Source organism: Streptomyces sp. Root1310 (genome assembly GCF_001426425.1).
Taxonomy (GTDB): domain Bacteria; phylum Actinomycetota; class Actinomycetes; order Streptomycetales; family Streptomycetaceae; genus Streptomyces.
In genome coordinates this window covers 1,970,306-2,027,976 of the sequence record NZ_LMEQ01000001.1, presented here as the reverse complement: position 1 = coordinate 2,027,976, position 57,671 = coordinate 1,970,306, and the positions used below count along the sequence as shown (strand labels likewise).

Below are 57,671 nucleotides of genomic sequence, written 5' to 3'. Positions count from 1 at the left end.
GACGCTTCCGACCCCCGCCCCCGGCTGGACCGTCGCCCACCAGATCGCGCACCTCGCCTGGACCGACCACTCCTCCGCGCTGGCCGTGACCGACCAGGGCGCGTTCGCCCGCGAGGTCGAGAAGGCGCTCGCCGCGCCCGGGGACTTCGTCGACAACGGCGCGCGGGAGGGTGCCGCGAAGCCGCCCGAGCGGCTGCTCGCGGACTGGCGGGCCGGGCGCGAAACCTTGGCGGAGGCCCTGCGGGCGGCCCCCGCGGGAGCGCGCTTCCCCTGGTACGGCCCGCCCATGTCGGCCGCCTCCATGGCCACCGCCCGGCTCATGGAGACCTGGGCCCACGGCCGGGACGTGGCGGACGCGCTGGGCGAGACGCCCGCACCCACCGACCGGCTCCGGCACATCGTCCGCCTCGGCGTCCGCACCCGGGACTTCGCCTTCGGCGTGCACGGACTGTCCACACCGTTCGAGGAGTTCCGCGTGGAACTGCGCGGACCGTCCGGCGACCTGTGGACGTACGGCCCCGAGGACGCCACCGACCGCGTGACCGGCTCCGCCCTCGACTTCTGCCTCCTGGTCACCCAGCGCGCCCACCGCGCCGACCTCGCCCTGCGCGCCGAAGGCCCCGACGCCGACCGCTGGCTGGACATCGCCCAGGCCTTCGCGGGCCCGCCCGGCGGCGGCCGTAAGCCGAAGGGGGCCGTCCGGTGACGGTGCTGCGGATAGGCAACGCCTCCGGCTTCTACGGCGACCGCTTCGACGCCCTGCGCGACATGCTCACCGGCGGCGACCTCGACGTCGTCACCGGCGACTACCTCGCCGAGCTGACCATGCTGATCCTCGGCCGCGACCGGCTGAAGAACCCCGCCGGCGGGTACGCCCGGACCTTCCTGCGGCAACTGGAGGAGTCCCTCGGCCTCGCCCACGACCGCGGCGTACGGATCGTCACCAACGCCGGAGGCCTCAATCCGGCCGGACTCGCCGACGCCGTGCGGCAGTTGGCGGAGCGGCTCGGCATCCCGGTACGCGTCGCGCACGTCGAGGGCGACGACCTCGGCGCCCGGTATCCCGGCAGCCTCACCGCCCACGCCTATCTCGGCGGCTCCGGCATCGCCGCGTGTCTGCGCGAGGGCGCGGAGATCGTCGTCACCGGACGGGTCACCGACGCGGCCCTCGTCACCGGCCCCGCCGCCGCCCACTTCGGCTGGGGGCCCGAGGAGTACGACCGGCTCGCGGGCGCCGTCGTCGCCGGACACGTCCTGGAGTGCGGGACCCAGGCCACCGGCGGCAACTACGCCTTCTTCGCCGAGGGAGCCCGGGACCTGCGGCGGCCCGGCTTCCCGCTCGCCGAGATCCACGAGGACGGCAGCTGCGTCATCACCAAGCACCCCGGCACCGGCGGCTTCGTCGACGTCGGCACGGTGACCGCGCAGCTGCTGTACGAGACGACGGGCGCCCGCTACGCCGGCCCCGACGTCACCGCCCGGCTGGACACCGTACGGCTCACCCAGGACGGCCCGGACCGGGTGCGGATCCACGGCGTCCGCGGGGAGGCCCCGCCCCCGACCCTCAAGGTCGGCCGCACCCGCCTCGGCGGCTTCCGCAACGAGGTCGTCTTCGTGCTCACCGGCCTGGACATCGAGGCCAAGGCCGCGCTCGTACGGGAACAGATGGCGCAGGTGTTCCTCAAGTCCCGCCCCGCGGAGGTGCGGTGGGAGCTGGTCCGGACCGACCGGGCCGACGCCGACACCGAGGAGACCGCGAGCGCGCTGCTGCGGCTCGTCGTGCGCGACCCCGAACAGGATCCCGTGGGAAGGGCGTTGAGCGGAGCCGCCGTGGAGCTGGCGCTGGCCAGCTATCCCGGCTTCCATGTGCTCGCGCCGCCCGGGAAGGGCTCCCCCTACGGGGTGTTCGAGGCCTCGTACGTGCCGCGGGAGGACGTCGAGCACCTCGCCGTCCTCCACGACGGCCGCCGCCTGCCCGTCGCCGCGCCCCCGGCCGCCGGCACCCTCGAACTCGAGGAGGTGCCGGAACCGGACCTGCCGGAGCCGCCGCCGCCCGGCCCCGTACGGCGCGCGCCGCTCGGGCTGGTGGCCGGCGCCCGCAGCGGCGACAAGGGCGGCAACGCCAACGTGGGGGTGTGGGCCCGGACGGACGAGGCCTGGCGATGGCTCGCCCACGAACTGACGGCCGACAGGTTCCGGCAGCTCGTCCCCGAGAGCCGCGAGCTGACCGTCACCCGGCACACCCTGCCCCGGCTGCGCGCCCTGAACTTCGTCGTCGAGGGCGTCCTCGGCGCCGGGGTCGCCGCGCAGCACCGCTTCGACCCGCAGGCCAAGGCGCTCGGCGAATGGCTGCGCTCCCGACACCTGGACATCCCGGAGGCCCTCCTGTGACGGCTCTCACGTCCGCCCTGGACACCCAGGGCCCCGACTACCGCGCGCACCGCGAGGCCATGCTCGCCAAGCTCGCCGACCTCGACACCGAGCACGCGAAGGCGCTGGCGGGGGGAGGGGAGAAGTACGTCGCCCGGCACCGCGCGCGCGGCAAGCTCCTCGCCCGTGAGCGCGTCGAGCTGCTCCTCGACCCCGACACGCCGTTCCTGGAACTGTCGCCGCTGGCCGCCTGGGGCAGCGAGTACACGGTGGGCGCCTCCCTCGTCACCGGCATCGGGCTCGTCGAGGGCGTGGAGTGCATGATCACCGCCAACGACCCGACCGTGCGCGGCGGCGCCAGCAACCCCTGGTCCCTGAAGAAGGCCCTGCGCGCCAACGACATCGCCCTCGCCAACCGGCTGCCCTGCGTCAGCCTGGTGGAGTCGGGCGGGGCCGACCTGCCGTCGCAGAAGGAGATCTTCATCCCGGGCGGGGCCGTCTTCCGCGACCTGACCCGCCTCTCCGCCGCCGGGATCCCGACCGTCGCCGTCGTCTTCGGGAACTCGACCGCGGGCGGCGCGTACATCCCCGGCATGAGCGACCACGCGATCATGGTCAAGGAACGCGCGAAGGTGTTCCTCGGCGGGCCGCCCCTGGTGAAGATGGCGACCGGCGAGGAGAGCGACGACGAGTCGCTGGGCGGCGCCGAGATGCACGCGCGCGTGTCCGGCCTCGCCGACCACTTCGCCGTCGACGAGCGGGACGCGCTGCGGCAGGCACGCCGCGTGGTGGCCCGCCTCAACCACCGCAAGGCGTACCGCGACCCGGGCCCGGCCCTCCCTCCCGAGTACGACGAGGACGAACTCCTGGGCATCGTCCCCGGGGATCTGCGCACCCCCTTCGACCCGCGCGAGGTGATCGCCCGGATCGTCGACGCCTCCGACTTCGACGAGTTCAAGCCCCTCTACGGGACGAGCCTCGTCACCGGCTGGGCGACCCTGCACGGCTACCCGGTCGGGATCCTGGCCAACGCCCAGGGCGTGCTGTTCAGCGCGGAGTCCCAGAAGGCGGCCCAGTTCATCCAGCTCGCCAACCAGCGCGACATCCCGCTGCTCTTCCTGCACAACACCACCGGCTACATGGTCGGCAAGGAGTACGAGCAGGGCGGCATCATCAAGCACGGCGCGATGATGATCAACGCGGTCGCCAACTCGAAGGTCCCGCACCTGTCCGTCCTCCTGGGCGCCTCGTACGGGGCCGGCCACTACGGCATGTGCGGACGCGCCTACGACCCCCGCTTCCTCTTCGCCTGGCCGAGCGCCAAGTCGGCGGTGATGGGCCCGCAGCAGCTCGCCGGGGTCCTGTCCATCGTCGCCCGGCAGTCGTCGGCCGCGAAGGGCCTGCCCTACGACGACGACGCGGACGCCGCCCTGCGCGCCATGGTGGAGCAGCAGATCGAGTCCGAGTCGCTGCCGATGTTCCTGTCCGGGCGGCTGTACGACGACGGTGTCATCGATCCGCGCGACACCCGCACCGTTCTCGGCCTGTGCCTGTCGGCCGTCCACACCGCGCCCTTCGAGGGAGCGCGGGGCGGCTTCGGCGTCTTCCGGATGTGAGGCTCATGATTACTTCCGTTCTGGTGGCCAACCGCGGCGAGATCGCCTGCCGCGTCTTCCGGACCTGCCGTGAGGCGGGCATCCGTACCGTCGCCGTGCACTCGGACGCCGACACCGGCGCCCTCCACGCGCGCGTGGCGGACGCGGCCGTACGGCTGCCGGGCAGCGCGCCCGCGGACACCTACCTGCGTGCCGACCTCGTGGTGAAGGCCGCCGTCGGCGCGGGCGCGGACGCCGTCCACCCCGGCTACGGTTTCCTCTCCGAGAACGCCGGCTTCGCGCGCGCCGTCCTGGACGCCGGCCTCGTCTGGATCGGGCCGCCGCCCGAGGCGATCGAGGCGATGGCGTCCAAGACCCGCGCCAAGCAGCTCATGGGGCTCGCCCCGCTCGCCTCGGACGAGGTGACGGAGGCCGACCTGCCGGTACTGGTGAAGGCGGCCGCGGGCGGCGGCGGGCGCGGTATGCGCGTCGTGCGCCGCCTGACGGAACTGGGCGCCGCGCTGGAGGGCGCCCGGGCCGAGGCCGCGAGCGCGTTCGGCGACGGCGAGGTGTTCGTCGAGCCGTACGTCGAGAACGGCCGCCACGTCGAGGTGCAGATCCTCGCCGACACGCACGGCACGGTGTGGGCGCTCGGCACCCGCGACTGCTCCCTCCAGCGCCGCCACCAGAAGGTGATCGAGGAGGCGCCGGCCCCGGGCCTGTCCGAGCGGACGGAGCGGGAGCTGCGCGCGCTGGCCGTGCGGGCCGCGCGGGCCGTCTCGTACGTCGGGGCCGGCACCGTCGAGTTCCTCGTCGCCGACGGCCGCGCGCACTTCCTGGAGATGAACACCCGCCTCCAGGTCGAACACCCCGTCACCGAGGCCGTCTTCGGCCTCGACCTGGTGGCCGAGCAGATCCGGATCGCCGAGGGCGCCGCCCTGGCTCCCGAGCCCCCACGCGCGCGTGGCCACGCCGTAGAGGCCCGGCTCTACGCCGAGGACCCGGCGAACGACTGGACCCCGCAGACCGGCACCCTGCACCGTCTGGCCGTCCCCGAGGGCGTCCGTCTGGACACCGGCTTCGGCGACGGCGACGACATCGGCGTCCACTACGACCCCATGCTCGCCAAGGTCGTCGCCCACGCCCCCACGCGCGCGGAGGCCATCCGCAAGCTCGCGGGAGCCCTGGAACGCACGGTCCTGCACGGCCCCGTCACCAACCGCGACCTGCTGGTCCGCTCCCTGCGCCACGCGGAGTTCACCTCCGCCCGCATGGACACCGGCTTCTACGACCGGCATCTCGACGACCTCACCGTCGCGGAGCCCGACCCGTACGCCCCGCTCGCCGCCGCCCTCGCGGACGCGCGCACCCGGTCGCCGCTGGGCGGCTGGCGCAACCTGCCGTCCCAGCCGCAGACGAAGCGGTACGCGGTGGCGGGCGAGGAGACGGAGGTCGGTTACCGCCACACCCGGACCGGTCTCACGGCCGAGGGGGTGCAGGTGGTGCACGCCGACCCCGGACTGGTCGTCCTGGAGATCGACGGCGTACGGCGCCGCTTCGAGGTCGCCCGCTACGGCGACCGCGTCCACGTCAACGACACGGCCCTCACCGCGCTGCCCCGCTTCCCCGACCCGGAGGCCCAGCACGCCCCCGGCTCCCTGCTCGCGCCGATGCCCGGCACGGTCGTCAAGCTCGCGGACGGTCTCGTCACCGGATCGAGTGTCCGGGCCGGTGAACCGCTGCTGTGGCTCGAAGCGATGAAGATGCAGCACGTCATCTCGGCCCCGGTGGAGGGGACGGTGACGGCGCTGCCGGTGACGACAGGACAGCAGGTGCAGGTCGGCACCCTGCTGGCGGTGGTTCAGGAGACCTAGGGCGCGACCGGACATGACCAACCCGCAGACGAAGGAGTCACATTGAGCACGCTGATCGAATCCGACGAGCACAAGGCACTCCGCGCGGCGGTCTCGTCCTTCGCCAGGAGCCACGCCCACGACTCCGACGCCGAGAAGAGCGGCCTCTGGCAGGAAGCCGCCAAGCTCGGCTACATCGGCGTCAACCTGCCGGAGGCGTACGGCGGCGGAGGCGGCGGCATCGCCGAGCTCTCCCTGGTCCTCGAGGAGCTCGGCGCCGCCGGAGCCCCGCTGCTGATGATGATCGTCTCCCCGGCGATCTGCGGCACGGTCATCGCCCGCTTCGGCACCGAGGCCCAGAAGCGGGAGTGGCTGCCCGCCCTGGCCGACGGCAGCCGCCTCATGGCCTTCGGCATCACCGAACCCGACGCCGGCTCCAACAGCCACCGCATCACCACCACCGCCCGCCGCGACCCCGCGAGCGGCGACTGGCTGCTGACCGGCCGCAAGGTCTTCGTCTCCGGCGTCGACATCGCCGACGCCACCCTGATCGTCGGCCGCACCGAGGACGCCCGCACCGGCAGCCTCAAGCCCTGCCTGTTCATCGTCCCGCGCGACGCCGAAGGCTTCTCCCGCCGCCGCATCGACATGGAACTGAACAGTGTGGAGAAGCAGTTCGAGCTCGTCCTGGACGAGGTGCGGCTCCCGGCGGAGGCGCTCGTCGGCGACGAGGACGCGGGCCTGCTCCAGCTCTTCGCCGGACTCAACCCCGAGCGCATCATGACGGCCGCCTTCGCGATCGGCATGGGCCGCCACGCCCTCTCCAAGGCGGTCGAGTACGCCCGCGACCGCACCGTCTGGAAGAGCCCGATCGGCGCCCACCAGGCCATCGCGCACCCCCTCGCGCAGGCCCACATCGACCTCGAACTGGCCCGCCTGATGATGCAGAAGGCGGCCCAGCTGTACGACGCGGGGGACGACGCCGGCGCGGGCGAGGCCGCCAACATGGCCAAGTACGCGGCCGGGGAGGCCTGCGTGAAGGCGGTCGACCAGTCCGTGCACACCCTCGGCGGCAACGGCCTCACGCGCGAGTTCGGCCTCGCCCGGCTGATAACGGCCTCCCGCGTGGCTCGTATCGCCCCGGTGAGCCGGGAGATGATTCTCAACTACGTCTCCCACCAGACCCTGGGCCTGCCCAAGTCGTACTGACCGCAGCCGGCAACCGTCGTGTCCGGCGCGCGAGGAGGAACCGTGTTCCGCAGCGAGTTCGCAGACGTCCCGCCCGTAGACCTCCCCATCCACGACGCCGTGCTGGGCCGTGCCGCCGAGTTCGGCGAACTGCCGGCGCTCGTCGACGGCACGGACGGCACCACCCTCACGTACGACCAGGTGGACCGGTTCCACCGGCGGGTCGCCGCCGCGCTCGCCGAGGCCGGGGTCCGCAAGGGCGACGCACTGGCGCTGCACAGCCCCAACACCGTCGCCTTCCCGCTCGCCTTCTACGCGGCCACGCGCGCGGGCGCCACGGTCACCACCGTGCATCCGCTCGCCACCGCCGAGGAGTTCGCCAAGCAGCTCGACGACTCCGCCGCCCGCTGGATCGTCACCGTCTCCCCGCTGCTCCAGACGGCCCGGCGGGCGGCCGAACTCGCGGGCGGCGTCGAGGAGATCTTCGTCTGCGACACCGCCGCCGGGCACCGCTCGCTCGTCGACATGCTCGCCTCGGCGGCCCCGGAACCCCAGGTGGACATCGACCCGGTGGAGGACGTGGCGGCCCTGCCGTACTCCTCCGGAACCACCGGCGTCCCCAAGGGCGTGATGCTCACCCACCGGCAGATCGCCACCAACCTCGCCCAGCTCCGGCCCGCGATGTCCGTGGGTCCCGGCGACCGCATCCTCGCCGTGCTGCCCTTCTTCCACATCTACGGCCTGACCGCCCTGATGAACGCGCCCCTGCGCCAGGGCGCCACCGTCGTGGTGCTGCCCCGCTTCGACCTGGAGACCTTCCTCGCGGCCATCCAGAACCACCGCATCACCGGCCTGTACGTGGCCCCGCCGATCGTCCTCGCCCTCGCCAAGCACCCGGCGGTCACCCGGTACGACCTGTCGTCCCTGCGGTACGTCGTCAGCGCGGCCGCGCCCCTGGACGCCGCCCTCGCCGCCGCCTGCTCCGAGCGCCTGAACCTGCCGCCGGTCGGCCAGGCCTACGGCATGACGGAACTGTCCCCGGGCACCCATGTCGTCCCGCTCGACGCCATGCGGGACGCCCCCGCCGGCACCGTCGGCAAACTCATCGCCGGCACCGAGATGCGGATCGTCTCCCTGGACGACCCCGACAAGGACCTGGAGGCCGGTGAGTCCGGCGAGATCCTCATCCGGGGCCCGCAGATCATGAAGGGCTACCTGGGGCGCCCCGACGCCACCGCCGACATGATCGACGGCGACGGCTGGCTGCACACCGGCGACGTCGGGCGGGTCGACGCGGACGGCTGGCTGTTCGTCGTCGACCGGGTCAAGGAACTGATCAAGTACAAGGGCTTCCAGGTGGCCCCCGCCGAACTCGAGGCCCTCCTGCTCACCCACCCCGGCATAGCGGACGCGGCCGTCATCGGCGTCTACAACGACGACGGCAACGAGGTCCCGCACGCGTACGTGGTCCGGCAGCCCACGTCACCCGAGCTCGCCGAGGGAGAGATCGCGATGTACGTCGCCGAGCGGGTCGCCCCCTACAAGCGTGTCCGCGGGGTCACCTTCATCGACGCCGTGCCGCGCGCCGCCTCGGGGAAGATCCTGCGCCGTCAACTGAGGGAGCGCGCATGACGACCGCCCTGGTCGGACGGACCCGGGTCCGAGGAGTCGAGACCCTCAGCCTCGACTCGCCCACCACCCGCAACGCCCTCTCGCGCGCCCTCGTGAGCGAACTGACGGACGCGCTCGGGAGCTGCGACAAGGACGACGACGTACGGGCCGTCGTCCTCACCCACACCGGCAACACCTTCAGCGCGGGCGCCGACCTGAAGGACCCCCCGCCGCCCCACGCGGTGCCCGCGCTGCTCCGGCGGATCCTCGAACTGCGCAAGCCCGTGGTGGCCCGGGTCGCCGGTCACGTACGGGCGGGCGGGCTGGGCGTGCTCGGCGCCTGCGACATCGCGCTCGCCTCCGGGACGGCGACCTTCGCGTTCACGGAGGTGCGCATCGGGGTCGCGCCCGCCGTCATCTCCCTGCCGCTGCTGCCCCGCGTCGACCCGCGCGCCCTCGCCCGCTACTGCCTCACCGGCGAGACCTTCGGCGCGGCCGAGGCGGCCCGGATCGGCCTCGTCACCCTCTCGGCCGGCGACACCGACCTGGACGATGCCCTCACGCCCGTCCTCGACGGTCTGCGCCGGGCCGCTCCCACGGCCCTGGCCAGGACGAAGGAGCTGCTCACGGCTAAGGTGCTGGAGGCCCTCGTCGAGGACGCGGGCGAGATGACCAGGCTCTCGGCCTCGTTGTTCGCCGGCCCCGACGCCCGCGAGGGAATGACGGCCTTCCTCGAACGACGGGATCCTCCATGGGTGTTGTGACCACGGACGAACGCGCTCCGGGTGACCGTGCTCCGGGTGACCGCGGGCCGGGTGACCGCGGGCCGGGCGACCGGGTGCCCAAGCAGGACCGCAGCCGGGCCACCCGGCAGCGGCTCCTGGCGGCCGCCGTGTCCTGCCTCGCCGAACACGGCTGGGCGGGCTCCACGGTCTCCGTCGTCGCCGAACGCGCGGGGGTCTCCCGGGGCGCGGCCCAGCACCACTTCCCCACCCGCGAGGACCTCTTCACCGCGGCCGTCGAGTACGTCGCCGAGGAACGCTCGGACGCGTTGCGCGCGCTGTTCCCGCAGGGCGCGAAGGGCGACCGGCGCGCGGTCGTCACCGCCCTCGTGGGCCTCTACACCGGTCCCCTCTTCCGAGCCGCCCTGCACCTGTGGGTGGCCGCCTCCAACGAGGAGCAGCTGCGCTCGCGCGTGACCGAGCTGGAGGCCCGCGTGGGCCGCGAGAGCCACCGCATAGCCGTCGAGCTCCTGGGCGCCGACGAGTCCGCGCCCGGCGTCCGCGAGACCGTCCAGGGCCTGCTGGACATGGCCCGCGGGCTCGGCCTCGCCAACCTCCTCACCGACGACGCGGGGCGCCGCGAGCGCGTGGTGACGCAGTGGGCGGGCCTGCTGGACGACGCGCTCGGCTGACCCGACCGCCGCCCCCACCGCCGTCGCCCGGTCCCGTCAGGGGCTGAGCCGCTCCACCCGCCAGCTCCCGTCCGCCTCCGCCACGTACCGGAGCCGGTCGTGCAGCCGGTTCAGGCGGCCCTGCCAGAACTCCACCGACTGGGGAGCCACCCGGAATCCGCCCCAGTGCGGCGGCACCGGCACCTGCTCGCCCTCCGGGTAGCGGGCCGCCAGCTCGGCGTAGGAGGCGTCGAGATCGGAGCGGGTGGCGATCACCGAGGACTGCGCGCTGGCCCAGGCCCCCAGCTGCGAGCCGTGCGGCCGGGTCCGGAAGTACGCGGCGGTCTCGTCGCGCCCGGTGCGCCGCGCCACGCCCCGCACGATGACCTGCCGGGCCATCGGATGCCAGGGGAAGAGCAGCGACACGTACGGGTTCTCGGCGAGGTCGCGGGCCTTGCGGGAGTCGTAGTTCGTGTAGAAGACGAAGCCCTGCTCGTCGAAGTGCTTCAGCAGGACCGTGCGGGAGCCGGGCCGGCCCTCGGCGTCCGCGGTGGAGACGACCATGGCGTTCGGCTCGAAGAGATGGGCCTCGACGGCCGCGTCCTTGAACCAGCGGGCGAACTGCTCCACGGGTGTGGCGGCCAGCTCGGCCTCGGACAGCCCCTCGGCCCGGTACTGCTTGCGCATCGCGGCGGGATCGGGGACGGGGCCGGGGGAGACGGCGTCTGCGTCGGTCACGTGGTCATCTTGCCGTATGACCCACCGCCGCAGTCCGACCCACCAAAGGTGGCACTGAGTGCCGTGACCACTCCCCAAGGGTGGCACTCGGGGATATGGTGCAAAGGCACCCGTCGCCGCGTCCCGCCCCGGTCGGGTGCCGGTGGGGTGCCGGTCGGGTGACCGACGGCCGCACGGGGCATCAGTGGGGTACCGCCCAGGACCGCGAGTCCCGGCACCCGAGGTGCACAGGACCGCGGAACCGCCGGCGCCGCCCGTCGCACACATCACGAGGAGCCGCCCGATGTCCGACTTCGTACCCGGACTCGAAGGAGTCGTCGCGTTCGAGACGGAGATCGCCGAACCCGACAAGGAGGGCGGCGCCCTGCGGTACCGGGGCGTCGACATCGAGGACCTGGTCGGTCATGTCTCGTTCGGCAACGTCTGGGGCCTGCTCGTCGACGGCGCCTTCAATCCCGGCCTGCCGCCCGCCGAGCCGTTCCCGATCCCCGTCCACTCCGGCGACATCCGCGTCGACGTGCAGTCCGCGCTCGCCATGCTCGCGCCCGTCTGGGGCCTCAAGCCCCTCCTCGACATCGACGCCGAGCAGGCCCGCGCGGACCTCGCCCGCGCCGCCGTCATGGCCCTCTCCTACGTCGCCCAGTCCGCGCGCGGCCAGGGCCGGCCGATGGTCCCGCAGCGGGAGATCGACAAGGCGCAGTCCGTCGTCGAGCGGTTCATGATCCGCTGGCGCGGCGAGCCGGATCCCAAGCACGTGGCCGCGGTCGACGCCTACTGGACGTCGGCCGCCGAACACGGCATGAACGCGTCCACGTTCACGGCCCGCGTGATCGCCTCCACGGGCGCCGACGTCGCCGCCGCCCTGTCCGGCGCCGTGGGAGCCATGTCGGGCCCGCTGCACGGCGGCGCCCCCTCCCGCGTCCTCGGCATGATCGAGGAGATCGAGCGGACCGGGGACGCGGAGGCGTACGTCAAGCAGGCCCTCGACAAGGGTGAGCGGCTCATGGGCTTCGGGCACCGCGTCTACCGCGCCGAGGACCCACGCGCGCGCGTGCTGCGCCGTACGGCCCGCGAGCTGGGCGCGCCCCGCTTCGAGATCGCCGAAGCCCTGGAGAAGGCGGCCCTCGCGGAACTCCACGCCCGCCGTCCCGACCGGGTCCTGGCGACGAACGTCGAGTTCTGGGCGGCCATCATCCTGGACTTCGCCGAGGTCCCGGCGCAGATGTTCACCTCGATGTTCACCTGCGCCCGTACGGCGGGCTGGTCGGCGCACATCCTGGAGCAGAAGCGCACCGGCCGCCTGGTCCGCCCGTCGGCCCGCTACATCGGGCCGGGCTCCCGCAACCCCCGGGAGATCGAGGGCTACGGGGACATCAGCGGCTAGGCCGGGCCGCCCGGCCCGTCGCCGGAGCACGGCGTCACGGTCGGCGTCCACCGGGCGTCCTTCGGGCGTCCGTCATGCGTCAAGCGCGGCGGCACGAACGGCATCACGCGGGGCTGAGCAGCTCCGCGTGATGCCGTTCGGCCACCAGCGGGTGGGCCCGCAGCTTGCCCTTCAGCTCGTTGAAGCCGTACTCCGCGAAGAGCGGGTTTGCCGGGTCGTCGGTCACACCGGGCGCGGCGGAGGCGTGCGGGAAGGGCAGCGGCTCGACGCGGGCGTCCAGACGGGGGTTGTAGAAGAAGGGCACGGAGAACCGTTCGACGGCGCTCGGCGGCGACACGACCCGGTGGTTGGTGGCCACGAGATATCCGTTGGTCGCCACCTCCAGCAGCTCGCCCAGGTTGACGACGAAGGCGCCCGGCAGCGGCGGCACGTCGTGGAACAGTCCGTCCGCGCGCTGCACCTGGAGCCCGCCCACCCGGTCCTGGAGCAGCAGCGTCAGGAACCCGTAGTCCTTGTGCACCCCGACGCCCTGACCGGTGCCGTCGCCCGCGCTTCCCGGATACCGCACGAGCTTCAGATGCGGATGGGCCCGCTCCCCGAAGGCGTGGTCGTAGAAGTCGACGGGCGCCCCGATCGAGGCGAGCAGCTCGTGCAGCAGTTTCTCGGCGACGGCGCTCAGCCGCTCGATCCACGCGAGCGCGGCGGTCCGCAGCGCGGGCAGCCCGGCGGGCCACTGGTTGGGCCCCTCCAGCCACCAGTAGGCGGACTCGTCGGCACCGGGGTTCCGGGCCGGCCGTTCGGCCCCTATGTCGAGCTGGTCCCGCCAGTCCTGCCGCCCGCCGGTCCGCTCGTCGCCGGTCCGCGTGTAGCCGCGGAAGTGCGGCGAGTTCACGTTGTCGATGGCGAGCCGCTCGGCCTCGGGCAGCGCGAAGAAGGCCCGCATGGCCGACAGCAGCTCGTCGGTCTCCCGCTCACCGACCCCGTGCCCGACCAGCTGGAAGAACCCCACGTCGTGCGCGGCACTGTGCAGCTGCGCGTGCAGCAGCGCCCGCGCCTGTGGGCCGCGGTCGGCGGCGGAGAGATCGATGATCGGCAGTTGCTGGTACGACGGGTTCGTCATGGTACGTCCGCAGGTGTGCAGGGCCCGGCCGCCGCCGTGGGTGGGGTGGCGCACGGGTGCCAAGTGGGCAGGAGGAGAGGGAACGCAGGCGGATGTGAACCGCGGAAGGGGCTGGAAGCTCAGAGGGAGCGTCGACAGCCCATGCTCGTGACGCGGACGTAGTCCACGTGGCGGCGTCGAACGAGCGAAAGCATGCGCCCAGGGTACTGCCTGACGAAAGATCCGTACGTGGCGTGGATCACGCCCCGCAAACCCTGCGGACGGAGGGCAGGAAGGGCGGCCGGAAACGCAGGCGACCCGCGAGTCTGGTCCTCGCTCAGGAGGGCCGGCCGGACGTACCGGCGACTCGCGGGTCGGGTGACTGCGTTGAACTGGCCGGTTGCGTGCAACTCACACACGCCGGTCCGGCACCGCACTCAGTGGGCGACGGGCCACTAGCCCGCAGCCACCTCCGACGTCCGGTGTGCATACATGCTTCGGACCACCTCCTTTCCTTCGGTACGCCCCACACTAGGAACCCCTCTCCCGTCACTCAAGTGTTTTTCCGGGATGTTGACGCGGCCGACCGGGAAGCGATTCCCTGCTCACGTGACTGATCTTCGTCTGCGCACCGAGGCCGTGGCCGGTGAGGCCGCGCTCGAGCAGTGGCGGCACGTCCACAACACGATCGTGCCGCCGGCCGCGATGTCCCTCGACGAGGTGCGCGAGCGCGCGGGCCGTTACCGGCTGGAGAACGCCTACGTCGGTGACGTCCTCGTCGGCTGCTCGACCGTGCGGCCGCCCGAGGGCGAGCAGGGGGTGGCGACCGTCATCGCGCGCGTGCTGCCCGCGTACCGCGGACGTGGCCACGGCACCGCCCTGTACGACCACGCGCTCGCCCACGCGCGCGGGCTCGGCGCCCGGGTGGTCGAGACGTGCGTGCTGGCCGTCAACGAGGACGGCCTGCGGTTCGCGCGGGCACGCGGTTTCGTCGAGGTCGAACGGTACGTGCTCGACGGCGGGACGGCGGAATGGGTCGACCTGCGGCTCCTGCCCCGCGATGACTAGGGCGCGGTACAACGATTCCTCTGCAATCTTGCGGGAACCATATGTGGGCTGCGTCACGTTCGAGTTGAATGAGGGCAAGTGAGCGAACCTGCAGGGGGTCCAGGTGAGTGCTTCCCGACGTAGTGGGACCACCGACGAGCTGGGGCCGGACGAGCCCGAGCGGTCGGGCGGCGACGGCCCCACGCCCCCGGAAGACGCGGAGACGGCGGTCGGCCCGGTCGGCCCGGACGGCACCGACCTGCTCGCCGCGCTGCTCGACGGCATGGACGCGGCGCTCTGCGCGTTCGACGGCGACGGCATCGTCACCCACTGGAACCGCGAGGCCGAGCGCATCCTCGGCTGGACCGCCGCCGAGGCGGTCGGCCGGCACGGCTTCGCGGGATGGGCCGTGCGCGAGGCCGACGCCGAGGACATCGAGGGGCGGCTGATGTCCGCCATGCACGCGCCGGGCCGCCAGGTCCACGAGTTCGCGCTGCTGACCAAGGACGGCGGCCGCGTCCTCGTGCGCAGCCAGTCCGCCGCGGTGCGCGGGCCCGACGGCAAGCCCGCGGGACTGTACTTCGCGTTCAGCGAGGTGCACGCCCAGATCGACCTGGAGCGCTCCATCGCGCTCAGCGAGGCCCTCTTCGACGACGCCTCCTGGGGAGTCGTGCTGGTCGACGCCGACCTGCGCCCCGCCGTCGTCAACGCGCACGCGGCCCGCGCGCTCGGCACGGGGCGTACGGCCGCCCTGGGCCGTCCCCTGGGCGATCTGCTCACCCGGGGCGTCGAGGAGCTGGAGAACGCCCTGACGCACGTCCTGGCCGAGGGCGCTCCGCCGGCCCCCGCCGAGCTGTGGGTCGGGGTGCGCGCCCCGGAGGGCGAGAAGCTGCGCTGCTGGCGCAGCGGCTTCCTGCGGCTGGCCTCGCCGCTCGCCGAGGAACCGGTGCCCCTCGGGGTCGGCTGGCTCTTCCAGGACGTCACCGAGGCCAAGCAGGGCGAACAGGAGGCCTCGCTGCTGCGCTTCCGCGTCAACCAGCTGCACCGGGCCGCCCGCGCGGCCGCCGAGTGCGAGGACCCCGCCGAGGCGGCCACCGTGCACCTCGACTTCGCGCTCGCCGGATTCGCCGACCACGCCCTGGTCGACCGGGTGATGGGCGGTGCCCCGGCCGACGAGGAAGGCGCCGGGCCGCAGCGGCTGATGCGGGTCGCGGCCACCCCGTCGGGCGGGCCGGGTCCCAGCGCGCTCACCGGGCACACGGGCCTGCCGGTGCGCTACGGCGAGGCGCACCCGGCGCTCCAGTGCGTGGCGCGGGCCGGTTCGGTGCGGGCCGGGGTGGGCTCGGCGTCGGCCGACGAGGCGCGGGAGTGGGCGCGGGCGCGCCTGTGGCCCGACGACACGGTGCACGCCCTGTGCGCGGTGCTGCGCAGCCGGGGCCGCACCCTGGGGGTGGTGACGTTCCTGCGCGGCGGTGGCCGTACCGCCTTCGAGCGTTCCGACGCGAACTACGCCGAGGATGTCGCCGTCCGCATAGCCGCCGCGCTGGACCTCGCCGATCTGACCGGCGCGGCCGATACGGCGGGCCGCGGCGAAGGCGCCTGAAGCACACGGTCACGCGGGTCGGGCGGGGCGCGCGGGTCGGGCGGCCGATCCGCCTCGCGCCGCCGCCGGGTGGGCGGTGGCGCCCGTTCAGTGGCGGTAGAAGATCCGGTCCCGGTACTGCTCCATGATCCGCCCGTTCCAGTCGTGGCCGCCGTCGACGTTGCCGGAGCGCAGCAGCGGGGGCTCGATGCCGCGCTCGGCGAGGACGCCGGCCGCGGTGGCCATCACGGCCTGGAGGAGGGCCGAGGTGACGACCGTGGAGGCGGGGGCGAAGGGCGCGGGGACGGTGTCGAGGCTGAGCTCCGCGTCGCCGACCGCGATCTTGGAGTCCAGGACGACGTCGCAGTGGTCCTTCAGGAAGGTTCCGGAGACGTGCCGGGACGTCGTCTCCGAGGCGTAGGCCACCGACGTCAGGCCGATCACCCGGACGCCCAGCGCGCGGGCCTTCTGGGCCATCTCCACGGGCAGGGCGTTGCGGCCGGACAGCGAGACGATGACGAGGGCGTCGCCCGCGCGCAGGGGCGAGGTGTCCAGGACGGCGCTCGCGAGGCCGTCGACGCGCTCCAGGGCGGAGCCGAGGGTGGCGGGGGTGACGTCGACGCCGACGACGCCCGGGACCGCGAGCAGGTTCATCAGGGCGAGGCCGCCCGCGCGGTAGACGACGTCCTGGGCGGCGAGGGAGGAGTGACCGGCGCCGAAGGCGAAGAGACGGCCGCCTGCCGCCACGGTGTCGGCGAGCAGCGCGCCGGCCGCCTCGACGGTGCCGGCCTCCTCGTCGCGGGCCCGCTGGAGCAGGGCGATCGCGGCGTCGAAGAACTGGGCGGCGAGCTTGCGGTCGCTCATCCGTAGGGCCCCTTTGCCGTAGCGGGTGTCCGTGTCGCGGATCACCGTGCGGTCTGGACCAGTGCGCTGTCAATACGCCCGGTGACGGTGGTGCGGCCGGGGTGCCGGCCTGCCTCGCGGCGGGGATCCGCGCCCCGATGTAACCGCCTCGTTTCAACGGCGCGGCACGCTTGTCAGTGGTATCCGGCAGAATTGGGTCCAGGGCCAGCGCACGCGCCGGAGAGCCGTTCAGCCTTCGGCAGAGCCAGCAGAGCTAATCGAGGGGCACACATGTCCGGACTGATCGACACCACGGAGATGTATCTCCGCACCATCCTCGAGCTGGAAGAGGAAGGCGTGGTGCCCATGCGTGCCCGGATCGCCGAACGCCTCGACCAGAGCGGGCCCACGGTCAGCCAGACGGTGGCGCGCATGGAGCGCGACGGTCTGGTCTCCGTGGCCAGCGACCGGCACCTCGAGCTCACCGACGAGGGCCGCCGGCTCGCCACGCGCGTGATGCGCAAGCACCGCCTCGCCGAGTGTCTCCTCGTCGACGTCATCGGCCTGGAGTGGGAGCAGGTGCACGCCGAGGCCTGTCGCTGGGAGCACGTGATGAGCGAGGCCGTCGAGCGTCGCGTGCTGGAGCTTCTGCGGCACCCGACCGAGTCGCCGTACGGCAACCCGATCCCGGGTCTGGAGGAGCTGGGCGAGAAGGACGGCGCCGACCCGTTCCTGGACGAGGGCATGGTCTCGCTGGCCGACCTCGACCCGGGCCTGGAGGGCAAGACGGTCGTCGTACGCCGGATCGGCGAGCCGATCCAGACGGACGCCCAGCTGATGTACACGCTGCGTCGCGCGGGCGTGCAGCCCGGTTCGGTGGTGAGCGTGACGGAGTCGGCGGGCGGTGTCCTGGTGGGCAGCGGCGGCGAGGCGGCCGAGCTGGAGTCGGACGTCGCGTCCCACGTGTTCGTCGCGAAGCGCTGAGCTCCGGCCGGGCGGGCGCGGGTCGTCGTCGGGGCGACCACCGGGCGTCGCCGAAAGGCTGAGCATTGTTCAACTCCTGGGGGGCGTGGGGAAGTTGGGGTGTTCCGTCGATCTCGTCGAATCGCAGATTCCCTGTGTCGAATCGCAGCGCTCCGGCGCTTCACGTGCCAGGCTGTCGCGTGGGGCATATGACCTGAGGGGGGCCGGATGCCGTACCGCGGAGCAGTGGAGAGCCCCGGTGCCGTACGGCACCGGGGCCTGTCCTCCCCTGTTCTGACCCGGAGCCCCGAGCTCTCAGGGTCATTCCCCTCGGACCGATTTCCCCGAGCGGTCCGCCTCCCGCTGAAGGTCTCCCCTCGGCGGCGGGGATCATTCCTTGAGAGTGGTCACTCGAACGAGGGGTGTTGTGCGCGGAGAGTGCATTTCTCGAAAGGCCATTCGATAGCCTGCGGGTGATTGAAGGCAGTACGAAGGCATCGGAAGCGCAGCGGTATGACGGCTAGGGGGTGCCAGGACCTATGGCGCGACGCATCGACGTGACCGGGGCGGGCGGCGTACGCCTGGCGGCCTGGGAGTTCGGTGACCCGCCCAAGGGCGACCCGGCGACAGCGGTGACGGAGCCCGTCATTCCGCCCCAGCCCGTGCGGAGGCGGGACAGGGGCCGGCCCGCCGCGCCGCTCGAGAACGACGCCAAAAGCAGGCCGGGCGTCCTGTTACTGCACGGTCTGATGGGCCGGGCCTCGCACTGGTCCTCCACCGCCCGCTGGCTCTCCGAGCGGCACCGCGCGGTCGCCCTCGACCAGCGCGGCCACGGCCAGAGCGCGAAGCTGCCCGAGGCCGCCTTCACCCGCGAGGCCTACGTGGAGGACGCGGAGGCCGCCCTGGAGCAGCTGGGCCTCGCCCCGGCCGTCCTCATCGGCCACGCCATGGGCGCGCTCACCGCGTGGCAGCTCGCCGCCAAGCGCCCCGACCTGGTGCAGGGCCTGATCGTCTGCGACATGCGGGCCTCCGCGCTGGGAGCGGCCTCGCAACGCGAGTGGGGCGACTGGTTCAAGTCCTGGCCGGCCCCCTTCGCCACGCTCGCCGACGTCCGCAAGTGGTTCGGCGAGGACGACCCCTGGGTGGAGCGCCCGAACCCGTCCCGGGGCGAGTTCTACGCCGAGGTGATGCACGAGTCGCCGGACGGCTGGCGTCCCGTCTTCGAGCCCGAGCAGATGCTCAAGACCCGCGAGACCTGGGTCTACGACGCGCACTGGGAGGAGCTCGCCCAGGTCCAGTGTCCGGCGCTGGTGGTGCGCGGGCTGGACGGCGAACTCGGCCGCGCCGAGGCCCAGGAGATGGTCCGGGTCCTGCCGCGCGGCGCGTACGCGGAGGTCGCCGACGCCGGGCACCTCGTGCACTACGACCAGCCGGAGGGATGGCGCACGGCGATCGAACCCTTCCTCGACGCCGTCCTCACCCCCGAAGCACCCTGAACACCGGTGTCCTCCGAGTCCCCTGGCCCCTGAACACCGGTGTCCTCCGAGTCCCCTGGCCATCTGAGCACCGTCGCCCCTCCGAGTCCCCTGGCCCTGTGAGTTCCGGTGCCCTCTGAGGCCCCGGCTCCTGAGCAGAGTTCCGGTGCCCTCAGGCCCCTGGCTCCCCGACGGGCTCCTGGGCCCCTGAGTCCGCTTGGCCCCCCGGGTCCCTCGGGCCCCTCGGGCCCGCCCTCCTCGGCGCCTCTGAGGTCCCCTGAGGGCTCTGACGTATCCCTCGTATCCCTGGGACCCCTGCGGCCCACCGGAGGCTCTCTGACGCCCGCCGAAGCCCTCCCGAGGCCCCCGGGGTCCGAAGCCCTCCCGAGGCCCCCCGGGGTCCGGGGCCCTCGGGAGGCCCCCCGGGGCCCCGGGCCGCTCGCCCCGGCGGTCAGACGGTCCCCGGGCCGCTCGCCCCGGCGGTCAGACGGGCAGGAAGCGTCTCCCGCCGCTCGCTCGACGGGCAGGCGATCGCGGGGCCGCACGCCCCCGGCGCTCGAGCGGGCGCGGGGCCGCACCCCCCGGCGATCAGCCGGCCAGGAAGCGTCTCTCGGGCCGGGCCGGGCCGGGCGGGGTGGGGTGAGGTTCGCCCCCGGCCGCTGAGGCTGCAGCGGCGGGCGCGGGCGCGGGTCAGCCCTTGCTCACCGCTGTCAGGATCTCCGGCAGACGGGTCGCCGTCCGGGGTGCGGCCAGACGCAGTCCCAGCAGCGTGATCGCCGCGCCGTACACCGCGCCCCCCGGCAGCAGCAGCCAGGTCCAGGAGTCCCCGCCCTCGGTGACGTGCAGCCAGATCGTCACCGCGATGACGGGCGCGCACAGCAGGGCGGCCGAGACCATCCCGCCGAAGATCGCGATCCAGGCGAGACCGGCCTGACCGGGGGCGACGTTCTTGTAGCCCTCCTGCGGAATCGAGTAGGGAAAGCGGGCCGAGGTCCAGGCACCCGTCGCCAGCATCGCGCCGAGCAGCGCGAGCGACAGCCCCAGCGCCTCGGGCAGCTTCGACCAGTCGCCGAGCATCGCCGTAGTCAGCACGGTCACCAGCGTCGCGTACGGCAGTGTGATCAGCAGCAGCGCCAGCGCCCGCGCGCGCAGCTCGACGTACGCGTCCCGGCGCGAGGAGATCGTCATCGCGACCATCCAGAACGCGGACGTGTCCTGCCCGAACTGGTTGTACATCTGGATGCCGAGCATCCCGGCGGCGAAGCACGCGAAGTAGATCGAGCCGGTGCCCTGCAAGGCGTTGAAGACGGGCACGATCAGCCCGATGGCCAGCGACGTCACCCAGGCCGCCTTCGTCTTCGGGTCGCGCCAGATGTAGCGCAGACCGCGCTCCATCACGGTGCCGGTGCGCCCGCCCGGCAGCAGGCGTCCGAGCCCCGAGCTCCGCCGTTCCCGCGCGGTCGGCTCGGCCGCCTGGAGCGTGGAACCGTCGGGCGAGATCATCAACCGGGTCAGGCTCCGGGTCCACACCCGCACCAGCAGCACCAGAGCGCCCGCACTGACGACGAGCTGCGCGGTGGCCGTCCCGTACGCGCCCTCGCTCACCGAATCCACCGCGCCGATCGCCGAGCCGGGCGGCAGCCAGCGCAGCACGTCCGCCGCCGGATCGAGCTGCCCGAGACCGGACGACCCGAGCCGCTGCGCCCCGAAGTTGACGACCTGCGCCCCGATCGCGATGACCAGTCCGCTCAGCACCGCGAGGTCGCGCCCCTTACGGCTGGTCAGCAGCCGGATGTTGGCCGCGGCCACGGCCCGGGCGAGGGCCACGCACACCAGCAGCCCGAGGGCGACGGCCGGTACGCCGACCGTCCACGCGGCGGCCCCGTGCGCCACCGACACCACCGACCCCACTAGCAACAGCAGCGTGAACAGGGGCCCGATGCCCACCAGGGAGGCCGCCAGCAGCGCCCGCACCAGCGGCCGGGGCCGCAGCGGAAGCATCACCAGCCGGGTCGGGTCCAGGGTCTCGTCACCGCTGGGGAAGAACAGCGGCATCACCGCCCAGCCCAGCCCCAGCACCGCCGCGAGGAGCACCACCAGCGACACCGCGTGGTCGTGCCCGCGCAACAAGATCAGCCCGAGCAGCTGAAGCGCCGCGAACAGCAGCGTGACGACGGCGGAGGCGACATACGCGGCCCGCCGCCCGCCCGACTGCCGCAGCCCGTTGCGCAGCAGCGACAGCTTCAGCCGTACGACGGTGGGGACGAGGCCCGGCGGAGAGGTCGGCTCGCTCACCGGACCGCCCCGCCGCCCAGCCAGTCGAGGTCGGAACCGGTGTCCCGGCCCTGCGCCCCGACGAGTTCGAGAAACGCCTGCTGCAGGGAGGGAGCCGAACCCCGCACCTCCTCCAGCGTCCCGTGCGCCCGGATCCGCCCCGCCGCCAGCACCGCCACCCAGTCGCACAGCGACTCGACGAGCTCCATGACATGGGAGGAGAAGACGACCGTCGCCCCGGACGCGGTGTACCGCTCCAGCACTCCCCGGATGATCTGCGCCGACACCGGGTCGACGCCCTCGAACGGCTCGTCCAGGAAGAGCACTTCGGGGTTGTGCAGCAGCGCGGCCGCTAGCCCGATCTTCTTCCGCATGCCGGTCGAGTAGTCGACGACGAGCTTGTGCTGGGCCCCGGCCAGATCGAGGACGTCGAGCAGCTGCGTGGCCCGCTTGTCGACCTCGGGGCCCGGCAGCCCCCGCAACCGCCCGCTGTAGCCGAGAAGTTCACGCCCCGACAGCCGTTCGAACAGCCGCAGCCCCTCCGGCAGTACGCCGATCCGCGCCTTCACCTCGACGGGGTCCCGCCACACGTCGTGTCCGACCACCTCGACCGAGCCCTGATCGGGCCGCAACAGCCCGGTCACCATCGACAGGGTCGTGGTCTTCCCGGCTCCGTTCGGCCCGACGAGCCCGATGAACTTCCCGGACGGCAGATCGAGATCGATTCCGGCGACGGCGACCTGCTGCCCGAACCGCTTCCAGAGGTTACGCACGCGTACGGACGTCATGCACGAACCCTACGGCGGAGACAGCGCCTCAGGGAGTCAGCGATCCCGCCCGCAGGCGTAGGCGAGCGGCGAGATCAACTCCTCCGCGTCCGGCAGCCAGCGGTTCGCGGCGGTGGGCCGGCACGCCCACTGCACGGCACCCCGGGACCCGAACCGCGTGGGCGGCGCGGCGACCCACAGGCCCTCGCCGAGCGTCAGGAGGTCGAGCGCGCCCAGCGACCAGCCCAGCTTGCGCACCAGGTCCGGCACCTTCGCCGACGCCCCGGGCAACACGAAGAACTGCATCCGCCGGTCCGGCGTCAACGTGACGGGACCGAGGGTCAGCTCCATCCGCTCCATCCGCGCCAGCGCGAGAAACCCGGCCGTCTCCGGAACGGAGATCGCGTCGAACGTACGCCCGGTCGGCAGCAGGATCGACGCGGTCGGCTGCTTCTGCCACATCCGGCGCGCGACCGTCGCGCTGCCGGTGGCCTGTGTCGCCCAGTCGGGGCGCGCGGGGTGCGCGCCCGGTGCCGCACACGCGCCGTCGCCGCAGGAGCAGCGCTGCAGTCCGTCGACGGGTTCCAGCCAGGTGCCGGGGAAGACGTCCCAATGACGTTCCTCGGCGTAGCGAACAGCGGTCTCGAGCAGCGATTCCCCGCGCTGCTTCGGGATTTGAGTGGCTTCGGCGCCCGCGATGGTCTCTTCCACGATGAACACAACTCTAGCCGTCACCAGGGGTTACGCCCGCCACAATGCGCGGGGGAGGAGCATCGATTCCGCGTCCGGGGCGCATGGGTGCACGGGCGGGGGCGCGCGGGAGGAACGGGCGCGGGAGCGGGTAACCAGGTAGAGGGGGCGGGCGTCCGCCGGTAACCCGGCAATTCTCTGTATTCCTCGGCAAGTCTTGGCAATCCTCACATGCCTCGCATTTTCGCTGTGGCTGTGGGGCATTGATCTTCTCGGCCGGAACTTTTCGGTGGAAGACACGTCAACTCGGTGTGTGGACGGGCACCCGCCGTCCCGGTCACCGCAGCCACAGGGGGTAGTGCCCATGGCCGCAAGGCCGCTAGTCGCGAGGCAGCCGAACGAACGGTTGCAGGCGCTCATCCAGGAGGCGGGGTGCTCGAACGCCGGGCTCGCCCGCCGCGTCAACATGTGCGGCGCCGAGCACGGTCTCGACCTGCGCTACGACAAGACGTCCGTGGCCCGTTGGCTGCGCGGACAGCAGCCGCGGGGCCGCGCCCCGGCGATCATCGCGGAGGCGCTGGGCCGCAAACTCGGCCGGACGGTCACGATCGACGAGATCGGCATGGCCAACGGCAAGAACCTCGCCTCGGGCGTGGGTCTTCAGTTCTCGCCGACGGTACTGGGGGCCATCGAGCAGGTCTGTGAACTGTGGCGCAGCGACGTGGGCCGGCGGGACTTCCTCTCCGGTTCGTCCGTGGCCGCCTCCGCCCTCGTCGAGCCGAGCCGCGACTGGCTGATCTCCTCGCCCGACGCGCAGGTGGCGCGGGCCGCCGGGCCCCGGGTGGGCCTCTCCGACGTCGCGGCCGTCAAGGCGATGACGCAGGCGCTGGTCGACCTGGACCACCAGTACGGCAGCGGGCATGTGCGTCCGGTCGTTGTGCACTACCTCAACAGCGTCGTCTCGGGCCTGCTGGCCGGCTCCTACCGGGAGGCGGTGGGCCGGGAACTCTTCGCGGCGGTCGCCCGGTTGACGGAACTGGCCGGCTACATGGCCGTCGACACCGGCCAACCCGGCCTCGCCCAGCGCTACTACATCCAGGCCCTGCGGCTCGCCCAGGCGGCGGGCGACAGAGGGTACGGCGGGTACGTCCTCGCCGCGTCCATGAGCCACCTCGCCGCGCAGCTCGGAAACCCGCGGGAGATCGCGCAGTTGGCGCGCGCCGCGCAGGAGGGAGCGCGGGGGCGGGTGACACCGCGCGCGGAGGCGATGTTCCTCGCGGCGGAGGCGCGCGGCCACGCGCTGCTCGGGGACGCGCGCGGGGCGCAGGCGGCGTCCGGGCGGGCCGTCTCGGCGCTGGAGGCGGCCGAGCCGTCCGCCGGAGACGATCCCGCGTGGATCGCGCACTTCGACGAGGCCTATCTGGCCGACGAGTTGGCGCACTGTCACCGCGACCTGGGCCAGGCCGAGGCGGCGGCGCGCTGCGCCGAACAGTCCCTGGCCGGGCACCCGGAGAGCCGTGCGCGCCGGCGCGCGATCGGCTACGTCCTGCTCGCCACCGCGCAGGTGCAGCAGCGCGAGGTCGAACAGGCCTGCCACACGGGCCTCAAGGCGGTCGAACTCCTCGAGACGCTCCGCTCCAACCGGGGCGCGGAGTACCTGGAGGATCTCCAGCAACGGCTGGAACCGTTCCGGGACGAGTCCGTGGTAAGGGAGTTCGGGGCGCGGCTGGAGCTGCAGACCGCGGCGTGAACGGACGGGGCGCCACCGCGTGAACACACGGGAAACGGCGCTGTCGCACGGAAGGAGGTGCGGATACGCGCAGCGCGCTCCGGAGCCGTCACCGAAGTCACTGTCCGACGGGGTGGGAGAGAGGTCACGTTCTGAGCTGCGTGGCACGGGGTTCCGGGGACCCGGTAGCGTGAGCCGACGATTCCGAAGGTCCCCCATTCGTAGGAGTCCCGGTGACGCAGAGTGGACAGGGCGAGGAGCCCTCGGCGCAACCCGCGCGCGAAGGCATCGTGCTGCCCTCCGACGGTGGGGAACCCCTGCTGCCGGGAATGACGACGAACCCGCCGCGGCCGGTACCCCGCCAGGGACCGCCGCAGGGGCCGCCGTCGGGCCACGAGTCCGGCCAGTACGGCGCTCAGCAGTACGGGCAGCAGCAGTACGGACAGGGCGAGTACGGGCAGCAGCAGTACGGCCAACCGGACTACGGGCAGCAAGGGCAGCACGCGCCGCAGGGGCAGGCCGAGTACGGGCAGCAGGCGCCGGCCGGCGGACAGACCTGGGGTGACCCCTGGGGTCCCGGCGGGCAGACGCCCGCCCCGCAGCAGTCCGCCCAGGGCTGGCCGCTCCCGGCGGACCAGCCGGACGGACCGGGCCGAACGGACCAGGGACACCAGCAGCACCAGCCTCAGTACTCGCAGCAGCCGCAGGCCCAGTGGGACAGCGGGCAGTCGGCCCCGTGGAGCGGCGGCACCCCGGCGGGCGCGGGCCCGCTCCCACCGGAGAACGTACCGGCGCCGGGCGCACCCCTGCCGCCCGCCGCCCCCGCTTCGATCGACGACGGCGCGACGCAGTACATACCGCCGGTCCCGGCCGGCCCGACCGCGGACGGCCGTGGCCCGTACCCGCCGCAGTTCGCCGGACCCGGTGCCGCCGACGAGGGCGCCACCCAGTACCTGCCGCCCGTCCCCGCCGCCCCCGCCGACGAGGGCGCGACGCAGTACATACCGCCGGTCGCCCCCGGCGCGCTGCCGCCCGAGGTTCCGGCCGAGTCGACCCAGTACCTGGGCCGTACCCCGCACAACGCCCCGGGTCCCATGCCGGCCCCCGGAACGCAGCCCGGCGCGTACTCCGACTCCGAGCCCACGCAGTACATCCCGCCCGTCCCCGCGCAGGCCGACGGCGACCGGCAGCCGCCCGCCGAGTTCGAGAACCTCTTCCGCAGCGGGCCGGCCACCGACAGCCCGGCGGGATCCACGCAGCAGCTCCCGCGCTTCTCCGAGCCGGACACCCCCGGACGCGGCCACGGCGGCGCACCGGGCTACGGCGCCGGGCCCGCGGCCCGTTCCCCGCAGGCCGCCTACACCCCGCCCGGGGACCCGGCGGCGGGCGGTCGGCGCGGGGCGCGCGACGACGGCGGTGGCCGGGGAGGCCGTACCGGCTCGCGGCTGCCGCTGTTCGCGGCGGTCGGCGTGGCGCTCGCGGTCGTCGGCGTCGGCGCGGGCGCGATGCTCGCGGGCGGAGGCGGTGGCGAGGGAGACGACAACCAGACCGTCGCCGCGTCGGCCCCCGCGACCGAGGGGTCCGCTTCGGCGTCCACCGGTGCGGCCGAGCAGCAGGCCGTCGAGCTGGACAAGCTGCTCGCGGACAGCGGCAGCAGCCGGGCCAGCGTGATCAGCGCGGTGGCCGATGTGAAGGCGTGCGGCAATCTCGCCCAGGCCGCCACGGACCTGCGGGACGCGGCGAAGCAGCGTTCCGAACTGGTCACCAGACTGTCCGCGCTGAAGGTCGACCAACTGCCGGACCACACCGCGCTGACCACGGCCCTCACCAAGGCGTGGCAGGCGTCCGCGTCCGCCGACAACCACTACGCGACCTGGGCCGACCAGGTCGCCGGCAACAAGAACAAGAGCTGCAAGAAGGGCTCGGCCCGCACCACCTCCGAGACCCAAGCCGGCAACCGCGCGAGCGGCACCGCAAGCGCCCAGAAGACGCAGGCCGCGAAGTTGTGGAACAAGATCGCGCGGACCTACGGCCTGACGGAGCGCCAGCCCACCCAGCTGTAGAAGCGGACCGGCCGGGCGCCGCCGCGGAGACGGCGCCGGCCGGGTCGGCCAGGTGGCCAGGTCCGCGAGGCCGGGCGGGTGTCCCGGTCGCGGCGGGTCAGTCGATGTCGGCCTTCTCCAGGGTCTTCGTCACGTCCACGAAGCCCTTCTTGGCGGACACCAGGCGGCCCTTCCGCACGGCCTGGAGGGTGACGTCGGCGTTGACCAGGCGGGGGAAGCCGATGGAGGCGAGCCGGTCGGTGAACCCCCAGCGGAGCGTCGGCGTGAGTCCGCCCGTGGTGACCTTCAGCCCGTTGTCCAGGGCGCCCCGTACGGAGTCGGCGGTCACCTCTCCGCCGTCCAGTGCCTCCACGGCCTGCCGGAACACGGTGTAGGCGATCCAGGTGGTCTGCACTCCGGTGTCGGTGGGGTCGATCCGGGTGTCGGAGAACGCCTCCTCGCTGATCACCTTCTTCATCGGCGCCCAGGCGGGGTCGCTCGTCACCGGGTACCAGCCGGTGACGTAAGCCCCCTCGAAGGGGCCGGAGGCGGCGCCCGCGGCGTTGATCACCGTCTGGTCGACGCTGCCGAGGACGGTGCCGGTGCGGACGTCGGGGTAGTCCGCGCGGGTGCGCCGGAACGAGTCCATGAAGGTGGCGGTGCGGTCCCCGAGCGCGGTCACCACGCACCCCTTCCCGTCCCCGGCCGATTCGCCGGTCGCGTTCTTCATGGCGGCCTCGGCCTGCGTCGCGTATTCGGTGGCGTCCTCCGGAGCCCGCTGGTCCTCGGCCTCGTTGTGTCCGCCCGCGGTCAGTCCGGCGTTGAGCATCGGGGGCAGCGCGTCGCCGGCGATGGTGTCGGGGCGTACGAGCGAGACCGGACCGCAGGTCGGGCCGAGCTCCTTGCCCAGGCCGGCCAGCAGGGAGGGCTGGCCGCCGTTGACGGGGTAGGACAGCGGGCTGGTGAACTCGGCGTTCGTGACGCCGTAGCCGCCTATGTAGGCGATGCCGGCGCCTTCCAGGTGCGGGAAGAAGGCGTCGGAATGCTGACTGTAGGAGCCGACCACGGCGACCGCGTTCTCCTTGACCGCGCGCCGGGCGCACGCCGCCGCGGACACGGTGTCGTTGTGGTCGTTGCAGGTCAGGACCTTGAGCTTGCGGCCGTTCAGGCCGCCGTTCGCGTTGATCCAGCGGGCGTAGGCGAGGGCGAAGGCCGGCATGCCCGGCTTGTTGGTGGCGGACGTCTCCTCGGGCGCCCACGTCATGACGACGATCGGGCCGTCCCCGGAACCCCCCGAGATGCCGGGGACGGCCCCGCAGCCGACGGCGAGTGACGCACAGGCGGCCAGGGCACCCGCCGAGAGGGCGGTCGCTCTGACGGACCTGGTGAAGCGGAAGGACCTGGGGAGGAAGGTGCTTCGCGGTGACGTGCGTCGCTTGCCGGTCATGGACACGCACGATTCCGTCACATCGCTAACCTGGGAGTGACCCACGGTCAACGGGTGGTGACGGCCAGGTGAATTACAGGGGCCCCTGCGGTACGGGGGAGGGGGAAACGTACGATCTATGACCGTGCAAGGTTCGGAGAACTCTTCCCGTCGCGGCCGTCGCTCCCCCACCATGGGCGGCATGCCACTCAACGACATGCCGTGGTGGCGCTGGCGCAGCAATGTGCGCTCCGCGCTGCACATGCTCTCCGACCCGGTGTTCCAGCAGAACGTCTGGCTGGCCGGCGTCGAGGGATACGGGGACGTCACCGACGCCGTGTACCGCCTCGTCGAGGACACCTGGCTCGACAACTGGTCCGCCGAGAAGTACGTCGGCACGATCTTCCGCGACTCGCAGGAGGCGGCCCTCGTGGACACCGCCGTGCTGCGGGTGCTGCGGATCATGCACCAGGTCGGGCCGGACGCCCCGGTCTCCGCGTACGTCGACCACGAGGCGTGGCCGGAGGCGGTACGGGCGGCGCGGGACGCGCACGTGCGGATGGCGGCCAGCGACGGCGACGACGCCGACGCGCCGCCGCGCACCCTCGAGGTGCTGCGGATCATGACGCGCGCCGCGTAAGCGGAGCCGGAGGGGGCGGCGCGGGGGCCGTGTTCCGCCCTGCGGAACGATTGCCCACGGCGGTGGCCGGTGTGCGACCCTGGCGGGCATGAACGCGCAGCCCACCCGAGCCCCGGCGACCGGCGCCGACCAGTACGTCCTCACCCTTTCCTGCCCCGACAAGCAGGGCATCGTGCACGCCGTGTCGAGCTATCTCTTCATGACCGGCTGCAACATCGAGGACAGTCAGCAGTTCGGTGACCACGACACGGGTCTGTTCTTCCTGCGCGTCCACTTCTCGGCCGAGCCTCCGGTGACCGTGGACAAGCTCCGGGCGAGCTTCGCGGCGATCGGCGACTCCTTCCACATGGACTGGCAGATCAACCGGGCCGACGAGAAGATGCGCGTCGTCCTCATGGTCAGCAAGTTCGGGCACTGCCTGAACGACCTGCTGTTCCGCGCCAGCATCGGCGCGCTGCCGGTGGAGATCGCGGCCGTGGTGTCCAACCACACCGACTTCGCCGAGCTGGTGGGCTCGTACAACATCCCCTTCCGCCACATCCCCGTGACGAAGGAGAACAAGGCACAGGCCGAGGCGGAGCTGCTCGAACTGGTGCGTGAGCAGGACGTCGAGCTGGTCGTGCTCGCCCGCTACATGCAGGTCCTCTCCGACGATCTGTGCAAGCAGCTCAGCGGCCGGATCATCAACATCCACCACTCCTTCCTGCCGAGCTTCAAGGGCGCCAAGCCGTACCACCAGGCGCACGCGCGGGGCGTGAAGCTGATCGGGGCGACGGCCCACTATGTGACGGCCGACCTCGACGAGGGGCCGATCATCGAGCAGGAGGTCGAGCGCGTGGGGCACGGCGTCACGCCGGACCAGCTCGTCGCCGTCGGGCGGGACGTGGAGTGCCAGGCACTGGCGCGGGCCGTGAAGTGGCACGCGGAGCGGCGGATCCTGCTCAACGGGCGGCGCACGGTCGTCTTCGCGTAGCCGTCGCGGGGTGGGGCGGGGCTGGGCGGGCTGCCGGTGCAGGCCCGTCGCGGCCCGACCCGGCAGCCCGCAGGCACTGCCGGCCCCGCGCCGGCCATGTCCCGCCGTATCGGGCCGCTCGGGTCCGCATCCGGCCGCTTCGGGCTACATCCGGCTCAGTGACGCCGCCGCGAACAGTACGTCCCTGATCGCCTCGCGGTCGCCCAGCTGGCCCGCCGCCGCCTCCTCCGGGGAGACATGGCCGGCGGCCAGGCGGCAGAACTCCACGTCGTCCAGGGCGACGTGGGCCACCTCGTGGTCGGCGGAGCCCACCGCGCCCGGCGAATCCAGCGGGATCAGCCACTCGCCGCCGCCCGAACCCTCGATCTCCAGACGCAGGCTGCGGCCGGGGCGGCCCGCGGTCACCAGGTGGCGGGTGCGCGAGGGCGTGGCGAGTCCCGCGCGGCGGCGGGCCGCGAGGGTCTCGGGCAGCATCCGCGCGGCGAGGTCGATCATGCCGTGCAGATGGCGTGGGGCGGGCGGCGCGTAGGGGTAGTCGACCGCTTCCGCGATGTCCTCGGCGTGCACCCAGCACTCGAAGGCCCGGTCCAGCATGGCGTCGCGCAGCGGCAGTTCGAAACCGCCGTACGACACCGGCATGGTGCCGGGGCCTTCCCCGCGCCCGGCTTCGCTTGCCCGGGAGGTGCCCCCACCCGTGAAGGACACCGTCCGCACCAGGGCGTGGGTCTGCTCGCGCCAGGGGCCGCGCACCGAACGGGTGGGCGGGAAGTGCGAGCCCGCCCAGAACGACTCGGTGCGCCGGGCCGGCGTGTCCACCGGGCCGCCCGGCCCGGCCGACCCGTCGCGCCCGCCGGCCTTGTCCGACTTGCGCGTCTCGTCCGGCTCGTTCGTCTCGCCGGTCGCGCCCGGCCCGTCGCCGGTGGCGAACGGTGCCAGCGGGTCGTCCAGCCCCAGGGCGACGGCCACCAGCCCGTCCACGGCGAGCAGGTGGGCGATCACTCCGGCGACGGTGGTCCGGCGGCTCGTGGCCCCCTCGCCGCGGAACCAGCGCAGCCGCACCGGCGCGTGCCACTCGGCGTCCCCGAAGTCCTGGAGCAGGGCGTCGAGCCGCGCGGTCTCGGCGTCGTACGAGGCCGCCCAGACAGGCACCGGGATGCGGGGCGGACGCCGGGTCAGGCAGCCGTCGAGGACGCGGGTGCGCAGGCCGGGGTCGAGGTCGAGGCTCTCCGGGCGCTGGAGCAGGCCGACCGCCTCGCGCAGCCGCCGTGCCTCGTCCGCGCAGGCTCCGCAGTCGCCGAGGTGCTCCTCGACGGCCGCCGTCTCCTCGGCCGAGCAGGCCGCCAGCGCCCAGGCGCCCAGCAGGGACTTGAGCACCGGGTGCTCGAGCGTGAGCGGTCCCGGGCCGGCGGGCTCCGCGGGCGGCAGCGGCAGCCCGCTGTCCTCCACGGAGGCGCGGGGGAGCGGGATGCGCGGCGGGCGGCCGTGTCCGCCCCCCGGCGGCGTGCCGTTTCGGTCACCGGAAGCCTCGGCACCGGGACCGCCGGGACCGCCGGGGCGGCTCGGTGCGTTGCCGTCGTCGCTGGACGCCGTTGCCCTGCCGTCCTCCGTATCCCTCTCCTTGTCCCGCTCCTCGTCCCGCTCCTCGTCCCTCTTCATGTCCTCTTCGTCTCCGCCGTCTTCGGGCGGCGGGAACACGTTCTCGCCACTCACGCCGCACCCCCGTACTCGGGCGGTGCCCCGGGGGCCGCCGAGTCGTGGGCGGTGGAAAGGAGTTGCAGGCCGAGGCGGAGCCGGCGGCGGGCCTCGTCCTCGGTGACGCCCAGGTCGGCCGCGGTCTGGCGGTAGTCGCGCCGCTGGAAGTAGGCCAGTTCCAGGGCTGCGCGCAGCGGGGCGGGCATGGCCTGGACGATGTAGTCGGCGCGGGCGGCGACGGAGGCGTGGCGCACCCTGCGTTCCAGTTCCTCGGTCGCCTCGGCGGAGCCGGGGCCGGCCTCGGCCAGCGCGGCGGTCTCGGTGGCGCGCAGGCGCTGCACGGCGAGGTGGTGGGTCAACGAGGCGACCCAGGTGCGCAGCGGGCCCTGTTTCGGGTCGTAGGCGTCGGGGTGTTCCCAGACATGCGCGAAGACCTCGCGGGTGATGCCGTCGGCCGCCCGTTCGTCTCCGAGCACGCGGTGGGCGAGACCGTGCACGAGCGAAGCGAATCGGTCATAGAGCTCGCCGAGGGCGGCCGCCTCACCGCGCGCGAGTCGCTGCTGCATCTTGCGGTCCCAGCGGGGCGGTGCGTCCTTCTTCGCCATGCGGCCCCCTCACCCGTGCGCGTGCCTCTGCCTGTGCGTGTGTCCAGCGTGCGTCCACCGTCACCTCGAAATGTAGTCGGCACGTCCGACAACGCACGCCCCTTTGTTTCAATGTGCGCCCCCTGTCCGCGAGGGGGTGGTATGGGCGGCGCGTACCCGACGCAGAAGGATCGAACCGGACGGGATGTGACTGGAACAAGCCTCTTTCTCTTCGTTTCTGTTTTTCCTGCGGTGTTTCGGGGCACGGCCGCTGGGCAGCCGCGCTGCATGGAAGCGAAGGGACAGCTTCCGTTTTCCGCGAGCTACAGCGAGCGAAGGGCGTGGTGGTGGCCTTCAAAGTGACCGGCTGGGAGCAGGGCGGATGGGCCGTGCTCCAGGTGTCGGGCGAGCTGGATCTGGTGACGTCGCCGGTACTGCGTCAGAAGGTGCACGACGAGGTGGCCGAGGGGCGCCACAGTCTCGTCCTGGACCTCTCCGAGGTGTATTTCTGCGACTCCAGCGGCGTCGGCGTCCTCATCGCCTCGCGCCGCCTCATCCGCTCCTGCCGGGGGCGGCTGCGCCTGATACTTCCCGCGCGGGGCGCGGCGGAGGACTCCCACGTCAACCGGGTGCTGGGGGCGCTGGGCGTCCGCCGCCTCTTCGACGTCTACGGGGACCTCGCGGCCGCCGTGGACGACGGGACGGAACCGCTCTCGGCGTAGGCCCGCACGTTGCCCGGACGGGGCTCCCTCCGCTACACCCTCGTCCCGGAATTTCCCCGGTCTTGGTACAGGCGTCGCTTTCCCGCCGCCCGGGAGCCGCCGACGTCGTACGCTCCCTGCCGGAACCACTCCCAGCAGCATCTCCACGCGATGACGTAAGGCGGCCCGAGAAGACATGGTCAGCAGCGAGTACGAACGCAGGATCGCCGCCCGGTTCGCCACCTTCGACCAGGACGGCAACGGCTACATCGACCGGTCGGACTTCGGCGCGGCGGCCAAGGCGCTGCTCGCCGAGTTCGGTACCGCGGCCCGGTCCGACAAGGGGCAGGCGCTGTACGCGGGCGCCGAGGCGTTCTGGCAGGGCATGGCGGGCATCGCCGACCGGGACGGCGACCAGCGCATCAGCCGGGACGAGTTCGTGAACGGCGCGGTCAAGCGCCTGCGCGACAATCCGGAGCGGTTCGCCGAGATCGCCCGCCCCTTCCTGCACGCGGCCCTGGACATCGCCGACCCCGACGGCGACGGCCGGGCCACGGTCGCGGACACGGTACGGGTGCTCAGGGCGCTCGGAGCACCCGAAGAGGTCGCCCGGGGGGCCGCGGACGTCCTGGACGCCGACGCGGACGGCAAGGTCGGCGAGGCGGAGATCGTCCCCGCCTTCGCCCGCTACTTCACGATCGCCGAGTAGCCCCCAGCCGACCGGCAGCCACCGCGGGCGGGGAGATCACCCGACCGCACGCACCAGACGGCACGCACCCTCGCCCGAGTCACGCTCGCCCGAGTCGTGCTCAGTCGGCGAAGCGCTGGCCCGAGTCGCGCTGGCCCGAGTCGTCCTCGCCCGAGTCGTCCTCGCCCGAGTCTCGCTCGTCCGGGCCGGGCTCAGTCGGCGAAGCGTTCGCGCAGTTTGTATTTCAGTACCTTGCGGAGCGTCTCGTTGCGCGGCAGGGCGTCCACCACCTCCAGCCGCTCCGGCAGCTTGTGGACCGACAGGCCACCCGCGCGCAGATACGAGGCCATCGCCGTGAGCGTCAACGGCTCCCCGGCCCCCGGCGCCCGTTCCACCACCGCGCACACCAGCTCCCCGCGCTCCGCGTCGGGCAGACCGATCACCGCCACGTCCCCGACGGCCGGGTGGGCGGCGAGCAGGTCCTCGATCTCCTTGGCCGACACGTTCTCCCCCTTGCGGATGATGACGTCCTTCAGCCGCCCGGTGAGGACCAGATGCCCGCTGTCGGTCACATGCCCCAGGTCGCCGGTGCGCAGGAACCCCTCCGCGTCGAACGCGTCGGCCGTCTGGGCGGGATCCAGATACCCCTGGCACACGGCCTCGCCGCGCAGCCGCACCTCGCCCTCCACCACGCGTATCCGCATGCCCTCCGGCGGCCGGCCCTCCGTCGTCGCGAGGTTCTCCGCGGTGTCGTCCGGCGCTCCCATGGTGATCATCGGTACCTCGGTCATCCCGTACCCGTGTGTCAGCTGCACCCCCATCTCGCGCACCACGGCGTGGTACACCTCGGGCGGCTTGGGCGCTCCGCCGCCCGCGAGCAGCCGCAGCGAGGGGATCAGGGGCGTGTCCGGCCGTTTGCGCTGCTCGGCGAGGAACATCGAGTAGAACGCCGTCGATCCGCCCGCGACCGTCACCCCGTGCCGCCGGTACCCGTCCAGCGCGTCCGGCAGCGCGAAGTGCTCGAACATCACCGCGGGGAAGCCGTAGAGCAGCAGCATGACGGTGTAGTCGGGGCCGGCGATGTGGGCGTACGGGAACGCCATCGAGCCGACGTCGTCCGCGGTGAGGCGCAGCGCGTGGGCGAGGCAGGAGCCGCCCGCGATCAGCGAACGGTCGGTGTGCAGCACACCCTTGGGGTCGGAGGTGGTGCCCGAGGTCCAGTAGATCCAGCGCACCGACGTGCCCTCGGCGGGTGGCGGCGGGAGTACGGCCGGATCCCCGTCGGGCAGTTCGTCGTACGCCTCGAAGACGCCCTTCGCGCCCAGCCGCCGTGCCATCTCGCCGTGGTCGAAGCCGCGCCAGACGCCCGGCACCGCGAAGAACTCCGCCTTCGACTCGCGCAGCGCGAAGCCGACCTCGCGGTCGCGGTAGAAGGGGATGACGGGCGACTGCACGGCCCCCAGGCGGGCCAGCGCGAAGGACAGGACGGCCGTCTCCAGGCGGGTGGGCAGCTGCCAGGCGACGACCGTGCCGGGGCGTACGCCCATGTCGTGCAGCCCGGCCGCGACCCGCTCGGCGCTCTCGCGCAGCTCGCCGAAGGTCAGGGCCCGGTCGTCCTGGAGGAGGACCCGGCGGCCGGGGGTGAGGTCGGCGCGGCGGGCGAGCAGGTCCCAGAGGGTGCGGGACGCGCTCAGCTCGTGGGCGGTGGCGGTGTCGTTCACGTCGGCCCCCTGACGTAACTGACGGGCTGTCAGATTTGGGCAGAGCGTAGGGCCGGTCGCCTTGTCGGTCCAGGGGGCGGGGGCTAGCCTGCTGGGGAGAACTGATCTGACGGGTCATCAGATAACTCGGACGGCGCCGGAACACGTCCATCGGACGCCTGGCGTTCCGCCAGGCGGAGGGGAAGCCATGAGCACCGAACTGCCGCGCATCGTCAGCGTCGACGACCACGTGATCGAGCCCGCGCACCTCTTCGCGACCTGGCTGCCGCAGAGGTACCGGGACCGGGGGCCGCAGCCCCTCACCGCCGGGATCGGCGAGCTGGCCTACGTCGCCGGGAAGTACCAGATCACGATGGACCCGGACGGCCAGCCCACCGACTGGTGGATCTACGAGGACCTGAAGTTCCCGTACAAGCGCAACATCGCCGCCGTCGGCTTCGACCGGGACGAGATGACGCTGGAGGGCATCACCCGGGAGGAGATGCGGCGCGGCTGCTGGGACCCGAAGGCCCGGCTGGCGGACATGGACCTCAACCATGTCGAGGCCTCCCTCTGCTTCCCCTCCTTCCCCCGCTTCTGCGGACAGACCTTCGCCGAGGCGCACGACAAGGAGGTCGCGCTGGCCTGTGTGCGCGCCTACAACGACTGGATGGTCGAGGAGTGGTGCGGGGACAGCGGCGGCCGGCTGATCCCGCTCTGCCTGATCCCCCTGTGGGACATCGATCTGGCGGTCGCCGAGATCCGGCGCAACGCGGCCCGCGGGGTGCGCGCGGTGACCTTCTCCGAGATCCCCAGCCACCTCGGGCTGCCGTCGATCCACTCGGGCTACTGGGACCCGTTCTTCGCGGTGTGCGAGGAGACCGGCACGGTCGTCAACATGCACATCGGTTCGTCCTCGCAGATGCCGGCCGCCTCGCCGGACGCCCCGCCGGCCGTCCAGGCGTCCCTATCGTTCAACAACGCCATGGCCTCGATGATGGACTTCCTGTTCAGCGGGGTGCTGGTGAGGTTCCCGCACCTCAAACTCGCCTACTCCGAGGGCCAGATGGGCTGGATCCCGTACGCCCTGGAGCGGGCCGACGACGTCTGGGAGGAGCACCGCGCATGGGGCGGCGTCAGGGACCTCATCCCCGAGCCGCCGTCCACGTACTACTACCGGCAGATGTTCTGCTGCTTCTTCCGCGACAAGCACGGGGTCGCGTCCCTGGACGTGGTGGGGCGCGACAACGCGACCTTCGAGACCGACTACCCGCACGTCGACTCGACCTTCCCGCACACCAGGGAGGTCGCCCTCGACCACGTCAAGGGCCTCGACGACGAGACGGTCTACAAGCTCATGCGGGGCAACGCGATCCGCATGCTGGACCTGGACCTCGACAAGTAGCCGGCGCCGGGACCAGGGCAGGGGGGGGAGCAGGACCATGGACCTCGCGGACAGCCCCGAGGACGCGGAGTTCCGGGCCCGGCTGCGCGAGTGGCTCGGCAAGGCGCTGCCCGCGCTCCCGCCGAAGCCCTCCCCGGACGACTGGCCCGGCCGCCGCGCCTACGACCTCGGCTGGCAGCGGACGCTGTACGAGGCCGGGTACGCCGACGTCCACTGGCAGGCCTCGCCCGGCGTGCGCCTGATCTTCCTGGAGGAGACGGAGAAGGCGGGCGCGCCCTACGTCGGGGCCGGTTTCGTCGGACTGCTGCACGCCGGGCCGACGATCGCCGCCGAGGGCACGGCCGAACAGCGGGCCCGCTGGCTGCCGCCCATCCTGCGCGGCGAGGAGGTGTGGTGCCAGGGCTTCAGCGAGCCAGGCGCCGGGTCGGACCTCGCGGCGCTGCGCACGCGCGCGTGGCGCGACGGCGACGACTACGTGGTGAGCGGGTCCAAGATCTGGACCTCGCACGCGGAGGTCGCCGACTGGTGCGAACTGCTGGTCCGCACGGATCCGGAGGCGCCCAGGCACCGGGGCATCACCTGGCTGGCCATGCCCATGGACGCCCCCGGCATCACCGTACGGCCGCTGCGCACCCTCGCCGGATCCGCCGAGTTCGCCGAGGTGTTCCTCGACGAGGTGCGGGTGCCGGTCGCCCATCGGGTGGGCGAGGAGAACGACGGCTGGCGGGTGACGATGGTGACGCTGTCGTTCGAGCGCGGCACCGCGTTCGTGGGCGAGGTCGTCGCCTGCCGGCGCGTGCTGGGCGAACTCGCCGTGGAGGCACGGAGGAACGGCCGCTGGGACGATCCGGCCCTGCGGCGGCGGCTGGGCGCCCTCAACGCCGAGTTCCGGGCGCTCTGGCGGCTGACGCAGTGGAACGTGAGCGAGGCGGAGGCCAAGGGCGGTCTGCCGGGCGTGGGGGGTTCGGTTTTCAAACTGAGGTACTCGCAGGCCCGCCAGGAGCTGTACGACACGGCCGCCGACGTCCTGGGCGACGAGTCCCTCGACACCGACCGCCCCTGGGTCCACGACCGGCTCTCCTCCCTCTCGTACACCATCGCGGCGGGGACCTCGCAGATCCAGCGGAACATCGTGGCCGAACGGATCCTGGGCCTGCCGAAAGGACGGTGACCCCCGACATGCGTTTTCGACTGACGGAGGACCAGCGGGCGCTGCGGGACGGAGTACGGGGGCTGCTGGCGCGCCGCTTCGGCCGGGCGGCGCTGCGGGCCGCCGTGGACCGGCCGGGGTGGCTGGACCGGGCGCTGTGGCGGGAGCTGGGGGCGGCCGGTTTCTTCGCGCTGCGGCTGCCCGAGGCGGACGGCGGGGTCGGACTCGGGCTGCCCGAGACCGTTTTGGCGTTCGAGGAGGCGGGCCGGGCCCTGCTGCCGGGGCCGCTCGTGGCCACCCACCTCGCGGCGGGCCGGGTGCCCGGCGCGGCCGACGGGGAGACGGTCGTGGCGGCCGTGGACGGCGGCGGGCTGGTGGAGTGGCTGACCGAGGCGGACGTCGTGTGCGGGGAGGCCGGCGGTGCCGTGCCGCTGCGGTCGGTGGATCCGCTGACGCCGCTGCACCGCGTTCCGGGCGTCTCGGCGGCCGTGGATCCCGTCGCCGTGCTCCTCACCGCGGCCGAGCAGCTCGGCACGGCCACGCGCGCGTGCGAGCTCGCTGTGCAACACGCCCGGGCGCGCGAGCAGTTCGGGCAGCCGATCGGCGCCTTCCAGGCGGTCAAGCATCTGTGCGCGGAACTGCTGGTGCGGGTCGAGGTGGCCCGCGCGGCGGTCTACGCGGCCGCCGTCACCGCCGACCCGGCCGACATCGCGGCCGCCCGGCTGCTCGCCGACGAGGCCGCCGTACGCGGCGCGCGCGACTGTCTCCAGGTGCACGGCGGCATGGGCTTCACCTGGGAGGCGGACGTACATCTGCTGCTCAAGCGGGCCTGGCTGCGCACCCGGCGTGCGGGTGGCGGTACGGAGGGTGAGGAGCTGCTCGCGGCCGATCTGCTCTGCGGAGGGGGCCGTTAGGGGAGTCGGCCTGCGGTGACGGCGGGGGCGGCGCGTGGACGGCCGTACGGGTGTCGCGGATTGTGGCATACCGGAATCACGGAGCGTTGATATCGGGTTGTGTCCGATGCGTGACCCGTCACGGCCCGGAGTCGGCGGGCCTCTCCGGTACCTTCTGTGGGATGCGAGTGGTTCCGAGCATGAGCCATGCCGGCGGTGCCCCTGGGGCGGTGCCGGATCCGGCGGTGCGCGCCGCCGCTCGCAGGGCGGACGGGCCTCTGGGGCCCGCCTGTTCGACTCCCCGCAACGAGCGTCGCACAGTATGCCGCACGGGTACTCCTTCGCGCTGGAATATGCCCGAAGCGCTTGTTGAGGTGACTGTATGTCAACCAAGCTGTCTCGTAAGGGATTCACGTTCCGTCACCCTGCCTCTGGCTGTTGTTCTGGCCATGCAGAAAATGGCTACGATCGTGGCCCCCGTCGTCATGGTGCTCACGCGGCTCGCGTGGCTTGCGTGGCGCACGGCCATGTGTCCGCCGGTTCGGATGGTGTGAGCGGTGCAGGTGCTTCAAGTGCAGCTGGAGATCCGGCCCGACCCCGCTGAGGTGGGGCGCGCCCGCAGGTGGGCCCGTTCGCGCCTCGCCGGGTCCGGGATAGGGGACGAGGAGCCGCTCGCCGAGACGCTGATCCTGCTCGTCTCCGAACTGGTGACCAACGCCGTGGTGCACACCGGCTGTCCGGCCGTGCTGCGGCTGTCCCTGCCGGGCGGGACGGCCGAGCCGTCCACCGTCCGGCTGGAGGTGGCCGACAGCAGCGACCGGGCCCCCGTGCCCCGGTGTGCCGGGGACGAGGCGACCGGCGGCCGTGGGCTGGCCCTCGTCGACGGTCTCGCCGACCGGTGGGGCTGGAGCGTCGAGGGTGCGGGCAAGCGCATCTGGTGCGAACTGGACCGCTGCGCGGAACCCGGTGCGGTCGAGGCGGACCACGGGGGCGCGCGGGAGCGCCGGGGCGTCGAGGAACGCCGGGGCGCGGTCCCGGTGGAGCCCGAACCGGCTTACGGAGGCCTCGCGTACGAGGTCGTCTGAGCGGCGACCGGGCGGCGGCCGGGCTGCGACCGGGCTGCGGGTGACCGGCGGGGCGCCGACCGGTGACCGGCGGCGCGGCTGTCGGTGCGGGCGGCGGTGCGGGCGCACGGGTGCGGAACGCCCCGCGGCGGGCGGCTCGCGGTGCGCGGGCGCAGAAAGCGCTGTCGCGCATGGTCCGGGTCGGCATCGGTGCGCCCGGCTGTGCTTCCGTGCGCGCCCACCACAAAGGGGACGTAAGTAATAAATCTCTGTCCAGGTGTTGACGCGACGTGTCCGTTTGATCACGCTTGTGGTCAGCGATTCGCCGTGAGGGGACGACGAGGGCTTCGGTGACGGAGGCTCTCGCCGAGTGCGGGTCGTGATTCGGCGCCGGCTCCCTCAGGGCCGAGGGGAGTCGGTGGGGGTCCCTCCCGCTCGGGCGAAGCCGGGAGTGGGGGAGGGTGCGCCGGAGTCGGATGGCGGTGCGCGGTGCCGTGCTCGGGGCGGGCAGCCGCGCGCCGCCAGCCGACGCGAGGGGGGCACCTGTTCGTGCGCCGGGGCCTACAGGACGGCCACCGGCGCCACCGGCGTGCCCGTGCCGCCGACGAACGGCTCGGGCATCGCCGACAGCAGGAACGCGTAGCGGCCCGTTTGTCCACAGGCTGTGGACAACTCTTCGAGATTCCAGTTCTGGCCCTGGAGCATCCCCATCTCCACCAGGTCGAGCGCGTGCACCGGCAGCCACAGATCGTCGATCTCGGGCGGGAAGATCTCGAACGTGAGGGTGTCGTTGGCGACCGCCGCCACGTCGCGCGCGTGGAACCACTCCGGCGTGCGGACCGAGAGGCCCGGTGACGGATAGCCGTATCCCTGCTTGTCGCCGGCCAGGTAGAGCTGCACCTGCCCGGTCCGCACGAGGACGATGTCGCCGGCCCGCACGCGGGTGCCGGCCAACTCCTCGGCCGCCGCCAGGTCCTCCGGGGTGACCGCGTGCCCGCCGTCCAGCCGGTCGACGCCACGCGCGCGTGCCACGTCCAGGAGCACCCCGCGCGAGACGACGTGGCGTGCCTTGTCGATGCCGCTGAACTCGGCGCCGCCGTGCGGGGTGACGGTGCCCGCCGGCCGGCCGTTGTAGAGCTTCCCCGAGTGCGAGACATGGGTCAGCGCGTCCCAGTGGGTGCCCGCCTGGAGGCCCATGGTCACGGTGTCGTCGCTGCACGCCACCGTGCCCGGACCGAAGATCTCCTGGTTGATCTGCACCATGGCGTGCAGGGGGTTGATCCGTCCCGGGATCAGCCCGGTCTGCACGCCGTCCTCCCGCAGGGGCAGCGCGAGCGGGACGCGGCGGCCGGTGCGGACCTCGGCGACGGCCGCGCGGACGACGTCGTCGGTGATGAGGTTCAGGGTGCCGATCTCGTCGTCCGCCCCCCAGCGCCCCCAGTTGTTGACGCGCTTCGCGATCTCGTGGAACTCGACCGGCAGTGTCATTCCGTGCCTCCCCGGGGCTTGTCCCCGACCGACGGACGGGTCAATCTAGACCTCGCATTCAAATCTAACGGTCCGTCAGAAACTGCGGGAGGGGGCCGGACGTGGGGAACTTCCTGACCGGCAAGGTCGTCGCCGTCACCGGGGCGGGACGAGGCATCGGGCGGGCGGTTGCGCTCGCGGCGGCGACCGAGGGCGCGCGGGTCGTCGTCAACGACTACGGCGTCTCGGTGGACGGCGCCTCACCCACCAGCGAGGTCGCCGAGTCCGTCGTCAAGGAGATCGAGGCGGCGGGCGGGGACGCGGTCGCCGTCGCCGACGACGTCTCGACGATGGCCGGCGGACAACGGGTCGTCGACACCGCGCTGGCGTCGTACGGGCGGCTCGACGGAGTCGTCTGCGTGGCCGGGATCCTGCGGGAGCGGATGCTGTTCAACATGTCCGAGGAGGAGTGGGACCCGGTCGTCGCCACCCATCTCAAGGGCACGTTCACCGTGTTCCGGGCCGCGTCGGCGGTGATGCGCGCGCAGCGCTCCGGCACCCTGATCGGCTTCACCAGCGGCAACCACCAGGGCTCGGTCTCGCAGGCCAACTACAGCGCCGCCAAGGGCGGGATCATCTCGCTCGTGCGGAGCGCGGCGCTGGGTCTGCACAAGTACGGCGTGACCGCCAACGCGGTGGCCCCCGTGGCCCGTACCCGGATGTCCGCGGGCGTGCCCATGGAGTTGACGGAGATCGGTGAACCCGAGGACGTGGCCGCGTTCGTGGTGTATCTGCTCTCGGACCGTGCGCGGGAGGCGAGGGTCACCGGGCAGGTGTACACCGTCGCGGGGCCGAAGATCGCGGTGTGGGCGCAGCCCGCCGAACTGCGTTCGGCCTACGCGGAGGGCGGTTCCTGGACGCCGGAGCGGATCGCGGAGGTGCTGCCGGGGACCGTGGGGGTGGATCCGATGCCGATGCTCGCGCGGTTGGAGGAGATGGCCCGGGCCGCGCGGGAGGGGAGCCGGCCCAACGCCTGAGCGTGCTCCTGTCGTCCTTCGGGTGCGGGTCGTCTGCGGCCGGTCGCGCAGCGCCCCGCGCCCCCCGAGCCGGGCAGCTTGCCCGTGACGTGAGGCGGTGCCGTGGATTTCGGATCAAGTCCCCTGGACGAGGAGTTCCGGGCCGAGGCCCGGGCCTGGCTCGCCGAGCACGCCCCGCACGCCCGCGACCGCCGGGCCTGGGAAGGCGTCCTCGGCTCGGCCGGATGGATCGGGATCGGGTGGTCGGAGGGTGGGTACGGGAACCGGACCGGCAGTCTTGCCCAGCAGGTCGCCTGGGCTGAGGAGTACGCGCGGTCGGGGGCCCCGGCCCGGTCCGGGCACATCGGGGAGAACCTGCTCGCGCCGACCCTCCTCGCGCACGGCACGGCGGAGCAGAAGGCGCGCTTCCTGCCGCCGATCGCCGCCGGTGCCGAGCTCTGGTGCCAGGGGTACAGCGAGCCGGGCGCCGGGTCCGACCTGGCCGGGGTCCGTACGAGGGCCGAACTCGCCCCCGACGGACGGTCGTACCACGTCACCGGGCAGAAGATCTGGACCTCGCTCGCCCACGAGGCCGACTGGTGTTTCGTGCTCGCCCGCACCGACCCGGAGTCCAGGCGGCACCACGGACTGACCTTTCTCCTCGTCCCCATGGACCAGCCGGGCCGGATCGAGGTACGGCCCATCCGGCAGCTGACCGGCACCAGCGAGTTCAACGAGGTCTTCTTCGACGGGGCGCACGCGCGCGTGGAGCACGTCGTCGGCGCGCCGGGCGACGGCTGGCGGGTGGCGATGGGCCTCCTCGGCTTCGAACGCGGGGTGTCGACCCTCGCCCAGCAGATCGGCTTCGCCCAGGAGCTGGAACGGGTCGTGCGTACGGCGGTGCGCACGGGTGCGGCCGGAGACCCCGTCGTACGCGAGCGGCTGGTGCGGCTGTGGGCCGAGCTGCGGACCATGCGGTGGAACGCGTTGCGGACGCTCGGAGGGTCCGGCGGACCGGGCGCGCCCAGCGTGGCGAAGCTGCTGTGGGCCGGCTGGCATCAGCGGCTGGGGGAGGTGGCGGTGCAGGTGCGGGGGGCTGCGGCGAGCGTCGGTCCCGCGGACTGGTCGCCGTCCTCGCCGTACGAACTCGACGACGCGCAGCACCTGTTCCTGTTCTCCCGGGCCGACACCGTCTACGGCGGCTCGGACCAGATCCAGCGCACGATCATCGCCGAGCGGGTGCTCGGCCTGCCCAGGCAGCCCAAGGGATAGCGACGGCACAAGGACAGGACGGAAGTGACACGATGCGAGGCGTGGTGTTCGACGGGAAGCGGGCCGAGGTCGTCGACGATCTGGCCGTCCGCGATCCAGGGCCGGGTGAGGTGCTCGTCGCGATCTCGGCGGCCGGGCTGTGCCACAGCGACCTCTCGGTCGTCGACGGGACGATTCCCTTTCCGGCTCCCGTAGTTCTCGGCCACGAGGGCGCGGGGGTCGTCGAGGCGGTCGGCGCGGGGGTCGGCCATGTCGTACCCGGGGACCATGTCGCGCTGTCCACGCTCGCCAACTGCGGCACCTGCGCGCAGTGCGACCGCGGCCGGCCGACGATGTGCCGGCAGGCCATCGGGCGCCCGCGCAAGCCGTTCACGCGCGCGGGGGGCGCGGTGTACCAGTTCGCGTCCAACTCCGCCTTCGCCGAGCGCACGGTGGTGAAGGCCGTCCAGGCGGTCCGGATCCCGAAGGACATCCCGCTGACGTCCGCCGCGCTGATCGGGTGCGGGGTGCTGACCGGTGTCGGGGCCGTGCTCAACCGCGCGCGGGTCGGGCACGGGGAGAGCGTGGTCGTCATCGGGACGGGCGGGATCGGGCTGAACGTGGTGCAGGGAGCGCGGATCGCGGGCGCGTCGCGGATCGTCGCGGTCGACGCCAACCCGGCGAAGGAGGCGGTGGCCCGGCGGTTCGGCGCGACCGACTTCCTGACCTCGACGGACGCGGTACGGGACGTGCTGCCCACGGGCGCGGACCACGTCTTCGAGTGCGTCGGCCGCATCGAGCTGATCCGGCAGGCGATCGACCTGCTGGACCGGCACGGGCAGGCGGTGCTCCTCGGGGTGCCGCCGGCCACCGCCGAGGCGTCCTTCCTGGTCTCTTCGATGTACCTGGACAAGTCGATCCTGGGCTGCCGGTACGGCTCGTCGCGCCCGCAGCGGGACATCGCGCTGTACGCCGAGCTGTACCGGGCCGGGCGGCTGCTCCTCGACGAACTGGTGACGGACACCTACCCGGTGGAGGACTTCGCGAAGGCGGCCGCGGACGCGGAGGCGGGGAGGGTGGCGCGGGCGGTGCTCACGTTCTGACCGAGGCGGGGCCGAAGGCCCGGCCGGCCGCCCGGAAAACCCGTGGGGCGGTGCCGGTGCCGCCCCCTACGGTCCTTGCATGAGCTACCGCGACGTCGCCACCGGGCAGGTCCTGATCTGGTGCTGCACCGCAGTCGGCGCCCGTATGCCGGTCGCCATGGCGCCGCTGGCGCTGGTGTTCCTGGTGCGCGAGCGCCCCGGCGGCTACACGCTGGGCGCGATCCTCGCCGCGGCCTACGTCGTCGGGGAGATCGTGGGGGCCCCCGTCCTCGGCATGCGGCTGCGCCCCGAGCGCGTCCGGGTCCACCTGGCCGCCGGGCTGGCGGCCGGGGCCGTCGGATTCGCGGGGCTCGGGGCGTTCCCGGCCGCGCATCCGGCGGTCCTCGGCGGGTTCGCGGCCGTGGCCGGTGCCGCCCCGGCAGCCGCCACCGGTGGACTGCGCACGCTGCTCACCACGCTGGTTCCGGAGCGGGCCGCGGCCCAGGCGCTGTCCGTGGAGTCGATGCTGACGGCCGGGGTGTGGGCCGTCTCGCCTGCGGCGGTCGCCGGGCTGGCCCTCGGTGTCGCGCCGCGCGTCCCGTTGCTGCTCGCCGCCGCCCTGATGGCCTGGTCGGTCGCGGGCCTGTGGCTGCTCCCGGCGGCCTGGGGCGCGGACGGCACGGGCGGCCCGATGGGCGGGGACCGCGCGGGCGCGTCGCCGCTGCGCGTCCTGACCGCCGTCTGGCCGGTGTACGTGACCGGCGCGGCCAGCCTCACCCTGCTCGGGCTCGCCGAACTCGTCCTGCCCGCCCTGCTCGAACAGCGCGGCGTCGGCGTCGGCTGGTCCGGTCCGCTGCTGACCGGGATGGCGGTGGGCGGAGGGCTCGGCGCGTTCGCCTACGGTCTTCGGGTCTGGCCGGGACGGCTGCGCACCCGCAGCGTGGTGCTGATGGCGGGGACGTCGGTCTGTGTGACGGTCGCCGCGCTGACCCCGGACGCGGTGGGGATCGCGGGGGCGCTGGCCGTGGGAGGCGTCCTCCAGTCCGCCGCGATGCTCACCCGCAACCTGTCCCTGCGCGAGGCCCTGCCGCCGCGCGCCCTGGCCGCGGGCTACTCCGTCATGTACGCGGCCGCGGGCGCGGGGTACGCGGCGACGGGCTCTCTCGCCGGTGCCCTGCTGAAGGTGGTCGCCCCGTCGACGGCGGTCCTGGCCGGGGTCGGGGTGACCCTGCTCCTCACGGCCGTCGGCTGGTGGGGCGAGGTGCGGACCGCGCCAAGGTCACCGCAGGGCGGCGTCGACGACGCCGTGACCACCGCTCTCGCCGCTCCCGCCGCTCCCGCCGCTCCCGGGGCGGACGGTGCGGAAGGTCCGGCGATACGCGGTCGGCGTGACCCCGAGGGCCGCCTGTAGGTGCTGCCGCATCGACTGGGCGGTGCCGAAACCGGCGTCCCGGGCGATCCGGTCGACGGACCGGTCGCTGGACTCCAGCAGGTGCCTCGCCCGTTCGACCCGTTGCTGGGTGAGCCACTGGCCGGGGCTGATGCCGACCTCCTCGCGGAAGCGGCGGGTGAACGTCCGGACCGACATGGCCTCCTGCTCGGCCATGTCACGCAGCTGGATCGGCTCGTGGAGGCGGCCCAGCGCCCACGCGCGGGCGGCGGTCGTGGTCGCCTGCTGCGGGTCGGGCACGGGGCGCTCGATGTACTGCGCCTGGCCGCCGTCGCGGTGCGGCGGTACGACCGTACGGCGGGCCACCTCGTTGGCGACGGCGGCGCCGTGGTCGCGGCGCAGGAGATGGAGGCAGAGGTCGATCCCGGCGGCCACGCCGGCGGAGGTGAGGACGTCGCCGTCGTCGATGAACAGCACGTCCGCGTCGACCCGGATCTTCGGGAAGAGCCGCTGGAAGTGCTCGGCGTGCATCCAGTGCGTGGTGGCCGGACGGCCGTCCAGGCAGCCCGCGGCGGCGAGGACGTATCCGCCGGTGCAGATCGACACGAGGCGGGTGCCGGGGCGTACCCGGGCGAGGGCGGCGGCCAGTTCGGGGGTGAGCACACCCTCCTCGTAGACGGGACCCAGCTCGTAGGAGGTGGGGACGACGACGGTGTCGGCGGTGGCCAGCGCCTCGGGACCGTTGGCGACCAGGACGGCGTAGTCGGCGTCGGTCTCGACGGGGCCCGGAGGCCGGACGGAGCAGGTGACGACGTCGTACAGGCGGCGGCCCGCCGCGTCGCGCGCCTTGCCGAAGATGCGCTGCGGAATGCCCAACTCGAAGGGCATCAGCCCGTCGAGGGCGAGGACGACGACGCGATGGCGGGAGGGTGCGTACGGTTCGGCCATGGCCCGATCCTAGCGAATGCTGTCCCTCGGGCCACTCGTCCGCGGGATCCCGGTATCGGAAGCTCTGTGACGTGACCCAGACAACCGAAACTCCGGCATCCGCCGAGGAGCGGCAGCCCGCCGCCGACCGCGTCCCCGGCCGCCGCCGCGGCCGCGTCCATCGCGCCTGGTTCGTCGCCGCCGTCACCTTCGTCACGATCATCGGCGCGGCCGCCTTCCGTTCGCTCCCCGGTCTGCTCATCGACCCGCTGCACCAGGAGTTCGGCTGGTCGCGCGGCACGATCGGCGCGGCGGTCTCGGTCAACCTGGCGCTGTACGGGCTCACCGCCCCGTTCGCGGCGGCGCTGATGGACCGCTTCGGCATCCGCCGGGTGGTCGCGGTGGCGCTGACCGTGATCTCGGTCGGTTCGCTCCTGACGGTCTGGATGACGGCGGCCTGGCAACTGCTGCTGTACTGGGGCCTGCTGGTGGGCCTCGGCTCGGGGTCGATGGCGCTCGCCTTCGCCGCGACGGTCACCAACCGCTGGTTCACCGAGCGCCGGGGTCTGGTCAGCGGCATCCTCACCGCGGCCTCCGCCTCCGGCCAGCTGATCTTCCTGCCGCTGCTGTCCTGGCTGGTCACGCGGTACGACTGGCGCCCGGCGGCGGTGACGGTGGCGCTGGCCGCGCTGGCCGTCGTGCCCTTCGTGTGGCTGCTGCTGCGGGACCACCCGGCGGACGTGGGCCAGAAGCCGTACGGCGCGACGGAGTTCGTCCCCAAGCCCGCCCCGGTGCAGGGCGCCGCGCGCCGCACCCTGCGGGTCCTCTTCTCGGCGGTCCGCACGGGCCCGTTCTGGCTGCTGGCCGGCACCTTCGCGATCTGCGGCGCCTCCACGAACGGCCTGATCCAGACACACTTCGTGCCCGCCGCGCACGACCACGGCATGCCGATCACGGCGGCCGCCTCGCTGCTCGCGGTCATCGGCGTCTTCGACGTGGTCGGCACGATCGCCTCGGGCTGGTTCACCGACCGCTTCGAGCCGCGTCGGCTGCTGGCGGTGTACTACGCGCTGCGGGGCGTCTCGCTGCTGTTCCTGCCGATGCTGCTGGCCCCTTCCGTGCACCCTCCGATGATCTTCTTCATCGTCTTCTACGGCCTCGACTGGGTCGCCACCGTCCCGCCCACGCTGGCCCTGTGCCGCGAGCAGTACGGCGAGGACAGCGCCATCGTCTTCGGCTGGGTGCTGGCCTCCCACCAGGTCGGCGCGGCCCTGGTGGCCTTCCTGGGCGGCATGGCGCGGGACGCGTTCGGCTCGTACGACCTGGTCTGGTACGCGTCGGGAGCGCTGTGCGCCGCGGCGGCGCTGATGGCGCTGGTGATCCGGCGGCGGTCCGCGGTCCCCGCAGCGGCTGTCCCCGCGTCGGTGACTGCCTGAGCCGGCGCCCCCTGAGCCGGTGACCGCCTCAGCCGGCGCCTGTCCCAGCCGGTGAGGCGAAGGTGGTTTCGAGGCTCTTTTACGTACCATATGGGCACATTCCGACACGGATGGCTGCGTTGTGCGGCCTCCGTGTCGTTGCTCTGCCCGTGCGCTGCCGTGTACTGCGTCCCCCGCTCTCTCTGCCCCCTGGAGGCGATACGTGACTTCTCTGGCCCGTCGTGGCGTGCTGAAGTGCCTGCCGGTCGCCGCAGGGGCGGTCCTGACCGGCGTGGCGGCGAGTCCGCGAGCGGCGGCGCGACAGGAGGCCGGCGCCTTCTTCCCCCAGCCGGAGATCCGCAGGACGCCGCCGCACACGGGACGGCTGGAGACCCGTCTGACCGTCGCCTTCACCGAGCAGGCGCTCCCCGGGGCGGGCACGGTGACCACGCGTACCTACGAAGGGAGGATCCCCGGGCCGACGTTGCGGGTACGTCCGGGGGACTCGCTGGAGATCACGCACGTCAACGCGCTGCCCCCGAACGGCGGGACGGCGCAGCACGACATGAACATCCCGCACCACTTCAACACGCTCAACCTGCACACCCACGGCATGCATGTGGACCCCACGGGCGAGGCGGACAACATCTACCGCACGTTCGAGCCCTCCGAGACGCCGGGGAGCACCACCACCTACCGCAGTGTCGTCGACGTCCCGGCGGATCATCCGGCCGGCACGTTCTGGTACCACCCCCACCACCACGGGTCCACGGCGACCCAGCTGTTGAGTGGTCTGGGGGGCGTGCTCGTCGTCGAGGGGGACATCGACGAGGTGCCCGAGATCGCCGCCGCCAAGGACGTCGTCGTCTGCATCAACGAGCTCAAGCTGTCCGGCGGACGGGTGCCGGACCTGACCTCGCACGGCGCCTACGAGCGCATCGCCTCGACCTTCCTGGTCAACGGCGCCAAGAACCCCGTGCTGACCATCGCCCCGGGGGAGGTCCAGCGCTGGCGGATCGTCAACGCCGGAGCGATCACCGCTCACTTCCTGAGCCTGCGCGGGCACGAGCTGCACCAGATCGCCTGCGACGGCATCACCTTCATGGAGCCCGTCGCCACCACCGGACTGACGCTGCCGATGGGCGGGCGCGTCGACCTGCTGGTCCGCGGGGGCGAGCCCGGTACCTACCAGCTGTCCGGCGGGGGCCCCTCGCAGACCCTGCTGACGCTCGTCGTCACCGGCGAACCCCGCCCGATGGAACTGCCGGCCACCCTGCCCGGCAGACCCACCAGCCTGCCCGAGCCCACCCGCACCCGGACCCTGACCTTCCGCAGCTACGAGAACGTCTTCTCAGGCGCCTTCCCGAACGCCTACCGCATCCTGGGTGACGGCGAGACACCGCCCGCCGACCCGCGGGCCGGCCGCCGCGACCTCGCCTGGGGGCGCCTCGCGCCCGACTTCGTCAACCAGCGCGTCCGGCTGGGCGAGGTCGAGGAGTGGACGGTCGTCAACGACTCCCACGCCCACAGCCATCACCCGTTCCACCTGCACACCAACCACTTCCTCCTGACCGCCGTCGACAACCGCCGCCTGGCCACGCCGGTCTGGCACGACACGGTGGGCGTCCCGCCGAACGGCTCGGTCACCTTCCGGCTGCGCGCCGAGGACTTCACCGGCCGCTCCATGCTGCACTGCCACCAGCTCCAGCACGGCGACGAAGGCATGATGCAGGTCGTCGACTACGTGCGCTGAGCGGGGCGGGACGGCCGACGCTCAGAGGAAGCGGCCCCGGTGGAACAGCAGGGGCGGTTCCTCCGCGCCCTCGCCCGTCCCCAGGGCGTTCACCCGGCCCACGACGACGAGATGGTCGCCGCCCGTGTGGACGGCGTGCACCGCGCAGTCGATCCAGGCGAGGGTGCCGGCGAGGCGGGGCGCCCCCGACACCGGGGCCGCGTCATGGGCCACCCCGGCGAACTTGTCGGTGCCGCTCGCCGCGAAGGCGCGGCACAGACCGGCCTGGCCGGCGCTCAGCACGTTGACGCAGAAGACGCCCGCGCGGGCGATGCGCGGCCAGGTCGTGGAGGTGCGCCCGACCATGAAGGCGACCAGGGGCGGATCGAGGGAGAGGGAGGAGAAGGACTGGCAGGCGAAGCCGGCGGGGCCCGCGCCGCCGTCCTCGCCCTCGACGGCCGGTGCCGTCACGACCGTGACGCCCGACGCGAAGCTCCCCAGCACCCGCCGGAACTCGCCCTGGTCCACCGGTGCGCGTTCGTCCTCGCGGACGCAGCGCAGCTCCGGGCGCGGCAGCGCCTCGACCGTGTGGTCCGCCCTGAGGTAACGGACGGCCGCGGCCGCCATTCCCGCATGTCCCATCATGTGTCTCATTGAAACTGACGGCATGTCAGATAGGAAGGGCCGGGACCGCCGGGCTCGCGTCAGCGGCCCCGGAACCCCGGTTCCCGCCGCTCCACGAAGCTCGTCACGCCCTCCCGCGCGTCCGCCGTCGTCATGTTGATCTCCTGCGCGGCGGCCTCGGCGGCGAAGGCGGCGGCCCGGTCGCCGTCCAGGGAGGTGTTGACCAGGTGCTTGGTGAGCGACAGGGCGCGGGTGGGGCCGGCGGCCAGCCGGGCCGCCCACTCACGGGCCGTCTTGTCCAGCTCGCCGTCCGGGACCACCCGGTTGACCAGGCCCAGGCGTTCGGCGTCCGGCGCGGTGAGCGCGTCGCCGAAGAACATCAGCTCCTTGGCCCGTCGGGGCCCGATCAGACGGGGGAGGAGATAGGCGCCGCCGCCGTCGGGGACCAGGCCCCGGCGGACGAACACCTCGATGAACCTCGCCGATTCGGCGGCCAGCACCAGATCGCAGGCGAACGCGAGGTGCGCGCCCAGGCCGGCCGCCGTGCCGTTCACCGCGGCGATCACCGGCTTCTCGCAGTCGAGCACGGCACCTACCAGGCGCTGGGCGCCGAGCCGGAGGGTCCGGCTCACATCGCCGGCCACCCGCTCGCCGCCCGTGGAGCCACCCCGCAGATCCGCTCCCGCGCAGAAGCCGCGCCCGGTGCCGGTGAGGACCACCGCCCGGACGTCCGGGTCGGCCGAGGCGTCCGCGAGGAGGGCGATCAGGTGGTCCCGCATCCCGGGGGTGAGGGCGTTCAGGGTCTCGGGACGATCGAGGGTGAGATGGCTGATCTGGCGGTCGGTCCGGTGGCGTACAGACGGTTCAGGGTCGGGGTCGGGTTCGAGTTCGGGCTCGGTTTCGGGCTCGGGCTCGGGCACGGTCACGCTCCGTTCTCGGCTGTCGGCTGTCGGCTGTCCGCTGTCCGCTGTCCGTTTTCAGCTCTCGGCTGTCGTCCTCGTCCGTGAGGTGGTCCTCACCGGCAGACGGCCAGCGCGTCCAGTGCCACCGCGCCCTGCCCCCAGGGCAGGACCACCAGGGGGTTGATGTCGAGCTCGGCGAGGCCGTCGCCCAGTTCCAGGGCCATCCGCTGCACGCGCAGGATCACCTCGACGAGCGCGTCCAGATCGGCCGGTGGGCGGCCCCGTACGCCGTCCAGCAGCGCTCTCCCGCGCAGTTCGGCCAGCATGTCGCGGGCCTGGTCCTCGCCGAACGGCGGCACGCGCACGGCGGTGTCGTGCAGGACCTCCACCAGGACCCCGCCGAGGCCCACCGTCACCGTCGGGCCGAACAGGTCGTCGTGGGTCACGCCGACCACCATCTCCACGCCCCGCTCGACCATCTGGCACACCAGGACGCCGTCCAGCGCGACCCCCTCGTAGCGGGCGATGTCGGTCAGCTCGCGGTAGGCGTCCCGGACCTGGCTGGCCGAGGTCAGGCCGACCTTCACCAGACCCAGCTCGGTCTTGTGGGCGATCTGCGCGCCGGAGGCCTTCATCACCACCGGGTAGCCGACCAGCCCCGCCGCCCGCACCGAGGCCGCCGCACTGGTCACCAGTTGCTCGCGCGGGACCCGGATGCCGTACGCCCGCAGCAGCTGCTTCGCCGCGTGCTCGCTCAGCTGCTGTCCCGGCCGCATCAGCAGCTGCGCCTTGCGGAAGGACGGGGACTGGGTGCGCGGGGCCTCGTCGAAGGGGGAGTGGTAGCCGCTCACGAAACGGTGGTGCCGGAGGTGGGCGCGGACGGCCGAGATGCAGTTGGCGAGGGTGCGGAAGGTCGCCACCCGGGAGGAGCCCAGCAGGACTTCGCGGTAGGCCGGTTCGGTGCCCACCGGCGAGCCCCAGACGACGCACACCAGCTTGTCCGTCCGTTCCGCCGCGTCCACCAGGTCCTGGACCAGACGGTCGCTCAACGGCGGGAACGGACCCGTGATCGGGCAGATCAGGACGCCGACGGCCGGGTCGTCGAGGATCGCGTCGATGATCTTCCGGCCGCGTTCGTCGCCCACCGGGTGGCCGCCGTTGTCGATCGGGTTGGCCACGTTCAGATACGCGGGGATCCACTCGTGCAGCTCGGCCTGCTTGGCCGCCGACAGGGTCGGCAGGGTGAGCCCCGCAGCCGTCGCCAGGTCGGCCGCGTGGGCGCCGGTGCCGCCCGAGATCGAGTAGACGACGACCCCGTCGGCCCGCGGCGGCCGGGCGCGGGCCAACAGCGCAGCGGTGTCCTGGAGTTCGTCGAGACCGTCCACCCGGATCACGCCGTACTGGCGCATCGCCGCGTCGACCACCTCGTCCGCGCCGGTCAGCTTGCCGGTGTGGGAGGCGGCGGTGCGGGCGCCGGTCGCGGTGCGGCCGACCTTGACCGCGACGACCGGCACCCCGCGCCGGGCGGCCCGGTCGGCGGCGAGGAGGAAGGACCGGCCGTCCTTCAGCCCCTCCACGTAGCAGGCGATCGCGCCGACCTCGGGGCGCTCGGCGAAGTAGGAGAGGAAGTCGGCGGTCTCCAGGTCGGCCTCGTTGCCGGTCGGCGCCCAGTGGGAGAGGCGGATGCCGAGTTCCTGGAGGGCGAAGACCGGGCGGCCCTGGTGGCCGGACTGGGTGATCAGCGCGATCGACGGTCCGCCGAGATCGTCGCGGAACCGCTCGAAGGCGTTGAGGTTGGTGTTGGGGCCGAGCAGGCGGATGCCCGAGCGGGCCACCGCCGCCGCGAGGCGGGCCTGCGCGGCCGCGCCCTCCTCGCCCGTCTCCGCGAACCCGGAGGCGAAGACGACGGCGAACCTCACCTTGGTCTCGGCCAGTTGCTCGATGACGGGCAGCGGGTCGGCCACCAGCAGCACGGCCAGGTCGACCTGCTCGGGCAGATCGGCGACGGACGGTGAGCAGGGCAGACCGAAGACGCTCCCGCGGGTGGGGTGCACGGGATGCAGCCGCGCCCCCACCCGCTCGGCCCAGCCCACCAGTTGCCGGGTGACACCGGTGTTCGGGCGTCCTTCGGCGTCCGAGGCGCCGATGACCGCGACCGACTCCGGCCGGAAGAACCGGTCGAGGTCGGGGACGGCCCGGTACAGCGGGCGGCCGCTGACGTCCTGGTCGTCCGCTGTACCGGGCCGGCCGTGGACGGCGGGCCCGGGATGCTCGCCGCACGCGATGACCCGGGCCCGGCGGGAGTCGGTGGTGAGGGTGCCGTGGGTTGATCCAAGCATCGGTCCGCCCGCTCCTGTGTGACTGCCATGGGTGACCGTCAAGTAACTGACGCTCTGTCAGGTTACATACCTGACGGAGCGTCAGGAATGGTCGTGCACACAGAAAGGAGCGGGCGGGGCCTGGACACGGAGCGGGCGGGGCGCGGACCCGAACGGCGACTAGAGCGCCGCCAGCACCTCCTTCGCCACCCGCTCGCCCGACCGCACGGCTCCGTCCATGAAGCCCATCCAGTGGACGGAGGTCTCCGTTCCGGCCCAGTGGATCCCGCCGACCGGCTCGCGCAGGGCCGGTCCGTACTGCGTCAGGACGCCCGGTGCGGCGATCGAGACGGGGCCGCCGCGGGTGTAGGCCTCGTTGTTCCAGCGTTGCAGGACGAAGGAGGAAGGGGAGGCGGCTTTCTCGCCGAAGTACGTCACGTAGTCCTTCAGCACGGCCGCCCTGACCTCCGCCTCGCTCGCCGCGTCCAGCTTGCGGGCCTCGTCGGCCTCGATGAAGCCCATCAGCGCGCCGTACGAGGCGTCGGGCGGCGAGTTGTCGAAGGTGGAGCTGATCACCCCGGTGTCGCTGACGACCTGGCCGTTGAGACCGTCGGCCCGCCAGAAGGGGGTGTCGTAGATCGCGATCGCCTTGCCGACCGAGGCCATCGGCAGGCGCTGGGTGAGCTGGTCGCGGGCGGCGGGCAGCAGCGGGTCGTACCGGATGCGGGCCGCGAGCGGCGGGGGCACGGCGACGACGACCCGCTTGGCGGTGACGGTGACACCGTCGGCGGTGACGACGTACTTGCCGCCGGACCGGGCGATCGTGCGCACCGGGGCGTTCGGCACCACCCGGTCGCCGAGGGTGGCCGCGAGCCTGATCGGCACCACCTGGGAGCCGCCGACGAAGCGCAGTTCCTGGGCGCCGTTCGCGGTCTCGGTGAGGCGCTCCAGGGTGCCGGGGGTCGAGTCGTTGCCGGCGGCCGCGATGTAGAAGAGGACGAAGAGGAGCGAGAGTTCGCGCGGTTCGGCCGAGAAGATCGAGGTGCAGGCCACGTCGAGGAGGAACTTCGCCGACGGGACCACCGCGTTGGCGTTCAGCCAGCTCTCGAACGTCTGCTTGTCCCACTCGGCGGCCTTGGGGGCGGTCCAGGGCGCGTCGACCGGCACCTGCTTGGCCATGTCGTCCAGCGAGGCCTGCACGATCGCGGCGTTGGCGAGGCCGGCGACATCGACGGGCGGGACCGAGCCGAGGAGGCCGTCGGTGGCGTACGGGGTCTTCTTGCCGTCCTTGTAGAGGAGGTTCTTGCCGGTGTTGTAGGTGGGGAAGGTGGCCACGCCCAGGGAGTCGGCGAGCGCCTTGATGCGGTCCTGGGTGGGGCCGATGAACTCGCCGCCGCCCTCGGTGACTCCCCCGTTGGCCAGGGGCAGGTTGACGACCCGGCCGCCCACGCGGTCGCGGGCCTCAAGGACGGCGACCGTCCGGCCGGCGGCCACCAGGTCGCGGGCCGCGGTCAGGCCGGCGAGTCCGGCGCCGACGATCGCGACGTCCACGTCCCGGGTGGTGGCCGCGGCGGCCGTACCGGCGGCGGCCGCGGTCACGGCGGTGGCGCCGGCCGCCACGGCGGCGGTGCGGCCGAGCAGGGAACGGCGGGACATACCGGGGGAATGCTGTCTTTCACGAGCCACGTGCGTCCTCCGTCGAGCTTCGGGAGCGAGCGGGGGTGGAACCGGAAACATGAACAGTGCTCACATTCTGGCTCCGTGGGAGGGCACGGGACAACGCTCTCGTCACATCTGACACAGGTGTAACGGGCAGCGAGGTGAGGGGAGTTGCCTGCGGCCTGCGGCCTGCGGCCTGCGGCCTGCGGCCTGCGGCCTGCGGCCTGCGGCCTGCGGCCTGCCGGCAGCCGAGGGCCAGGCCGGCAGCCGGCAGCCACAGCCGGCCGGGGCGGGTGTCTGGCGTGGCGGGGTGGACCACCGGAGGGTGTGGGCTGGATCACCGGAGGGTGTGGGGCGGGCTACCGGACGGGGTGGGGCGGGCTGCCGGAGGCGGTGGGGCGGATCACCGGAGGTGGCGGCGTACCGCCTTCGCGATCTTCTCCGCGTCGATCGACAGCTCGCGGAGCGTGCCGCTGATGGGGGTGGTGAAGCCGGTGAAGTACAGGCCGGGGGTGTCCTTGGGGGTGCGGGCGCCGTGGCCGACGGGTCTGCCGCGGTCGTCGAGCACGCCGAGGTGACCGACCAGGCCCTCCAGGGCGCGGACGTACCCGGTGGCGGCGACCACGGCGTCCGGGGTGATCCGGGTGCCGTCGGCGAGGAGGACCTCGCCGCCCTCCTCGAAGCCCGCGACGGCGGCCACGACTTCCACCCGGCCCTTGCGCACGGCGTCGATCAGGCCGACGTCCTGCACCGGGATGGCGCCCTCCTTGACGCGGGAGTAGAGGCCGCTGTCGGGTCGGGGCAGACCGTGCGCCGACAGGTCGGGCACGCTGAGTTTCGCCATCGGCCGCGCGAGCCGGTCCACGAGGCGGACCGGCAGCCGCCGTACGAGCACGGCCGTGTACTGCGCGGCCCAGCCGGCCGTCGAGCGGCGCACGATGTGCGGGGCGGTGCGCACGGACAGCCGTACCCGGGCCGCACCGCTCTCCACCAGGTCGACGGCGATCTCGGCGCCGGTGTTGCCGACGCCGACGACCAGGACGTCCCGGTCGGCGTACTCCTTGCCGCTGCGGTAGGCGGAGGCGTGCGCCAACTCGCCCGTGAACTCCTCGCGGCCGGGCCAGTCCGGCAGGTGCGGGGTGTGGTTGTAGCCGGTGGCGACGACCACCGCCGAGCCGACGAGCTCGCGCCCGCCGGTGGCGTGCAGCAGCCAGCCCGTGCCGTCCGGGGTGCGCTCGACGCGGGAGACCTCGACGCCGGTGACGATCTCCAGCTCGTGGACCTCGGCGTACTTCTCCAGGTAGCGCACCATGTCGTCGCGCGCCACCCACCGCCCGAACCGGCGCGGCATCGCGAGCCCGGGCAGGGCCGAGAGGCGCCGGGTGGTGTGCAGATGCAGCCGGTCGTAATGGCGCCGCCAGGACGCGCCGACCCCGTCGGCCTTCTCCACGACGACGGCCCGTATGCCCTGGGCACGCAGCGCGTACGCGGTGGCGAGGCCGCCGGGACCGCCGCCGATGACGTAGACGGGGCGGTCGGCCGGGTTCGCGGTGGTGATCGCCTGAGGGGTCGGACGCGGTGCGGAGTCTTCCATGAGCGCGAGCGTAATCACGCGGACGGTTGATGGGTCTCGGTCAAGACCGGAATTGGTTGCGGATCGATCACGCGTGGGGGAAGTACGGGTAGGGCCGGTGACGTAGGCCACTCGGTTGTGCGCGACGGGGCGGACCAGTGAGGAAATCGCTGGGAAATCGGTGGGGAGACGGCGGAGACGGCGGAGACGGCGGGGACGGCGGGGACGGCGGGGAAAAGGAGCGACGCCTGGCCCAGGTGCGCTCGGGCCAGGCGTCGCGTGCGGACGGCGTCGGTGACTATGACGGGAAACTGACGCCGCCGCGTCCAGGATGCCTCCGGGCGGGACCGGGAGGCATGCGGAACTACTACTTCTTGGCCTTGCCGCCGGTCCTGGCCTTGCGGCCGGTCACCTTGGCGATCCATGTGATGAAGTCGCCCGGGTCGGTGTTGGCGCCGTGGCCCTGGTCCCAGTAGTAGAGGTGGTTGACGTCGTCGCCGAGGCCGTTCGCGGCGGCGGCGATGTTGGCGGAGACCGTCAGCGAGGTGTCGGAGTCCTTGGTGCCGAGACGGATCCACCAGTGCTTGCTGCGGCCCTCGTTGGGCTTGTCGGCCAGGAAGTGCATCGGGTTCATCAGCCGCAGCATCTCGGGGATGTCGCTGTCCAGGCGCTTGGCGGTGAGCCCGGTGGTGTCGTTCTTCAGGCTGTAGGCCGTGAAGTGCCGGGAGATGACCGTGCCCTTGCCGAACTCGTTGT

The 57,671-nt window shown here is 73.0% G+C and carries 46 protein-coding genes and 1 pseudogene (2 of these 47 running past the window's edge); 29 read left to right on the top strand and 18 right to left on the bottom strand.

Translation table 11 applies throughout. From position 1 onward, the window contains the following. The 8 genes in view from ASD48_RS08750 to ASD48_RS08715 are tightly spaced (at most 42 nt apart) and all read left to right on the top strand, a layout consistent with a single transcriptional unit that may run on beyond the window. On the top strand, window positions 1-706 hold the 3' portion of the coding sequence (locus ASD48_RS08750; protein ID WP_057600780.1) for a TIGR03084 family metal-binding protein. 89 nt of this gene lie to the left of the window's left edge; 706 of the gene's 795 nt are visible here — the last part of the coding sequence; the start codon falls outside the window, past its left edge; the stop codon is at window positions 704-706. Then, window positions 703-2,391: an acyclic terpene utilization AtuA family protein gene (locus ASD48_RS08745; protein ID WP_057600779.1), complete on the top strand. Its 1,689-nt coding sequence runs from the start codon at window positions 703-705 to the stop codon at window positions 2,389-2,391. The genes ASD48_RS08750 and ASD48_RS08745 overlap by 4 nt, the downstream gene beginning before the upstream one ends. Beyond that, the gene (locus ASD48_RS08740) at window positions 2,388-3,986 is read left to right on the top strand and encodes a carboxyl transferase domain-containing protein (RefSeq protein ID WP_057600778.1); all 1,599 of its coding nucleotides are present in this window, start codon (window positions 2,388-2,390) and stop codon (window positions 3,984-3,986) included. The genes ASD48_RS08745 and ASD48_RS08740 overlap by 4 nt, the downstream gene beginning before the upstream one ends. Window positions 3,987-3,991: 5 nt before the next feature. Further along, window positions 3,992-5,839: a biotin carboxylase N-terminal domain-containing protein gene (locus tag ASD48_RS08735; RefSeq protein WP_057600777.1), complete on the top strand. Its 1,848-nt coding sequence runs from the start codon at window positions 3,992-3,994 to the stop codon at window positions 5,837-5,839. Between the two features lie 42 nt (window positions 5,840-5,881). Continuing rightward, entirely contained in the window at window positions 5,882-7,027 is a 1,146-nt protein-coding gene (locus tag ASD48_RS08730) for an acyl-CoA dehydrogenase (protein ID WP_057600776.1), read from the top strand. Window positions 7,028-7,069: 42 nt separating this feature from the next. Then, window positions 7,070-8,638 carry a 4-coumarate--CoA ligase family protein gene (locus ASD48_RS08725; RefSeq protein WP_057600775.1) on the top strand — a complete coding sequence of 523 codons (1,569 nt, stop codon included), beginning with the start codon at window positions 7,070-7,072 and terminating at the stop codon, window positions 8,636-8,638. Then, entirely contained in the window at window positions 8,635-9,381 is a 747-nt protein-coding gene (locus ASD48_RS08720; protein WP_057600774.1) for an enoyl-CoA hydratase family protein, read from the top strand. The genes ASD48_RS08725 and ASD48_RS08720 overlap by 4 nt, the downstream gene beginning before the upstream one ends. Continuing rightward, entirely contained in the window at window positions 9,369-10,031 is a 663-nt protein-coding gene (locus tag ASD48_RS08715; protein ID WP_079073664.1) for a TetR/AcrR family transcriptional regulator, read from the top strand. The genes ASD48_RS08720 and ASD48_RS08715 overlap by 13 nt, the downstream gene beginning before the upstream one ends. A 36-nt stretch (window positions 10,032-10,067) precedes the next feature. Here ASD48_RS08715 and pdxH read toward each other — a convergent pair whose 3' ends face one another. After that, window positions 10,068-10,748, bottom strand: coding sequence for a pyridoxamine 5'-phosphate oxidase (pdxH, locus tag ASD48_RS08710; protein WP_057600773.1), 681 nt, complete (start codon window positions 10,746-10,748; stop codon window positions 10,068-10,070). Window positions 10,749-11,031: 283 nt separating this feature from the next. Here pdxH and ASD48_RS08705 point away from each other — a divergent pair, with 283 nt between their 5' ends. Beyond that, a complete protein-coding gene (locus ASD48_RS08705; protein WP_057600772.1) occupies window positions 11,032-12,132 on the top strand; it encodes a citrate synthase 2 in 1,101 nt (366 codons plus the stop codon). 103 nt (window positions 12,133-12,235) lie between these two features. Here ASD48_RS08705 and ASD48_RS08700 read toward each other — a convergent pair whose 3' ends face one another. After that, window positions 12,236-13,252 carry a 2-oxoglutarate and iron-dependent oxygenase domain-containing protein gene (locus tag ASD48_RS08700; protein WP_057600771.1) on the bottom strand — a complete coding sequence of 339 codons (1,017 nt, stop codon included), beginning with the start codon at window positions 13,250-13,252 and terminating at the stop codon, window positions 12,236-12,238. A 588-nt stretch (window positions 13,253-13,840) separates the two neighbouring features. Here ASD48_RS08700 and ASD48_RS08695 point away from each other — a divergent pair. After that, window positions 13,841-14,299 carry a GNAT family N-acetyltransferase gene (locus ASD48_RS08695; RefSeq protein WP_057600770.1) on the top strand — a complete coding sequence of 153 codons (459 nt, stop codon included), beginning with the start codon at window positions 13,841-13,843 and terminating at the stop codon, window positions 14,297-14,299. Between the two features lie 103 nt (window positions 14,300-14,402). Beyond that, a complete protein-coding gene (locus ASD48_RS08690) occupies window positions 14,403-15,881 on the top strand; it encodes a PAS domain-containing protein (RefSeq protein WP_057600769.1) in 1,479 nt (492 codons plus the stop codon). 87 nt (window positions 15,882-15,968) lie between these two features. On the opposite strand, the gene ASD48_RS08685 is transcribed toward ASD48_RS08690, so the two are convergent. Further along, window positions 15,969-16,724: an SIS domain-containing protein gene (locus ASD48_RS08685; RefSeq protein ID WP_057600768.1), complete on the bottom strand. Its 756-nt coding sequence runs from the start codon at window positions 16,722-16,724 to the stop codon at window positions 15,969-15,971. Window positions 16,725-16,994: 270 nt separating this feature from the next. Between ASD48_RS08685 and ASD48_RS08680 the strand changes: the two genes are divergently transcribed. Then, window positions 16,995-17,687 (top strand): metal-dependent transcriptional regulator, encoded by a 693-nt coding sequence (locus tag ASD48_RS08680; RefSeq protein WP_020130217.1) that lies wholly within the window; start codon window positions 16,995-16,997, stop codon window positions 17,685-17,687. Window positions 17,688-18,205: 518 nt separating this feature from the next. Then, window positions 18,206-19,162 (top strand): alpha/beta hydrolase, encoded by a 957-nt coding sequence (locus ASD48_RS08675; protein ID WP_057600767.1) that lies wholly within the window; start codon window positions 18,206-18,208, stop codon window positions 19,160-19,162. Window positions 19,163-19,831: 669 nt separating this feature from the next. Here ASD48_RS08675 and ASD48_RS08670 read toward each other — a convergent pair. Genes ASD48_RS08670 through ASD48_RS08660 form a run of 3 tightly spaced genes read right to left on the bottom strand, consistent with a single transcriptional unit; the run spans window position 19,832 to window position 22,902 of the window. Next, window positions 19,832-21,436 carry a hypothetical protein gene (locus tag ASD48_RS08670; protein ID WP_057600766.1) on the bottom strand — a complete coding sequence of 535 codons (1,605 nt, stop codon included), beginning with the start codon at window positions 21,434-21,436 and terminating at the stop codon, window positions 19,832-19,834. After that, the gene (locus tag ASD48_RS08665; RefSeq protein ID WP_057600765.1) at window positions 21,433-22,203 is read right to left on the bottom strand and encodes an ABC transporter ATP-binding protein; all 771 of its coding nucleotides are present in this window, start codon (window positions 22,201-22,203) and stop codon (window positions 21,433-21,435) included. Before ASD48_RS08665 ends, ASD48_RS08670 begins: the two co-directional genes overlap by 4 nt. A 36-nt stretch (window positions 22,204-22,239) precedes the next feature. Beyond that, the gene (locus tag ASD48_RS08660; protein WP_107104243.1) at window positions 22,240-22,902 is read right to left on the bottom strand and encodes a bifunctional DNA primase/polymerase; all 663 of its coding nucleotides are present in this window, start codon (window positions 22,900-22,902) and stop codon (window positions 22,240-22,242) included. A 334-nt stretch (window positions 22,903-23,236) separates the two neighbouring features. On the opposite strand from ASD48_RS08660, the gene ASD48_RS08655 reads away from it, so the two are divergent. Further along, window positions 23,237-24,622, top strand: a complete 1,386-nt coding sequence (locus tag ASD48_RS08655) for a hypothetical protein (RefSeq protein WP_057600764.1) — start codon at window positions 23,237-23,239, stop codon at window positions 24,620-24,622. Window positions 24,623-24,834: 212 nt separating this feature from the next. Further along, the gene (locus ASD48_RS08650) at window positions 24,835-26,664 is read left to right on the top strand and encodes a hypothetical protein (RefSeq protein ID WP_057600763.1); all 1,830 of its coding nucleotides are present in this window, start codon (window positions 24,835-24,837) and stop codon (window positions 26,662-26,664) included. Window positions 26,665-26,761: 97 nt separating this feature from the next. Here the strand turns inward: ASD48_RS08650 and ASD48_RS08645 are convergent, their stop codons facing one another. Next, complete coding sequence (locus ASD48_RS08645; protein ID WP_057600762.1) at window positions 26,762-28,090, bottom strand: ABC transporter substrate-binding protein; 1,329 nt, start codon at window positions 28,088-28,090, stop codon at window positions 26,762-26,764. 118 nt (window positions 28,091-28,208) lie between these two features. Here ASD48_RS08645 and ASD48_RS08640 point away from each other — a divergent pair, with 118 nt between their 5' ends. Further along, on the top strand, window positions 28,209-28,709 hold the full coding sequence (locus ASD48_RS08640) for a hypothetical protein (protein ID WP_078615735.1): 501 nt from the start codon (window positions 28,209-28,211) through the stop codon (window positions 28,707-28,709). Window positions 28,710-28,797: 88 nt separating this feature from the next. Further along, window positions 28,798-29,682 carry a formyltetrahydrofolate deformylase gene (gene purU, locus ASD48_RS08635; RefSeq protein WP_057600761.1) on the top strand — a complete coding sequence of 295 codons (885 nt, stop codon included), beginning with the start codon at window positions 28,798-28,800 and terminating at the stop codon, window positions 29,680-29,682. Between the two features lie 144 nt (window positions 29,683-29,826). Here the strand turns inward: purU and ASD48_RS08630 are convergent, their stop codons facing one another. Both ASD48_RS08630 and ASD48_RS08625 read right to left on the bottom strand, forming a co-directional pair. Beyond that, window positions 29,827-31,338 carry a zf-HC2 domain-containing protein gene (locus ASD48_RS08630; protein WP_057600760.1) on the bottom strand — a complete coding sequence of 504 codons (1,512 nt, stop codon included), beginning with the start codon at window positions 31,336-31,338 and terminating at the stop codon, window positions 29,827-29,829. A 50-nt stretch (window positions 31,339-31,388) separates the two neighbouring features. Continuing rightward, window positions 31,389-31,979 (bottom strand): sigma-70 family RNA polymerase sigma factor, encoded by a 591-nt coding sequence (locus ASD48_RS08625; RefSeq protein ID WP_057600759.1) that lies wholly within the window; start codon window positions 31,977-31,979, stop codon window positions 31,389-31,391. Between the two features lie 320 nt (window positions 31,980-32,299). Here ASD48_RS08625 and ASD48_RS08620 point away from each other — a divergent pair, with 320 nt between their 5' ends. Both ASD48_RS08620 and ASD48_RS08615 read left to right on the top strand, forming a co-directional pair. After that, a complete protein-coding gene (locus ASD48_RS08620) occupies window positions 32,300-32,680 on the top strand; it encodes an STAS domain-containing protein (protein WP_020130204.1) in 381 nt (126 codons plus the stop codon). A gap of 175 nt (window positions 32,681-32,855) precedes the next feature. Beyond that, a complete protein-coding gene (locus tag ASD48_RS08615; RefSeq protein ID WP_057600758.1) occupies window positions 32,856-33,368 on the top strand; it encodes an EF-hand domain-containing protein in 513 nt (170 codons plus the stop codon). A gap of 191 nt (window positions 33,369-33,559) precedes the next feature. On the opposite strand, the gene ASD48_RS08610 is transcribed toward ASD48_RS08615, so the two are convergent. Next, on the bottom strand, window positions 33,560-35,068 hold the full coding sequence (locus ASD48_RS08610) for an AMP-binding protein (RefSeq protein WP_057600757.1): 1,509 nt from the start codon (window positions 35,066-35,068) through the stop codon (window positions 33,560-33,562). Window positions 35,069-35,255: 187 nt separating this feature from the next. Between ASD48_RS08610 and ASD48_RS08605 the strand changes: the two genes are divergently transcribed. From ASD48_RS08605 to ASD48_RS08590, 4 genes are all read left to right on the top strand, one after another. Beyond that, window positions 35,256-36,452: an amidohydrolase family protein gene (locus ASD48_RS08605; protein ID WP_057600756.1), complete on the top strand. Its 1,197-nt coding sequence runs from the start codon at window positions 35,256-35,258 to the stop codon at window positions 36,450-36,452. A gap of 37 nt (window positions 36,453-36,489) precedes the next feature. Then, entirely contained in the window at window positions 36,490-37,623 is a 1,134-nt protein-coding gene (locus tag ASD48_RS08600) for an acyl-CoA dehydrogenase (protein WP_057600755.1), read from the top strand. Window positions 37,624-37,631: 8 nt separating this feature from the next. After that, window positions 37,632-38,516, top strand: a complete 885-nt coding sequence (locus ASD48_RS08595) for an acyl-CoA dehydrogenase family protein (RefSeq protein WP_057601083.1) — start codon at window positions 37,632-37,634, stop codon at window positions 38,514-38,516. Between the two features lie 551 nt (window positions 38,517-39,067). After that, complete coding sequence (locus ASD48_RS08590; RefSeq protein WP_057600754.1) at window positions 39,068-39,580, top strand: ATP-binding protein; 513 nt, start codon at window positions 39,068-39,070, stop codon at window positions 39,578-39,580. A gap of 540 nt (window positions 39,581-40,120) precedes the next feature. Here ASD48_RS08590 and ASD48_RS08585 read toward each other — a convergent pair. Then, entirely contained in the window at window positions 40,121-41,047 is a 927-nt protein-coding gene (locus tag ASD48_RS08585) for a cyclase family protein (RefSeq protein ID WP_057600753.1), read from the bottom strand. 101 nt (window positions 41,048-41,148) lie between these two features. Between ASD48_RS08585 and ASD48_RS08580 the strand changes: the two genes are divergently transcribed. From ASD48_RS08580 to ASD48_RS08565, 4 genes and pseudogenes are all read left to right on the top strand, one after another. Beyond that, window positions 41,149-42,063, top strand: coding sequence for an SDR family NAD(P)-dependent oxidoreductase (locus ASD48_RS08580; RefSeq protein ID WP_057600752.1), 915 nt, complete (start codon window positions 41,149-41,151; stop codon window positions 42,061-42,063). Window positions 42,064-42,165: 102 nt separating this feature from the next. Then, window positions 42,166-43,314: an acyl-CoA dehydrogenase family protein gene (locus ASD48_RS08575; protein ID WP_057600751.1), complete on the top strand. Its 1,149-nt coding sequence runs from the start codon at window positions 42,166-42,168 to the stop codon at window positions 43,312-43,314. A gap of 32 nt (window positions 43,315-43,346) precedes the next feature. Next, entirely contained in the window at window positions 43,347-44,396 is a 1,050-nt protein-coding gene (locus ASD48_RS08570; protein WP_057600750.1) for a Zn-dependent alcohol dehydrogenase, read from the top strand. A 79-nt stretch (window positions 44,397-44,475) separates the two neighbouring features. After that, window positions 44,476-45,642 (top strand): annotated as a pseudogene (locus tag ASD48_RS08565) (MFS transporter); the annotation flags it as partial. 12 nt (window positions 45,643-45,654) lie between these two features. On the opposite strand, the gene ASD48_RS41635 reads toward ASD48_RS08565, so the two are convergent. Beyond that, the gene (locus ASD48_RS41635; protein WP_079073662.1) at window positions 45,655-46,713 is read right to left on the bottom strand and encodes a helix-turn-helix domain-containing protein; all 1,059 of its coding nucleotides are present in this window, start codon (window positions 46,711-46,713) and stop codon (window positions 45,655-45,657) included. 71 nt (window positions 46,714-46,784) lie between these two features. Between ASD48_RS41635 and ASD48_RS08560 the strand changes: the two genes are divergently transcribed. Then, window positions 46,785-48,128: an MFS transporter gene (locus ASD48_RS08560; protein WP_057600748.1), complete on the top strand. Its 1,344-nt coding sequence runs from the start codon at window positions 46,785-46,787 to the stop codon at window positions 48,126-48,128. A 202-nt stretch (window positions 48,129-48,330) separates the two neighbouring features. Beyond that, entirely contained in the window at window positions 48,331-49,860 is a 1,530-nt protein-coding gene (locus ASD48_RS08555) for a multicopper oxidase domain-containing protein (RefSeq protein WP_157880609.1), read from the top strand. 21 nt (window positions 49,861-49,881) lie between these two features. Here ASD48_RS08555 and ASD48_RS08550 read toward each other — a convergent pair whose 3' ends face one another. The 6 genes from ASD48_RS08550 to ASD48_RS08525 all read right to left on the bottom strand — a co-directional run. After that, complete coding sequence (locus ASD48_RS08550) at window positions 49,882-50,481, bottom strand: flavin reductase family protein (RefSeq protein WP_199875728.1); 600 nt, start codon at window positions 50,479-50,481, stop codon at window positions 49,882-49,884. Window positions 50,482-50,543: 62 nt separating this feature from the next. Further along, window positions 50,544-51,296, bottom strand: coding sequence for an enoyl-CoA hydratase-related protein (locus ASD48_RS08545; protein WP_057601082.1), 753 nt, complete (start codon window positions 51,294-51,296; stop codon window positions 50,544-50,546). 182 nt (window positions 51,297-51,478) lie between these two features. Next, complete coding sequence (locus tag ASD48_RS08540; RefSeq protein ID WP_057600745.1) at window positions 51,479-53,704, bottom strand: acetate--CoA ligase family protein; 2,226 nt, start codon at window positions 53,702-53,704, stop codon at window positions 51,479-51,481. A 159-nt stretch (window positions 53,705-53,863) separates the two neighbouring features. Beyond that, entirely contained in the window at window positions 53,864-55,339 is a 1,476-nt protein-coding gene (locus ASD48_RS08535) for an FAD-dependent oxidoreductase (RefSeq protein WP_063887407.1), read from the bottom strand. A gap of 406 nt (window positions 55,340-55,745) precedes the next feature. Beyond that, complete coding sequence (locus ASD48_RS08530) at window positions 55,746-56,936, bottom strand: NAD(P)/FAD-dependent oxidoreductase (protein ID WP_057600743.1); 1,191 nt, start codon at window positions 56,934-56,936, stop codon at window positions 55,746-55,748. Window positions 56,937-57,282: 346 nt separating this feature from the next. After that, a protein-coding gene (locus ASD48_RS08525; protein ID WP_242432532.1) for a subtype B tannase crosses the window boundary here: on the bottom strand, window positions 57,283-57,671 show its 3' portion. It continues 1,264 nt past the right edge of the window; the window shows 389 of its 1,653 coding nt (coding positions 1,265-1,653); the start codon falls outside the window, past its right edge; the stop codon is at window positions 57,283-57,285.

Bases quoted from the DNA above. Each gene is read 5' to 3' on its own strand.
- ASD48_RS08735 (WP_057600777.1), top strand. From the start codon at position 3,992: ATGATTACTTCCGTTCTGGTGGCCAACCGCGGCGAGATCGCCTGCCGC.
- ASD48_RS08720 (WP_057600774.1), top strand. From the start codon at position 8,635: ATGACGACCGCCCTGGTCGGACGGACCCGGGTCCGAGGAGTCGAGACC.
- ASD48_RS08715 (WP_079073664.1), top strand. From the start codon at position 9,369: ATGGGTGTTGTGACCACGGACGAACGCGCTCCGGGTGACCGTGCTCCG.
- ASD48_RS08705 (WP_057600772.1), top strand. From the start codon at position 11,032: ATGTCCGACTTCGTACCCGGACTCGAAGGAGTCGTCGCGTTCGAGACG.
- ASD48_RS08700 (WP_057600771.1), bottom strand. From the start codon at position 13,252: ATGACGAACCCGTCGTACCAGCAACTGCCGATCATCGATCTCTCCGCC.
- ASD48_RS08685 (WP_057600768.1), bottom strand. From the start codon at position 16,724: ATGAGCGACCGCAAGCTCGCCGCCCAGTTCTTCGACGCCGCGATCGCC.
- ASD48_RS08680 (WP_020130217.1), top strand. From the start codon at position 16,995: ATGTCCGGACTGATCGACACCACGGAGATGTATCTCCGCACCATCCTC.
- ASD48_RS08675 (WP_057600767.1), top strand. From the start codon at position 18,206: ATGGCGCGACGCATCGACGTGACCGGGGCGGGCGGCGTACGCCTGGCG.
- ASD48_RS08665 (WP_057600765.1), bottom strand. From the start codon at position 22,203: ATGACGTCCGTACGCGTGCGTAACCTCTGGAAGCGGTTCGGGCAGCAG.
- ASD48_RS08655 (WP_057600764.1), top strand. From the start codon at position 23,237: ATGGCCGCAAGGCCGCTAGTCGCGAGGCAGCCGAACGAACGGTTGCAG.
- ASD48_RS08645 (WP_057600762.1), bottom strand. From the start codon at position 28,090: ATGACCGGCAAGCGACGCACGTCACCGCGAAGCACCTTCCTCCCCAGG.
- ASD48_RS08640 (WP_078615735.1), top strand. From the start codon at position 28,209: ATGACCGTGCAAGGTTCGGAGAACTCTTCCCGTCGCGGCCGTCGCTCC.
- purU (WP_057600761.1), top strand. From the start codon at position 28,798: ATGAACGCGCAGCCCACCCGAGCCCCGGCGACCGGCGCCGACCAGTAC.
- ASD48_RS08630 (WP_057600760.1), bottom strand. From the start codon at position 31,338: ATGAAGAGGGACGAGGAGCGGGACGAGGAGCGGGACAAGGAGAGGGAT.
- ASD48_RS08625 (WP_057600759.1), bottom strand. From the start codon at position 31,979: ATGGCGAAGAAGGACGCACCGCCCCGCTGGGACCGCAAGATGCAGCAG.
- ASD48_RS08615 (WP_057600758.1), top strand. From the start codon at position 32,856: ATGGTCAGCAGCGAGTACGAACGCAGGATCGCCGCCCGGTTCGCCACC.
- ASD48_RS08605 (WP_057600756.1), top strand. From the start codon at position 35,256: ATGAGCACCGAACTGCCGCGCATCGTCAGCGTCGACGACCACGTGATC.
- ASD48_RS08600 (WP_057600755.1), top strand. From the start codon at position 36,490: ATGGACCTCGCGGACAGCCCCGAGGACGCGGAGTTCCGGGCCCGGCTG.
- ASD48_RS08595 (WP_057601083.1), top strand. From the start codon at position 37,632: ATGCGTTTTCGACTGACGGAGGACCAGCGGGCGCTGCGGGACGGAGTA.
- ASD48_RS08585 (WP_057600753.1), bottom strand. From the start codon at position 41,047: ATGACACTGCCGGTCGAGTTCCACGAGATCGCGAAGCGCGTCAACAAC.
- ASD48_RS08570 (WP_057600750.1), top strand. From the start codon at position 43,347: ATGCGAGGCGTGGTGTTCGACGGGAAGCGGGCCGAGGTCGTCGACGAT.
- ASD48_RS41635 (WP_079073662.1), bottom strand. From the start codon at position 46,713: ATGGCCGAACCGTACGCACCCTCCCGCCATCGCGTCGTCGTCCTCGCC.
- ASD48_RS08550 (WP_199875728.1), bottom strand. From the start codon at position 50,481: ATGGGACATGCGGGAATGGCGGCCGCGGCCGTCCGTTACCTCAGGGCG.
- ASD48_RS08540 (WP_057600745.1), bottom strand. From the start codon at position 53,704: ATGCTTGGATCAACCCACGGCACCCTCACCACCGACTCCCGCCGGGCC.
- ASD48_RS08535 (WP_063887407.1), bottom strand. From the start codon at position 55,339: ATGTCCCGCCGTTCCCTGCTCGGCCGCACCGCCGCCGTGGCGGCCGGC.
- ASD48_RS08530 (WP_057600743.1), bottom strand. From the start codon at position 56,936: ATGGAAGACTCCGCACCGCGTCCGACCCCTCAGGCGATCACCACCGCG.